Consider the following 57,671-nt stretch of genomic DNA (forward strand, 5'->3'; position numbering starts at 1 on the left):
TGGTGCGCACCCTTGCACACCCGCCCTCCGGCCTGACGGCGTGCTCAGGGGTGCCGTACGCCGCCCCGGCGCAGGGTCGTGGCACGGCTCCCGGTGCGCGTCCGGGCGGCGTCCCTGTCCCCGGCCGGCCCGGCTCCCCGGACCCCCCGCCCCCCGCCGCCCCTTTCCCCTCAGCCGGCGCGCCCCGCGCAGAGGCGCGGATTCCGGTAGACGCCTCCGCGCCCTGGTACGCCGGTAGTCCGGCGTGCAACTATCTATCTCAGATGAATTGGTGACGGTAAATTGACGTTCCCCGCATACCCGGGTGGAAGCACTCCGCTTCCTTCGCTTCCGTCTCCGTTCCGCGTCCGGCGCGCCCGTCCCCTCCCCGCGCCGCATTCCCCAGCAGCGGGCTTGTCATCCGTGCCCTCCTCCGGCTGACCAACACTGTGCTCGGTGCACCTGTGCACCGGATCGCGTCGCCTGCATCGTGGAATGGGTCATTAATTGGAGCGCCGACGAAATGAGAGCCTGATGGTGGGCAATGTGACCGTGGCGGACGCGGGGCTGCTCGCGGACGTCGACGACGTACGCGCCGGCTCCTTCGCATCGCCGGACGTGCTGCTGGACGAGTTCAGCTCGGCCCTCTTCGCCTCACTGGCAAGAAGTGACCAGCGCCACAAAGCGTCGACCTATCTCCGGGGTCTGCTGGGGGCCAAGGGGCGCAAATCGATCAGGAACGTCGCAGCCCATGTCGGCGGGGCCACCACCGAACAGAGCCTGCATCACTTCATCTCCGACTCCACCTGGGAGTGGACCCCGCTGCGCCGGGCGCTCGCCCGGCACATGACCAGGGTGGCACCGCCGCAGGCGTGGGTGGTGCAGCCCATGGTCATACCGAAGGCCGGTGAGTACTCGGTGGGCGTGGACCGCCAGTTCTTTCCCTCGATGGGGCAGGTAATCAATGCACAGCAGGCGGTGGGGGTGTGGGCGGTCGCGGAAGAATACTGCTACCCGGTGAATTGGCAGTTACATCTTCCGGCCTCATGGCTGGCCGACAAGAACCGTCGTCATCGCGCCCTCGTTCCGGAGGGAACTCTGCCGGAAACCCTAGGGGAATCCATGGTACGGGCCTTTCGCGAGGTGATCCATGAGTGGGGACTCCCGGCCCGTCCGGTGGTGATGGAATCCCTGGACGGCGACCCGGGCTCCGTGCGCGGTGCTTTCCGTGCCGCGCGGATACCCGCACTGGTGAAGATCGGAAGCACCTTCAAACTCATCGACCAGGCATATGACCGAGGAATTCTTCCGGCCCGGCATCTCATGAATCAACTGCATCACCCGCGCCGCCCGGTGCACCTGCCGGGCCGTACCCCGGGCGGTCCCGGAACCCCCGGGGTCGCCGCCGCGGCGAAGGTGCGGCTGCCCGGACGGCTCGCCCGGCACCAGGATCTGCTGCTGCTCGGCACCGGACCGCGCGGCGGCCCCTGGCCGGGGGAGCTGTGGCTGACCAACCTGCTCCACGCGGCGCCCTACGAACTGGCCTGGCTGACCGGACTGCGCGGGCGGGTCGACCACGCGGTCACCTCCGTCGCCGACCGGGTGGGTGTGCGGGACTACACCGGCCGGTCCTACAACGGCTGGCACCGGCACATCACCATGGCCTCGGCGGCGTACGCGGTGGCGATGCTGAGCGGCTGAGCGGACCCCGTGCGCCCCTGATGTCACATCGGCCGCGACCCGGCGCTCAGTCCGGGCGCGAGCCCCCCGACGCCGGGGCGACGGACGGCAGCGTACGGGAGAAGTGCAGGGCCGTGATGGACAGACCGCCCGCGTGGTAGAAGCGGTGGGCGCCGTGGTTGGTGACCCCCGAGTCCAGTTCGACCCGGGCGCAGCCCGCCGCGCCGCCGCGCCGCTCCAACTCCGCCATCAGCCGGCCGCCGACGCCCCGGCCGCGTGCCGTGGGCGCGGTCACCAGGTCGTCCACGAACAGCACCCGGCCCCGGCTGGTGGCCAGCACCCGATGGGTGGCGACGCCCAGACAGCCGCCGTCCGGGCCGTGCGCGGCGGTGATCACCAGCCCCTGACCGTGGGCCTCGGTCACGAACTCCCGGAACGCCGCCGCCTCCAGCCCCGGACGCAGCACCCGCACCAGGGGAGCGACGTCGGAGTCCATCCGGGGGTCGGCGGGCCCGATGTCCGAGAAGGTCATGTCCATGACCACCCAGCCTAAACCCGCCGCGGGCCTCCGCGCATCAGCCCCGCACAGCGCGCACCACCCCGCACACCGCCCCCGCGCAACCCCGCACACCGCCCACGCGCAACACCGCGCACCGCCCCCGCACGCCGCCCCCGCACACCGTCGCCCCGCCACCCGAGTGGACCTGACACATCACCCCGCCGGTGGCAGACGCGCCCCGTGCCCGCTTGCCAGAATCCAGGGCCATGTTCGCTGCCTACATCGAAGAGTTCGGTTCCCCCGACACGATCCGCTGGGGCGAACTGCCCGCACCCCGGCCCGGCCCCACCGACGTCCTGGTCGACGTCGAGGTCGCCGCCGTGAACCATGTCGACACGTTCGTCCGGTCCGGCGCCTGGCGCACCCCGGTCCCGCTGCCGTTCGTCATCGGCCGCGACCTCGCCGGGACCGTCGCCGAAGCCTCGCCCGGCGCCGTCGGCTTCCACCCCGGCGACCGGGTGTGGTGCAACAGCATGGGCCACGCGGGCCGTTCGGGAGCCGCCGCCGAACAGGTCGTCGTCCCGGCCGACCGGCTCTACCACCTCCCGCCCGGTGTCGACCCGGCCGCCGCCGTCGCGGTGGCGCACCCGGCGGCCACCGCCCATCTCGCGCTGTTCACCCACGGCCGGCTGCGCGCCGGGGAGAGCGTCGTCGTCCTCGGCGGCGGCGGGAACGTCGGCAGCGCCCTGACCCTGATGGCCGCGCGCGCCGGAGCCCGCGTGGTGGTCACCGCGAGCGCCCGGGACACCGACCGCTGCCGGGCCCTCGGCGCCGACCAGGTCATCGACTACCGGGCCCCCGACGTCACCGCCCGGCTGCGCGACGCCTGTCCGGGCGGCGCCGACCTGTTCCTCGACACCACCGGCACCAACGACCTGGAGACCGCCCTCGGCCTGCTCGCCCGGCGCGGCCGGATCGTGGTCCTCGCCGGGATGGGCACCCGGCCCGTCCTGCCTGCCGGGGCGCTCTACCTCGACGACCACACGGTGACCGGCTTCGCCATCTCCCAGGCCACCGTCACCGAACTCGCCGACGCCGCCGCCGGACTCAACCGGCTGCTCGCCGACGGCTCCCTGCGCCCGCCCGCGATCGTCGCCCTGCCCCTCGAACGGGCCGCCGAGGCGCACCGGCTGCTCGAATCGGGCGCGGTACGCGGGAAAATCGTGCTGCACACCACCATGGAAAACAAAACACCCTGAGGGACCTGACGGACCCTGGGGTCATTCCTTGACCGGCCCCCCGGCGCACAGCAGGATTTTCCCCATGAGTGAATCAATCGTCGACAACACCCCGCTTTTCGAACTCGACGCCGGAATCGACGTCGACGCCACACCGGAGCAGGTCTACGCGGTGGTGAGCGATCTGCCGCGCAGCGCCGAATGGAGCCCGGAATGCCTGGGCGGTGAATGGATCACCGGTGAACCCGCCACCGTCGGCGCCGTGTTCCGCGGCGAGAACCTGCGCAGCGAGTCCGTCGTGGCCTGGGCCCCGCTCATCCGCGGCACCTGGTTCACCGAGGCCAGGGTGGTCGCGGCCGAGCCGGGCGCCACCTTCCGCTGGATGATGCTCTCGCACGCCCAGGAGGACCAGGAGTCGGTCTGGGGCTTCGACGTCGCGGCCACCGAAAGCGGCAGCCGATTGATCCACCACTTCCGCATGGGCAAGGCGACCGCCGGTATCCGCAAGATTGTCGCGGACCTCGACGAGGCCGAGCGGGTGAAATTCATCAACGAATGGACCGCCAAGCTGGAATCCGACCTCGATGTGACGCTCAAGCGCATCAAGGACGTCATCGAAAAGCACTGAGTCCGGTCTCGGTCAGCGGCGTGAAAAAGGTGGGCACATGCTTCTCCAGCGCATAGGGAACAAAGGAATACGGCTCGGCACGCTCTTCGAGCGGGCGGCGGCGAAGAATCCGGCGAGTCTGGTGGTCCTCGACCACGATCTCGACATCGCCCCGGACTTCGCCCGCCGCTCCACCCTGTCCGAGGTGGCGTCCCTGGTGGACGACTTCGCCTCCCGGCTGTGGGCGGCACGGGTCCGCCCCGGCGAGCGGGTCGTCGTCCACAAGAGCGACGGCTTCGACATCACCCTGCTGGCCTGCTCGGTGGTGCGGATCGGCGCCGTACCCGTGCTGCTGTCGTCCAAGCTGGACGGCGCCACCGTCGCCGAACTGCTGCGCCGGGTCGACCGGCCGCATCTGATCACCGATCAGGCCAAGCTGGACGACGAGCTGCCCGAGGAGGTGTTCGCCCTCACCGAGCAGGTCCTGCTGGCCTCCGGCGACCATCCCCGGGCCACCCCGCTGGAGCGCTTCGCCGGGGTCAAGCGGGTCGAGGCGGTCACCATGGCCCCCGACCACCCGACCCTCATCACCCACACCTCCGGCACCACCGGAACCCCCAAGCTCGCCGTGCACACCGGCCACACCTTCCAGGCCCGCTACCGGCCCCAGGCCACCGTCGCCCGCGCGATATCGCGCAGCGAACCCGTCGCCGTGCATGTCTCCTTCGTGCACTCCCGGATGTTCACCGCGATGCCCATCGCGATCCTCCAGGGCCATCCCCTGATCATCCTCAAGGACGACGAGCCGGAGTCCGTCGCCGAACTCTTCTCCCAGGTGCCGCCCGGTCTGATCGAGGCGCACCCCAACACCTTCCTGCGCTGGGAGGTGCTGGCCGGCGACCCGCGCGGACCGCTCGCCCACGTCAAGTGCTTCAGCTCCACCTTCGACGCCATCCACCCGCGCACCGTGCACAAGATGCTGGGCGCCTCCCGCCGCAGGTCGCCGGTGTTCTGCCAGATGTACGGGCAGAGCGAGGTCGGCCCGATCGCCGGGCGCACCTACTCCGTCAAGCGTGGCGCCGACGCCGACGGCCGCTGTGTCGGCTCGCCCTTCTACGGGATGACCGACGTCCGGGTGGTCAGCCGGGACGGCAAGCCGCCCACCAAGTCGTCACCCGGCTACATCGAGGTGCGCAGCGACGGACGGATCGTCACCTACCTCGACGAGCACCCGCGCTGGCAGCAGCAGGTCAACGACGGCTGGTGGCGGATGGGCGACATCGGCTACCGCACCAAGTGGGGCTGTCTGCATCTGCTGGACCGCGAGGTCGACGAGATTCCCGGCGTCGAGTCCACCCTGGAGATCGAGGACCGGCTGTTCGCCCGGGTCGAGGACCTGGTCGAGGTCATCATCATCCCGGGCACCGACGGCCGCCCCGTGCCCGTGGTGTGCACCCGTGACGACAAGCCGCTCGACCGGGTCCGCTGGCAGTCGGCCGTCACCGGACTGCCGCCCATGGCCGAGCCCGTGCAGTGGCGCCTCGAAGACCTCCCGCAGACCGCCACCACCAAGATCAAGCGTCTGGAACTGGCCCGCCGTCTCGCCGAGGGCCCCGGCACCGCCGCCGCGGACACCCCCGCGCCCGGCCCCGGCGAGGACTCCCCGGCATGACCACCGGCCACCGTCGGGCGGTGGCGCCATGAGCCGCCGCCCGTCCCGCTGGATCGAGGGCTGGGACCCCGAGGACACCCAGGCATGGGACAACGGGGGCGCCCGGATCGCCCGCCGCAACCTCGCCCTGTCCGTGCTCTCCGAACACATCGGCTTCTCCATCTGGTCGCTGTGGTCCGTCCTGGTCCTCTTCCTCACCCCCGAGAACGGCTTCACCTTCACCGCCGGGGAGAAGTTCCTGCTCATCGCCGTGCCGACGCTGGTCGGCGCGGCACTCCGGCTGCCCTACAGCCATGCCGTGACCCGCTTCGGCGGCCGGAACTGGACCGTCTTCGCCTCCCTGGTCCTGCTCGTCCCCACCACCCTCGCGCTCTACGCCGTCCACCACCCCGGCGCCCCCCTGTGGCTGTTCCTGCTGGCCGGGGCCACCGCCGGGGCCGGCGGCGGGAACTTCGCCTCCTCGATGACCAACATCACCACCTTCTTCCCGCAGCGGAAACAGGGCTGGGCCCTCGGCCTCAACGCGGGCGGCGGCAACCTCGGCGTCGCCGTGGTCCAACTGGTCGGCCTGGTCGTCATCGCCACCGCGGGCGACACCCACCCCAGCCATGTCATCGCCGTCTACCTCCCGCTCATCGCCCTCGCCGGAGTCCTGGCGGCCTGGAAGATGGACAACGTCGACGCGGTACGCGGCGCGCCCGGCGCCCAGCGCGAGGCCCTCACCAGCCCCGACACCTGGTGGATCGCCCTGCTCTACATCGGCACCTTCGGCTCCTTCATCGGCTACGGCTTCGCCTTCGGTCTGGTCCTCCAGCACCAGTTCGGCGCCACTCCGCTCGAAGCCGCCACCTTCACCTTCCTCGGCCCGCTCCTCGGCTCGCTGGCCCGCCCCGCCGGGGGCCGACTCGCCGACCGGTACGGCGGCGCCCGGGTCACCCTGTGGACGTTCCTCGCCATGGCGGCCGGCACCGCGGCGCTGCTCGCCGCGTCGGCGGGCGGCGGCTCCTTCGCGGGGTTCGTCGCCGCGTTCACCGTCCTGTTCGTGCTCAGCGGCGTCGGCAACGGATCGACGTACAAGATGATCCCCACCGTCTTCGCGCTGCGGGCCGAGCGGGAGGTGACGGACGGTCAGGACGCCGTGCGGGCGCTGGCGCGGGCGCGGCGGCTGTCCGGCGCGGTCATCGCCATCGCCGGGGCCGTCGGCGCCCTCGGCGGGGTCGCCATCAACCTCGCCTTCCGCGCCGCGGGCGGCTCCCTCGCCCCCGCCCTGTGGTCCTTCCTCGGCTACTACGCCCTGTGCATGGTCCTCACCTGGGCCGTCTACCTCAGACGCCGGCCCCGCCCGGCGGACGTGACGGCCCCCGCACCCCGGCAGGCCACCCGTGTCTGACCGCACCTCCACCCACTGCCCCTACTGCGCCCTCCAGTGCGCCACCCTCCTCGCCCCCGGCCCCGCGGGCACCCTCACCGTGGAACCCGACCCCGACTTCCCCGTCAATCAGGGCGGGCTGTGCCAGAAGGGCTGGACCGCCCCCGCCCTGCTCACCACCCCCGACCGGCTGCGCACGCCGCTGCTGCGAGGACCCGGCGGACGGCAGTGGGTCACCGACTGGGACACCGCCCTGGACACCGTCGCCGAGCGGCTGCGCGCGATCCGCGAGCGGTACGGCCCGGACGCCGTCGCGGTGTTCGGCGGCGGCGGACTCACCAACGAGAAGGCGTATCTGCTCGGCAAGTTCGCCCGGCTCGCCCTCGGCACCAGCCAGATCGACTACAACGGCCGCTTCTGCATGTCCTCGGCCGCCGCCGCGGCCACCGCCGCCTTCGGCACCGACCGGGGACTGCCCTTCCCGGTCACCGACCTCGCGGCCTCCGACGCGGTGCTGCTGGCCGGTGCCAACCCCGCCGAGACCATGCCGCCCCTGATGCGCCACCTCACCCGCGCCGCCCTCGTGGTCGTCGACCCGCGCCGCACCCGCACCGCCGCCCAGGCCGCGCTGCACCTCCAGCCCGTGCCCGGCACCGATCTCGCCCTGTTCCTCGGCCTGTTCCACCTCGCCGTCGCCGACGGCCACCTCGACCGGACCTACGTCGACACCCGCACCCGGGGCTTCGAGGACGCCTGGGGCCGGGCCGTCACCTGGTGGCCCGAGCGCGTCGAACGCGTCACCGGCGTCCCCGTCGCCGACCAGTACCGGGCCGTACGCCTGCTGGGCGGCGCCGAGCGGGCCCATCTGCTCACCGGCCGGGGCGTCGAACAGCACACCAAGGGCACCGACACCGCCGCCGCCGTCATCAACCTGGCCCTCGCCCTCGGGCTGCCCGGCCGCCCCGGCAGCGGCTACGGCGCGCTCACCGGGCAGGGCAACGGCCAGGGCGGACGCGAACACGGCCAGAAAGCCGACCAGTTGCCCGGCTACCGGCGGATCACCGACCCCGCCGCCCGCGCCCACACCGCCGCCGTCTGGGGCGTCGACCCCGACACCCTGCCCGGCCCCGGCCGCAGCGCCTACGCGCTCCTCGACGCCCTCGGCACCGAGAACGGCCCGCGCGCCCTGCTGGTCCTCGGCTCCAACCCGGTGGTCTCCGCGCCCCGCTCCGCCCGGGTCACCGCCCGGCTCGCCGCCCTGGACCTGCTGGTCGTCGCCGACTTCGTGCCGTCCGAGACCGCCGCGCTCGCCCACGTCGTGCTGCCCGTCACCCAGTGGGCCGAGGAGGAGGGCACCACCACCAGTCTGGAGGGCCGCGTCCTGCGCCGCCGCCGCGCCCTCACCCCGCCGCCCGGCGTCCGCACCGACCTGGAACTCCTGCACGGCCTCGCGGTCCGCCTCGGCCAACCCGCCGACCGCTGGCCGACCGACCCGCGCGCGGTCTTCGAGGAACTGCGCGCCGCGTCCCGCGACGGCACCGCGGACTACGCCGGTGTCAGCTACGAACGCCTCGACCGGGGGGAGGCACTGCACTGGCCGTGCCCGGCGGACGCCGACCTGTCATCGGCCCCTGACAGGTCGCCCGAGTCACCCGAGCCCCCCGAGCCACACGGTTCCTCAGGACCACCGCACCTCCACCCCGGCACCCCCCGCCTCTTCCTCGACCGCTTCGACCACCCCGACGGCCGCGCCCGCTTCGCCGAGGTCGAGCACCGCGACCCCGCCGACGTGCCCAGCCCCGCCTACCCCCTGTACGCCACCACCGGACGCGTCCTGGCCCAGTACCAGTCCGGGGCGCAGACCCGCCGCGTACCGGAGCTGAACCAGGCGGCGCCGGAGGCGTTCGTGCAGATCCACCCGGACACCGCCGCCCGCGCGGGCGTCACCGAGGGCGCGCTCGCCGCCGTCCGCTCGGCGCGCGGCACCACCGTCGCCCGGGTCCGCCTGGACGGCACCCTGCGCCCCGACACCGTCTTCCTGCCCTTCCACTACGGCGGCCGGGGCCGGGCCAACCTCCTCACCGGGGACGCCCTCGACCCGCGCAGCGGAATGCCCGAGTTCAAGGTGAGCGCGGTCCGCGTGGAGCCGCTGACCGGGCCCCGGGCGGAGCAGACATGACCCCCACCGCCGCCGCGTCCGCCGTCGTCGTGGTCGGTGCCGGACCCGCCGGGCACCGGCTCGTGGAGCGGCTGCGCCACCACGGCCACCACGGTCCGGTCACCCTCCTCGGCGCCGAACCCGTCCCCCCGTACAACCGGGCCCTGCTCACCTCCGTCCTCGACGGCACCCTCACCCCCGACGCCCTCGCCCTGCCCCGGCTCCCCGGCGACACCCGGCTGCTCACCGGCGTCACCGTCCGCCGCCTCGACCGCCTCCGGCGTCTGGTGCACACCGACGACGGCGCCGCCCACCCCTACGACGTCCTCGTCCTGGCCACCGGCGCCCGGCCCCGCCACCCCGGCGCGCCCCGCACGCTCACCGGGACCCCCGCGCCCACGTCCCGCCCCGGACCGGCGGCCGTCGTCGGAGGCGGCGTCCACGGTGTGGAGACGGCCCTCGCCCTGTGCCGCGCCGGACGCCCGGTCACCCTCGTCCACCCCGGCCCGTACCCCCTCGGACGGTTCCTCGACGCCACCGCCGGGGCGCTGCTCGCCGGGCGGCTGGCCGCCGACGGCATCACCCTGGTCCCCGGCCGCAGGGCCGTGGTCCAGCGCGGGGGAGCGCCCGCCGGCCTCGTCCTGGACGACGGCGGGACCGTCCCCGCGTCCACCGTCCTGCACTGCACCGGCGCCGCCCCCCGCACCCGGCTCGCCCGCGCGGCCGGACTCGCCGTCCGCCGTGGTGTCCTGGTCGACGACACGCTGCGCACCGACGACCCCCGCGTGCACGCCCTCGGCGACTGCGCCGAGCACGACGGGCGCGTCCTCGCCGGGCTCCTGGCCGCCTTCGACCAGGCCGACGTGGTCGCCCGGATCGTCACCGGCGGCCCCGCCCGCTACCGGCCCGCCCCCGTCCAACTGCGCCTGAAGGCGCCCGGCCTCGACCTGGCCGTGCTCGGACCGCCCGGCGCGACCGGCGACGAGACCGTCGTCTGCGCCGACCCGGCACGCGCCCGGTACGCCCGGCTCGTCCTGCGCGCGGGCCGGGTGGCCGGGGCGCAACTCCTCGGTCTGCCGCACGCGGTGGCCGCCCTCACCCGGCTCCACGACCACGCCCTGCCGGTCCCGGAGGGCCGCCTCGACCTGCTGCTCGGCCGTCCCGCCGACACCGGCGCCGCCCCGGTGGACCTCCCCGGCACGGCCGTCGTCTGTGTCTGCAACGGCGTCACCAAGGACGCCCTGCTGGCCGCCTGCCGGGGCGGTGCCCGCGATCTGCCCGCGCTGGCCGCCGCCACCCGCGCCACCACCGGCTGCGGCGGCTGCGCCTCCGACGTCCGCCGGATCTGCGGCGCCCCGCCGACCCCGGCGGCGGCATGAGCGCCCGCACCCTGGTCCTCGCCGGGTACGGCATGGCCGGCCACCGCCTGCTGACCACGCTGCTCGCGCTGGACCACGCCCGCGCCTGGCGGATCGTCGTCCTGGCGGAGGAACCCCGCCCCGCCTACGACCGGGTCGCCCTGACCTCCTGCCTCACCGGCCGCCGCGCGGACGACCTCGCCCTGCCCGCTCCCGGCCAGCCCGACCGGGTCGAGCTGCGGCTGTCCACCAGGGTCACCGCCGTCCAGCGCGCGGCCCGCACGGTGACCACCGCCGACGGCGAGCGCATCGCCTACGACGCGCTGGTCCTGGCCACCGGGTCGCGCCCCTTCGTCCCCCCGGTGCCCGGCCACGACCTGCCCGGCTGCTTCACCTACCGCACCCCCGAGGACCTCGACGCGCTCCGCGCCGCCGCCGTCCCCGGGCGGCCCGGTGTCGTGGTGGGCGGCGGACTCCTCGGTCTGGAGGCGGCCGGGGGGCTGCTGGCCCTCGGGATGCGCCCGCATGTGGTGGAACTGGCGCCCCGTCTGATGCCGCTCCAGACCGACGACGGCGCCGGGGCCGTGGTCGGCGAACGGGTGAGCGCTCTCAGCGTGCGGGCGCACTGCGGGCGCGGGGTGCGCGCGGTGACCGGACCGGGCGGACGCCGGGCCCGGACGGTCGTCCTGGACGACGGCACGGAACTCCCCGCCGAACTGGTCGTCTTCGCCGCCGGGGTGCGTCCGCGCGACGAACTCGCCGCTCCCGCCGCCCTGGCCGTCGGTCCGCGCGGCGGTTTCCTGGTCGACGGGCACTGCCGCACCGCCGACCCGGCCGTCTGGGCGATCGGCGAGTGCGCCGCCGTCCGGGGCCGCTGCCACGCGCTGGCCGATCCCGGCCGGCGGATGGCGGAGGCGGTGGCGGCCCGGCTGGTGGGAGGGGACGCCGATGCCTTTCCCGCCGCCCCGGACCTGTCCACCCGGCTGAAACTGCTCGGTGTGGAATTGGCCAGTTTCGGAGACCTCCATGCCACGACCGACGGGGCGGTGACACTGGCGCGAACCGACCACCCCCGCCGCACGCACACCCGGCTGGTGCTGGCCGCCGACGCCCGCACCCTGCTCGGCGGTGTACTGGCCGGAGACGTCCGGGCCTTCCCGGTTCTACGCAATCTGATGGGACGTCAACTACCCTTGTCGCCCGAGCGGTTGCTGGCCGGGGCGGGAGGGAGCTGACGCAAAACCTTTTCTCCGGAACGCCCTGTTGTCGGTCCCCCGCCTGTCCAAAAATCATGTAAAGTTCAAGCAAGATCGTATGTGTATGTGCCGTGGTGAAGAACCATGAGGGCGCCTGGCGGGTGGGACCTTCGCTCCCGCACGCAGGTGGGTGACCCGCTGGTCACCACGCACACCTGGGACAAGCAAGAGCGGGCCGGGACCACGGGGGGACGGAGCTCTTCATGGCGGCGATGACGGACGACTCGAACGCGGACGCACTGGCCGTGCTCGCACTGCTGGCGGACGCGGCACCGGAGGAAGCGGTGGAAGGACTGGTCACCGCCGCGCAGTCGGCGGGCGTGGGCACCGAGCGGTTACGCGGTCTGCGGGGCGCCGAACGCCTGGCCGCCCGGGTGCACGCCCGGTTCCGCCAGGCCGAACGGCGCGAACTCGGCCTGAAGACACTGGCCGAATCCGCCCGTGACCTGATGCTCGCCGCCGACCTCGGCGCCCTGCTGGACGTGCTCACCGCGCGCACCCGGCAACTGCTCATGGTCGACCTGGCCTTCGTCGCCCTCTTCGACGAGGGCGGCTCGTCCGCCGCCGTCCGCAGCGTCGACGGCAACATATCCAGCGCCCTGGTCGGCCTGCGGCTGCCCGCCGCCACCCGGCTCGCCTCCAGCGCCCTGCCCGACTGCGCCCCGGTCTGGACCCTCGACAGCCTCGCCGACCCCGCCTTCAACCCCGACGAGACCACCGACGCGTTCCTGCGCCAGGAGGCCGTCACCACCATGCTCGCGGTGCCGCTCAGCCGGAAACACCGCATCGTCGGCGTGCTCTACGCCGCCCACCGCACCACCCGCCACCTCACCGTCGACGAGGTCTCCCTCGCCAACTCCCTCGGCGAACTGGCCATGGCGATGTACGAGCGGCTGCGCGAGCACGAGCGGATCGTCGCCGACTTCGCCGTCACCGAGCAGTTCACCGCCCGCGCCGAACGCGCCATGCGGGAACTGACCGAACTGACCACCATGCAGGACCGGGTGATGGGACGGCTGCTCAGCGGCATGGACCTCACCGCCTTCAGCACCGAGATCGCCCGTGAACTCACCGGCGCGCTGCGCATCTACACCCATGACGGCCGGGTCGTCGCCCGCGCGGGCGAGATGCCCGACACCTACGACGACGGCACCGCCATCACCGAGGCGTGGACCTCCCGCGAGGCCCGGCAACTGGACGACGGGAGCTGGGCCGTGCCCATCGCCGCGGGCGACGAACCCCTCGGCACCCTCGTCCTGTACCCCGACCGGCCCCTCGACGGCTTCCGGCGCCGAAGACTCTCGCTCATGGCCCAGGCCGCCGGGGTGATGCTGATGGTGTTCGACGCCAAGGCCACCGTGCTCACCGCCCAGCGCAACGAACTGCTCACCGATCTCATCTCCAGCGACGGCCGGGCCGTCGGCCGCCTCGGCAACCGCGCCCACAATCTGGGCATCAACCTCAGCCTGCCGCATGTCGTCGTGGTCGCCCGCGAGGCCGACCGGGACATCCAGGGCTTCTGGGCCGCCCAGTACTCCCGCCGGGTCGGCGGACTCTCCGCCACCTTCGAGGACACCACCGTCCTCATCCTCCCCGGCGAGGACGCCAGCATGGCCGCCAAGACCGTCCATGAGGACCTCGTCCCGCTGGCGGGCGGCGAGGTCACCGTCGCCGCCGCCGGACCCACGCGCGGCCTGGACACCGTCCGGGACATCTATCTGGAGGCCCGCCGCTGCCTGGACGCCATGGCCGTCCTGGGCGCCAACGGAAGCGCGGGTTCCGCCCGCGACATGGGCTTCCTCGGCCTGCTGCTCTCCGACGAACGCGACACGGAGGGCTTCGTCCGCTCCGTCCTCGGCCCCGTCATCGACTACGACTCCGAACGCCGTACGGGCCTGATCCCGACCCTGGAGGCCTACTACGCCATGGGCGGCTCCCCGACCTACGCGGCCCGTATGCTCCACGTCCACCGCAACACCGTCGAACGCCGCCTGGAACGCATCACGGAGATGCTCGGCCCCACCTGGCAGCAGGCGGACCGGGCGCTGGAGATCCAGCTCGCCCTGCGCATCCGCCGGATGCGCGAGGCACTGCGGCCGTAGGGCGGGTCCCGGGCTCGCGGGGCGTCCGGCGCGGTGGCGGGGCATGGTGGATCCATGATCCTGCTGGCCGTGCTCTTCGCCGTCCTCGGCGCCCTGAGCAACGCCGTGGGCACCGCCTTCCAGCGCAAGGCCGCCGCCACCGTGTCCCGGGGCGGCGGCCTCGGTCTGCTGCGGACCCTCGCCCGCCGCCCCGCCTGGGGCATCGGCATCCTCGGCGTCACCTGCGCGGCCCTCTTCCAGGCGCTGGCCCTGGTCAACGGCCCCATGGCCCTGGTGCAGCCGCTGTTCATCCTGGAACTGCCCTTCGCGCTGCTGGTCGCCGTCCCCCTCCTGCACCGCCGCCTCAGCCCGCCGGGCTGGTGGGCGGTGGGCGCCATGGTCGCGGGCCTGACCCTGCTGCTGGCCTCCGCCGCCCCGGCGGGCAGCCGGCAGCAGGCGCCCATGACCCGATGGATCCCGGTCCTGCTGCTGGCGCTCGGCGCCATCACCGCCGCCGTGCTGCTCGTCCGCTCCGCCACCTCCCCGCTGTTCCGCGCCGCCGCCCTCGCCGGCGCCGCCGCCATCGGCAACGCGGTGACCGCCGCCCTGATGAAGTCCGCCACCGGCCGCTTCGCCGACGCGGGCCTGACCGCCTTCCTCACCACCTGGCAGACCTACGGCTTCGCCCTCACCGGAGTCGCCGCCCTGCTCCTGCTGGAGAACGCCCTCCAGGCGGGCCCCCTCGCCGCCTCCCAGCCCGCCCTGACCGTCGGGGACGCGGCCGTCAGCCTGCTGCTGGGCGTCGCCCTGTTCGACGAGACCGTGCGCACCGGCTGGTGGCTGCTGCCGGAGGCACTCGGCATCGGCCTGATCCTGTGGGGCGTCCTGCGGCTGACCCGGGTCGTACCGCAACTGGCGGAGATCGCCCACTGACGGCGACCCCGCCGCCTCCGCCGGCTCCACCAAGTCCCGGCCCGCCTACGCCCGCCCCGGCGGTGGCCGCCCTGTCTACGCCGGGCCCGCCTGCGTCCGCCCTGCCTACCCCCGCCCCTCCGGTGGCCGCAGCCTCGCCTGCCGGGCCAGTGCCTCCAGCGCGGGCAGTGCCTCCCGCAGCAGCCCGCGCGGTCCCTCGTCCAGCAGCGCGATCTCCCGCGCCAGCGCGCCCGTGATCTCGGTCCGCGCCGCCCGCAGCACCGATCTGCCGGCACCGGTGAGCGAGAGCAGACTCGCCCGCTGGTCCTTCGGGTCCGGTGCGCGCCCCACCCATCCGGCGGCCACCAGCAGATCCACCATCCGTGAGGCCGTGGACAGGGTGATCCCGGTCCGCGCGGCCAGCTCCCCGATCCGTACGGGGCTCACCTCGTCGAGCACGCTCAGCGCGGCCAGCCGACTGGGTGTGAGACCGGGGTCGGTGCGCTGACCGCCCCGCAGCAGCGGGCCGAGGTGCTGGATCGCCATCCGCAGCCGCCCGGCCAGTTCGGCGTCACTCGCGCACTCCGCGCCGGTCGCGGGGGAGGGGAGGGGCCGCTCACTGCGGGCGGTCGACCCACCGGTACCGGGGGCCGGCACCCAGTCCGTCCCCGGGCCGGGCGGGACCGTGGCGGAGACCTCGCTCGTCCCCTCGCTCGTCCCCATGAAGACCACTGCCAGCGAAAGCCGGGAAAGGTGATATATGAGCTGACATATCCCGTATTACTTATCTTTCCGCAACCAATCTAATCCCGGGTCCGGACCGGAGCCACCCCCTCTGATTGGCTCTGCCGCGTGCTGGGTCACACCGCCCGCCCGGGGCGGTGTGACCCAGCACACCGGAACCGTGCCGGGCCTGCGGAGAGTACGAGGTGTGAGGGAAACAGAACCCGATGACGGACCCGAAGACACGCTGCGCGCGAGCGTGCGGGCGGGCGACCGGGAGGCGTTCGCCGCCCTGTACGACCGCAGCGCCCGCGCGGTCTACCACCACGCCCTGCGACTGACCGGCAGCCGCGCGGAGGCGGAGGACGTGATGTCCGAGACGTTCCTGGCGGCGTGGCGCAGCCGCGCGACCGTCGAGGAGGGCGGCGGCTCGCTCACGCCCTGGCTGCTCGGCATCGCGACCCACAAGGCGCACAACGCCAACCGAGGACTGCGGCGGCGGCTCGCCTTCCTGGCCCGCGACCCCGGGCCCCCGCCGGTCGCGGACTTCGCGGACGAGACGGCCGGCCGGATCGACGACGCCCGCCGACTCGCCCGGGTCCACACGGCCCTGCGGCGGCTGCGCCGCGCCGACCGCGAGGTGATCGCGCTGTGCGTGGGCGCCGGACTGGACTACCAGCAGGCCGCCGAGGCGCTCGGCGTCCCGGTCGGCACCGTCCGCTCCCGGCTGTCCCGCGCCCGCGCCCGGCTCGCCCGGTACAGCTCCGCATCCGCGCACATCCAGGACGGTACGGAACCGTGGCCCCGCCGCGGAACGAAAGAGAGTGAGGCCGCGTTCGCGGCCCTGCCGCTGCGGGAGGAGACCCCATGAACACCGACCACCAGCGCCCCGGTCCGGCCCGGAACGAGGCGGAGGACCTGCTCGCGGCCTCGGCCGACTGGGATCTCCTCCCTCCGACGCGGCACCGCCTGCTCAAGGAATCCCTGATGCGTCAGCTCGACCACGACCCCCACACCCCCGAGTCCGCCCCGGCCCCGGTTCCGGCCCGCCGCCGCCTCCCGCGCCCGGCCCTCGCGCTGCCCGCCGCCGCCCTGGCCCTGGCCGGTGTCCTCGCCGTCACCCTGACCGGCGGCGAGAACGGTCCCGCCCCGGCCGTCGGCGCACAGCCCCGGACAGGCACCGCCCATGTCACCCTCGACCGGATCGCCGCCGCCGCCGCGCGGACCGACGCCGTACCGGTCCGGGAGGACCAGTTCGTCTATGTCGAGCGGCTGGCGCGGGAGAACAAGGGTGACTTCGGCGGCCCGGTAAAACTCGGCGCCGCGCACCGGGCGGAGAGCTGGACGGCCCAGCGGCCGGAACCGGTCACCGTCACCGGCTGGCTGCGCGCCAGCGGCCAGGACGCGGTCATGCCGGGGCAGTTGATCCCGGTCACCTCCGGTGACGCGGAAGGACCCGGACTGCGCCGACCCACCTACGCCTGGCTCGCCGCGCTGCCCGGCGACCCGGACGCGCTGCTCGACCGGCTCCGCGCCCAGATCACCGTGGCCGAGGGCGACTCGGAGGACCAGGCGGTGTTCGGCGCGATCGGCGATCTCCTCAGCGGATCGCTCCTGCCGCCCGGCACCGCCGCCGCGCTGTACCGGGCGCTCGCCGAGATCCCCGGCATCACCTGGGTGCCGGACGCCGTCGACGCGGCGGGCCGCCACGGCATCGGCATCACCCATGAGGCGGAGGGCTCCGCGACACGGTCGGTGCTGATCTTCGACGAGGAGAGCTTGGTGTATCTCGGGTCGCAGCAGTACTTCGTGGACGTGGCGGGTGCGTCGGGTGCGTCGGGTGCGTCGGAGGGGGCCGGTGGGCCCGGTGGATCTGGTGGGTCCGGTGGGTCCGGTGCCTCCGGCTCCTCCGGTGACGAACTGTTCGGCACGGACGCCGTCATGGCCCGCGGCGTGGTCGACCGGCAGGGCGAGACGCCCACGGGACCGACCGCCCCCTGAGCCGAGTCCGTTGGACGGGGCGCCCCTTTGGGGCACGCCTGCCGGACGGACCGCGTTGGCGATGGGCCGCCCCTCGAGGCTCCCTGCCGGACGGACCGCCCCTTGAGGCACGTCCGCCGGGCGGACCGCCCCCCGACCCACCTCGTCCGCGGCGCGTCCCCGGTCCGGCTCCCCGGGCCGGGGACGGTCACTCCACCAGCACGCCGAACACCAGGAACCCGCCCACCGCCGTCAGGAACAGCCCGCCGAGGAGCAAGGCCACCAGCTTCGCCAGCAGTGCCAGCAGGGTGACTTGGGAGGCGGCCCGCTCGGGACGGCGTGGATCGTAGGCCACCTCGATGGTGGACGTGCTCAGCCTGCTCCGGTACTCGTGCTCGTGGCCCTCGACGTCCTTGTAGACATAGCTGGTCGTCTTCCCGCTGACCCGGCCCGCCGCGTAGGCCGGGACGACGATCCCCCGGCCCCGCAGTATCGTCCGGCGCCACACGTCATGCCCGGCGGTACCGAGCATCGCCACGCCCATGACCAGCGGCAACACCCCGATGACCACGCCCAGGACCCGGGAACCGTGCACCGTGCCCACCCAACCCGCGTAGGCGAGATAGGCGAGCGGCACGACCCACAGCAGCGCCCCCACCAGCCGCCCTCCCGTCTCCTCGGGCAGGGTGTCGGAGTGGGTGAGCGCGCTGCCGCGCGGATCGCGCCGCTCGGGCAGCGCGGCGGCCAGTGCCGTCACGAACGCCCGGGTGGCCGCCGGGTTTCCGCCCTCGATCCGGTGGGTGACCCCGTCGGTGAGGGTGATGACCACGGCCTGCGGGCCGTCGGTACCGACCTCGCCGATGGCGGGGAAGGGGATGTCGAGCACCTGTCTGTGCTGGGTGAGCTGGACGCCCTCGGCGTCGAGTACCGCGGTGACACCTCGTCCGGGCAGGATCTGGGCGGGAACGCCGGAAGTGACCATGACCCTTGGACCCCCCGGATCCACCAAAGGTTGCACAGTGAACGGCCTTGTCTTCAGGGGCCGAACTCCGCCCGCCCGGCATCGCGCCGCCCAGGCCATAACCCGTGGCAGGAGCAGGTGCGCCACCGTCTATGCTGCGGCGGACGAGCGAGCGGGAACCGGGGAGGCGCGGCGTGTTCGGCAAGCTGTTCGGCAGGGACGGGGAGAGACCCGCGGCGGATACCTACGCCCTGCCCGTCCCCGGCACCCGGCGCAGTGGTGTCCACCCGCTGCGGGCCCTCGGCGACACCCGGGTCATGGCCCTGGTGCGGGCCGCCGAGGACGGCGACTGGGAGGGCATCAAGGAGACCTCCGCCCCCTTCGACCTGGGCCGCGACCACCGCGTCCTCGGCCAGTTGGCCGAGATCGAGGGCATCGAGGAGTGGATCGGACGCCCGGTGCGGCGCGACAAGGAGCACCGCGCCACGGCCCTGCTGATCTCCGGGCTGCGCCATGTCACCTGGGGCTGGGAGGCCCGTACCGACGCCCGAGCCGTGGATGTCACCCAGGAGCAGTGGAAGATCTTCCACGAGCGGCTGCACATCGCTGAGGAACACCTCCTGGAGGCCGCCGAGTTGCGCCCGGAGTGGATCACACCCTGGCGTCAGCTGCTCGTCTCGGGCCGTGGCATGTCGGTGGGCGCCGCGGTGCAGGAGACCCGGCTCGCCGCCGCGCTGCGCCGCGCCCCGCTGGACCCGCAGATCCACGCGGAGCGGGTGACCCAGTTGCAGCCCCGGTGGGGCGGTGAGCCCGGTGCGGCGCTCGCCTACGCCCGCGAGGTGTACGCGACGGCGCCCGAGGGGCATCCGCTCGGCTGTGTGATCGCCTTCGCCCATATCGAGGAGTGGGTCGAGTCGGACCGGCAGGACTGTCTGGAGACCCGCGCGATCCGCCAGGAGCTGTGCGAGGCCGCCCGGCACAGCATCCTCCACCCCGCCTATGTCCGGACCCCCGGCTGGCAGTACGACTTCAACGCCTTCGCCATGGCCCTGTCGCTGGCCGCCGAGAGCAAGGTGTGCGCCCGCCTCTTCCACGAACTCGGCGGCGCCTTCACCTCCTGGCCCTGGGCCTACCTGGCCGAGCCGGAAGAGGCGTACGGCCGCGCCCGCCGCCGCGCCTGAGCGCTCCGCTCCCCTCGCAGCACCCTCCCGTATCCCGAACACCGCACCCCGGACTGCCCGATGACACTGCCCGACACCCCGCCCCCGCCCGGCGCCGACCGCACGTTCCAGGTGGACCTGCGCGGCCTGGTCGACCTGCTCTCCCACCACCTCTACTCCAGCCCCCGGGTCTATCTGCGCGAACTCCTCCAGAACGCGGTGGACGCCCTGACCGCCCGGCACACCCTCGAACCCACCGCCCCCGCGGGCGCCTTCGGTATCCGGCTCACCGCCGACGGCACCGCCGTACGTGTCGAGGACGACGGAGTGGGCCTCACCGAGGACGACGTCCACACCTTCCTCGCCACCATCGGCCGCAGCAGCAAACGCGCCGACCGGATCGCCGAACAACGCGCCGACTACATCGGCCAGTTCGGCATCGGCCTGCTGTCCTGCTTCCTCGTCGCCGACGAGATCCACGTCCTCAGCCGCTCCGCCCGCACCCCCGACGCGCCCGCCGTGGAGTGGCGGGGCCGCGGCGACGGCAGCTACACGGTCCGCGCCCTGCCCGCCGCCACCCGCCCCCGGCCCGGCACCACCGTCACCCTCACCCCGCGCGCCGACGCCGGGGAGTGGACCCGGCCCGCCCAGGTGCACGCCCTGGCCCGGCACTTCGGCGCCCTGCTGCGCCACCCGGTCACTTTCGTTGACGGCGGCGGCCCGGCCGTCGCCGTCAACCCCGAACCCGCCCCCTGGGTCACCCCCCACCCCACCCCGGGCGCCCGCTCCCGCGCCCTGGCCGCCTATGGCGAGCAGGTCTTCGGGTTCAAGCCCCTGGACACCATCGAACTCGACCTCCCCGCGGTGGGCCTCAAGGGCATCGCCTGTGTGCTGCCCGAGCCGGTACCGGCCGGACGCCGCAGCGGGCACCGCGTCCACGTCAAGGGCATGTTGCTGTCCGAGCACGCCGAGGAGATCCTGCCCGAGTGGGCGTTCTTCGTCCGCTGTGTGATCGACGCCGAGAGCCTGCGCCCCACCGCGTCCCGCGAGTCCCTCTACGAGGACGACACCCTCGCCGCCGTCCGTGACGCCCTCGCCGGCTGTCTGCGCGACTGGATCTCCCGTACCGCCGCCAGCGACCCGGAACTCCTCGGCCGCTTCCTCCAGGCCCACCACTTGGCCGTCAAGTCACTGGCCGTGCACGACGACGAGATCCTGCGGATGCTGCTGCCCTGGCTGCCGTTCGAGACCACCGACGGACACACCACCCTCGACGAGTTCGCCCGCGCCCACCGCACCGTGCTGGTCACCACCGGAGTCGAGGAGTTCCGGCAGGTCGCCGCCATCGCCTCGGCCGCCGGACTCGGCGTCGTCAACGGCGGCTACACCTACGACCGGCAGCTCGTCCACCGGCTGCCCGAGATCCGCCCCGAGATCAGCGTCGCCGACCTCGACCCGGCCACCCTCACCGCCCATCTCGACCCCGTCGACCGGGACACCGAACTCGCCGCCGCGGCCTATCTCGCCCAGGCCCGCGACACCCTCGCCGTCTTCGACTGCGATGTCACGCTGCGCACCTTCCAGCCCGCCTCCGCGCCCGCCCTGCTCCTCGACAACCGCGAGGCCCGCCACGAACGCACCCGCTCCCAGCTCGCCCGGGAGCAGCAGGGCGGACTGTGGGGCGACATCCTCGGCGCGCTGCGCCACGAGGCACCCCGCGCCCAGCTCATCCTCAACCAGCTCAACCCCCTGGTCCGCGCCGCCGTCGCCATCGACACCCCCGAACTGGCCCGCACCAGCGCCGAAGCGCTCTACGGACAGGCCGCGATGCTGTCCCGGCGCCCGCTCCGGCCCGCCGAGTCGAGTCTCATCAACCGCTCCTTCCTCGACCTTCTCGCCCACGCCCTCCGCAAGGACGGCTGAGGACAGCCAAGGACTGCCGACCATGCCGACCCCGCCCCAGACCACCGACGAGCTGTACCAGGCGCTCCAGGACAACGACCGGCGTCCCTACGGCCGCAGCCGCACCGTCACCGCCGAGGAACTCGCCGAGGCCGCCGAGCAGTTCGCCGAGCCCGCCGTCCTCGTCGACGCGCTCCTCGAACTCCAGGAGGCGTACACCTACGGCTCCGAACCCCGTAAGTCACCCGTCGTGTTCGCCCGGCTGCTCACCCTCTACGACGAGCAGCCCGACGTCTTCGACGACCGCACCCGCCACCTCCTGTTCTGGCGCTTCAAATGGGTCGCCCACGCCCTGCGCCAACTCCCCGAGATACCGCTGACCACCCTGCGCCAGTGGCTCACGGAGATGCGCGAGCGCTACCAGAGGGCCGGACTCGGCCTCCAGCCCTACTACGGCCAGGCGTACCAGCTCGCCCAGCACGTGGGCGGCGACACCACCGCCGCCTACGAGCTGTGGGCCGCCCGCACCCGGGACCGGCTCAGCGACTGCGAGGCGTGCGAGACCTGCGGACGGGCCCAGTACCGACTGGCACAGGGCGACGACAAGGGCGCGCTGCGGATGTGGGAACCCGTCCTCGCCGGACAGGAGTCCTGCCAGGAGGAGCCCGCCCGCTCCATCTCCCACGCCCTGCTGCCCCTGCTGCGCACCGGACGGTCCGACCGGGCCCGGGAACTGCACCTGGCCGGCTACCGGGGCTGCCGCCGCAGCTCCGCCATGTCCGCCGAGATCGGCCGCCATCTGGAGTTCTGCGCCCTGACCGGCAACGAGGCACGCGGCCTCGAACTGCTCGCCGAGAACCGCACCCTGTTCGACGAGACCGACTCGCCGCTTGACCAGCTCGACTTCCTCACCGGCACGGAGGTCCTCCTCCAGCGCGTCGAGGCGCTCGGCCACGGTGAGCTGCCCGCCGCCGGACCCGCGGGCCGCACCTGGACCGCCGCCGCCCTCCGCGCCGAGCTGCACACCCGCGCCGACGACCTCGCCGCCCGCTTCGACGCCCGCAACGGCACCACCACCCACACCGACCGCCGCAGGACCCGGCTGGACCGGGCCCCGCTGCTGGACGGCCTCGAACTGACCCTGCGCCCCCGCACCCTGGACGACATCACCCCGGCCGCAGCCCCCACCGCCGCGCCCCGGGCCGACGCGCCCACCGAGCCGCTGCCCGACCTCATCCTGCGGGCGCGGAAACTGGAGGCGGAGGGCCACCCCGACGCACTGGCCTGCTGGCGGCGGCTGCGCGCCCTGGCCACCGCCCGTGGCTACACCCACCCCGCCGACCCGGCCGTCGGCCCGCTGGTCCGGCTCCGCGCCGACCTGCTGAGCGACGAGGCGGCCCGCGCCGTAGACCGCCACGCCTACCCCGACGCCGCCGAGCTGCACGAGGAGGCCGCGGCCCTGTACGAGGACGCCGGGGCACCGGGACACGCCGTACTCGCCCGCGCCTGCGCCCTGTTCGCCGCCGCGGCCGACGACGAGGGCGACGGGGAAGCCGGGGAAGCCACGGACAGGGCGGCCCGGCTGACCGACGCCCACATGTCCCTGGTCCGGCTGCACGAGGCGGCGACCGGTCTCGCCCCCTACCAGGAGGCCCGGCTGCTGCGGCTGCGGGCCACCCTGCTCGGTCTGCGGCTCCAGACGACCGGCGACCAGGACCACGCCGAGCCCCTCACCGCCGAGGTGGAGCGGCTGCACACCTTCGCCACCCGGCACGGCGTCGTCAGCCAGATCTCCGCCGCCGAACTGCAACGCGCCACCGTCCACGCCCTCACCGGCGAACTGCCCGCCGCCATCGCCGCCCTCGACGCCCAGCTCGACCGGCTCCGGGCACACGGCCCCGCCTGGCATCTGCCCCGCGCCCTCGGACTGCGCGGCCGGCTGCATCTCGGCGACGGCGATGCCGCCGCCGCCCACACCGACCTCACCGAAGCCCTGCGGCTGGCCGCCGACTGGCCCGCCGGGACCGTCGACACCGCCCGGCTGCACGGCGACACGGCCCAGGCCGCCCTGCACCTGGGCCGCCCCGAGGAAGCCCTGCGCCACCTCACCCGCTCCGCCGAACTCGATCTGCGCCAGGGCAGCCGCACCGAGGCGTACTGCACCTACAGCAACGCCGCCCAGCTCAGCCTGGACCTCGGACGGGTCGAGGACTGCATCGCCCTGCTCGACTCCCTGCTGAGCGAACTGGACGCCGTTGCCGGGGAGTTGGACGACCGGCTCCTCGCCCAGCTCCGGCTGACCCGGGCCCGCGCGCTGCACTCGGGGGAGGACCGCAAGGCGGCCACCGCGGAGTTCGTCGCCCTCGCCGCCGAGTCCGCCGCCTGGGACGACGACCCCGGCAGCCACGCCATGATCGCCGCCGAGACCGCCGTGGTCCTCGCCGAGAACGGCGACTTCGCCCGCGCCCGCGACGCCGCCCGGCAGGCCCTGGCCGCGCACGCCAGGTCGCCCCGCTACGAGCAGCTCAGCAACAGCCTGCGCGAACTGGCCCGCCTCCAGGCCGAACAGCAGGGCGCCGAGGGCCTGACCGCCGCCCTCGCCCACCTCGCCGACGCCGCCCGGGTGGCCGACGAGGCACAGGCCGCCGGGTACACCGCCCGGGGCCGCGCCCTCGCCCCGGCCCTCGCCTACGAACACGGCCGGGTCAACGCCTACGCGGGCGCCTACGAGGACTCCCTCGCCGCGCTGGAGCAGGCCCTCGCCCTGCTGGGCGACCGGGGGCCCGAGGACGACCCGGAGGAGTGGTCCGAGTCCGTCCGCCTGGCCGCCGTAGTGGAGGGCCTCTACCTCGAGCGCACGGCCGCCGCCCTGACCCGGCTGGACTCCGCGATCAGCAGACTGACCGACCTGGACCGCACGGCCGAGCAGGAACCCCTCAGGGCCCTGGCGGCGCGACTGCGCGACGAGGAGTGACACCCGCCGACGCGGAACGGCCGGAGGCGGCACGCGGGTGCGTACGCCTCCGGCCGGAGGGGGGTCAGTCCAGCGGGAGCACCCGGTAGGTCAGCGAGTAGGCGTAGTCGGTGCCCTTCTGCACCTTGGCGATGTTGGTGGTGTTGACCCGGGTGTCGTTCAGCTCGAACACACCGAGCTTGTCGTCGGGGTCGATGTAGTCGGTGTCCTGCTCCCACAGTTCGACGTTGAGGACCGTGCCGCCCTCGAAGATGAACCGCTCGGGGTCGATGTGGTGGTAGTCGACGGTGCCGCGCTCCACACACACCGAGGTGGGCACCACCACACCGCCGTCCAGCTTGAGGTACAGCTCGTCCTCGCCGCTCTCGGAGATGTTGGTGCAGCGCAGGGTCAGCAGCTGGATCTTGTACAGCTCGCCCGGCACCATCTGACTGCCCGCCCCCGCGGCCGAGGCGGCGGGAACGGTCAGGGCGAGCGCGGTACCGAGGACGGCGCCTGCGGTGGCGAGTCTGCGGAAGGTGGTCGAAGACATGGGGTCCTCCCCGTTTGAAGGAAGCTGACGGAACCTGACGGAACCTGATGGAACGTGCTGGTCACCGGAGCGGAGGCGGGAGACCGCGGACCGGACCGGGTGCCCCGGAGGGCAGCGCTACCTTCACCCGCGGGGACGGACACCGGACAGAGCAGCCGACTGCTCCAACGGGGCGCGGGGACTACCTCATCGCCCCCTCATCGCCCCCCTCATCGCCCCCTCACCGTCCGGCTGTCCCGTCGCGGTCCGGAAGCCGCCAGCGAGCCTCTTTCGTCGTCCGGGCAGCCGTGCGCGCGGTCACCTCGTCGCCGTGAGCAGGCCGTCCGTGGTCCCCACTCCCGCCCCTGAAGCCGCCCCCGTCTGAGCCCCCGGGCGCGCCGCCGTGCCCCCCGCCGGAGGCGTCTGGCAGGCTTGCGGGCCGTGCGCGGCGGCAGGGGGGACGGCCGGGGACCGGGAGCCGCCGCGCGGAGGGGCGGAGGGGTGGGGCGATGGCGGGCGCGCGCGGCGGGCGGATGCCGTTCACGGGGCGGGACACGGCGCTGGGCGAACTGGCCGGGGCGCTACGGCGGCCGGGCTGCCGGGCCGTGCTGATCACCGGCCCACCGGGCGTCGGCAAGAGCCGGCTGGCCGAGGAGTTCCTCGCCCGCTCCCGGCACGCGGACAGCCGCCCCGGCGTCCGGGTACGGGCCACCGGGACCGGACACGCGCCACCCCTGTCGGCGCTGTCCCCGCTCCTCCCGCCGGACGCCATGGCACCGTCCGGACATCCCGCGTCGGGCGCCGATCCGGCGGCGGCGCTGCTCGCGGCCCGGCGCCGGGCCGCCGACCGCCGGGCGGCCTCGGGAGTCCCGGCCCTCCTGGTGGTGGACGACATCCACCTCCTCGACGACACCTCGTGCGCGCTGCTGGCCCTGCTGCTCGCGGACGGCTCGGTCTTCCTCACGGCCACCCTGCCCGACGGCGCCGCCTGGCCCGGGTTCCTGCGGGCGCTGTGGCGGGAGGACGCCCTGCTGCCGCTGTCCCTGCCGCCGTTCACCGCCGACGAGACGGCCACGCTGCTGTCCGCCGCCCTCGCCGGACCCGTCACCGCCCCGGCCGCGCGGGCGCTGTGGGACGCGGCGCGGGGCAACGCCCTGATGCTGCGCGAACTGCTCCGCGCGGCACGGGCCGACGGCTCCCTGCGCGAGGTGCTCGGCGTGTGGTGCCTGGCCCGTCCGCTGCCCGCCCGGCTCCCCGGCGGCTGGCCAGACTCCCGGCTCGACCAGCTCACCGAGGTCCAGCGGTCGCTGCTGGAACTCCTCGCGGTCTGCGGACCGATCGGGCTGCGCGACGGCCTCGACCTGGTCGGTCCCGCGGTCCTCGCCGAACTGGAGGGCCGGGGCCTGGTGGTCTCCCGGGTGGAGGGCCGCCGCGAACGGCTCGCCCTGGCGCCCGCCTCGCTCGCCGGGGCGGTCCGCTCGGTGCTGCCCCGATTACGGGCCCGCGCCCTGCTCCTCGACCAGGTCGCGCGGGTCCGCGCGTACGGGGCGCGGCGCACCGAGGACACGGCGGCCCTCGCCCGCTGGGAGGTCGAGGCGACCGGGACGGCCGATCCGGAGCTGCTCGTCCGGGCCGCCCAGCAGGCCCTGCACGCCGGTGACGTGGACACCATGTGCGCCCTGGCGCGGGCCGCCCTCGCCCATGGGTCCCGGCCGCGTGCCGCGCTGATGCTCGGTGAGGCGCTGGGCCAGCGCGGCGACTTCACCGAGGGCATCGCCGTACTGGAGGACGGATTCGCGGCGGCGGGCCCGGACGAGGTGAGCCCGGTCGCCGTGACCCTCGCCGTGCACCACTTCTACGGGCCGGGCGACGGCGAGCGCGCCCTCGCCGTGCTCGCGCAGGCCGCCGAACGCGGCGGCCCGTCGGCGGTGCTGGCCGCCCGTGAGGCGACCCTGCTGATGGCGGACGGCCGGGTCGACCGGGCCCGGGAGGTGCTGGCGCCCTGGCCGGTGCGCGCGCCCGCCGCGCCGGCCGCGTCGTCCGACGTGGTCCTGCGTCAGGCCGTGCTGCGGCTCCAGCTCGCGTCGGGGGCGGCGCAGGACGCGGTGGCCACCGGCCGGGCCGTGCGCGAGGCGCACCGGACGGTGACCGACCGGACGGAGGTGTTCTACCCGGCCCGCAGCGACTACCTCCTGGCCCAGGCGCTGCTGGAGGCCGGGCACTTCGAGGAGGCGGCCCAGCGCGCCCGCGAGGGCCTCGACGAGCTGCTCACCAGCCCGGTCCCCGCGATGGTGGTCTGGTTCGAGTGGGTGCGCGGCGGGGCCGCCCTGGAGCGCGGCCACCTGGCGGACGCCGCCCGGCACTTCCGCGAGGCCCGCGCCCAGGCACACCTGTACGGACACCGGTACGCGGAGCAGCGTGCCCTCGCCGGACTGGTGCTGGCCCAGGCGTACACCGGCCATGTCGGACCGGAGGCGGCGGACCTGGCGGCCGTGGCGACCGGCGGACCCGGCCCGGCCCGGCAGGCCGACACGCTGCGGGCGTACGCCTGGACCCGGTGGCTGGGGGGCCGCCGCGACGAGGCGGCCGGGCTGCTGCGGGAGACCGCCGAACGGGTCCGCGCGCGGGGTGAGACGTCGGTGGCGCTGGTCCTCACCCACGACCTGGTCCGCTGGGGCGACCCGGTAGCGGCTCGGGAGCTGCCGGGGGCGGCGGCAGCCGCGCAGGGGCCGGGCGCGGCGGCCCGCGCGGCGCACGCGCGGGCGCTCGCCCGGCGGGACCCGGTCGCGCTGACCGCCGCCGCGGAACGCTGGGAGGCACTGGGCGCGCCGCTGTACGCGGCCGAGGCGCTGGCGCAGGCGGCGGTCGCGGGCCGCCGTCCGGCGGGCGCGGCGGCCGAGTCGGCGGCCCGCCGGGCGGCCACCCGCGCCCGGCTGCTGGCGGACCGCTGCGGTGCCGTCACCCCGGCGCTGCGCGCCCTGGCCGATCCGGCCCTCCCCGGCCCGGCCGCGCTGACCGCCCGGGAGCAGGAGATCGCGGACGGCGCGGCACGCGGCCGGAGCAGCCGTCAGATCGCGGCGGAGTGCGGCCTGTCGGTCCGCACGGTCGACAACACCCTCGGCCGGGCCTACCGGAAACTCGGCGTCCGCAACCGCGCCGAACTGACAGCGGTACTGCTGTCCCCGACCCAGGCCCGGGGAGCCCCGCCCGTGGGCCACCGGGACCCGTGAACCGGCCGGTTGTCGGCGGTCGGCTGCGGTGGCGCGGGGCCGGAGGGGTCGTCAGGTCGGGGGCGGGGGCGCGGTGCGCCTGGTGCCGTGACCTGGACCGCCGGTCGTGGGCCGGGGCGCGGTGCGCTTGGTGCCGTGACCGGGCCCGCCGTTCGGCGACCCGCGCCCGCTGACCGAACCGGCGTTGTCACGCCTCCGGCCGCGCGCACCTCCGGGGGCGGGAGGGCGCGGCCGGAGGGGCCGTCAGATCGTGGCCGGGGCACATGACGCGGCCTGCTGGTCGGTCACCTGCGCCCGGTCGGGACGGCCCCACCCTGGTGTGGCGCGCCCGCTGACCGATCCCTTGCCTCCGCCCCCGGCCGCACTCACCGCCAGGAAGCGGGAGATGGCGGCCGGTGCAGCCGTCAGACCACGCCCGACCGCGATCAAAAGGTGCCGTGACCCGCCCCGCTCACAACCCGAACAGCTTCGCCCCGTTGTCATGGCAGACCGCGCGCAGCCAGCCGTCCCCGAGGTCCAGTTCCGCCAGGGCGTCCAGCTGGTGGACGTACGGGTACGGGATGTTGGGGAAGTCGGTGCCGAGGAGGATCCGGTCGCCCAGCGCGGCGAGGCGGAGCAGGGCGCGTTCGGGGAACGGCGCGAGCCGCTCGGCGAAGGCGGTGAACGCCATGGTGGTGTCGAGCCGTACCTCGCCGTAGGTCTCGGCGAGGCCGAGGAAGTCCTCGTACTCCGGCATGCCCATGTGGGCGAGGACCAGTCGCAGGCGGGGGTGGCGGGCGAGTACCCGGGCGATGGGGCCGGGTCCGGTGTGGGGGCCGGGCATGGGGCCCGAGCCGCAGTGGATCACCACGGGGACACCGGCCTCGGCGAGCAGCCCCCAGGCGGCGTCGAGCGCCTCGTCCGCCGGGTCGTACGCCCCCACCTGCACATGGGCCTTGAAGACCCGGGCCCCCGCCTCGACCGCCTCCCGGACGTAGCCGGTGACGCCGGGCTCGGGGAACAGGGTGGCGGTGTGCAGACAGTCCGGGGTGCGCCGGGCGAAGTCGGCGGACCAGCCGTTCAGCCAGACGGCCATGCCCGGTTTGTGTGGATAGAGCATCGAGGTGAAGGCGCGGACCCCGAAGTCCCGCAGCACCGCGAGGCGTTCCGTCTCCCGCGCGCGGTAGGTGATGGGCCAGACCGGTTCGCCGCCGGGCGCCGCGAGGGCGTCGAAGTAGTGCCAGACCTTGCGCAGTACGCGCTCCGGCATGAAGTGCGTGTGGACGTCGACCAGGCCCGGCAGCTCCAGCCGCCCCCAGAACGCCCGTACCTCGTCCGTCTGCGCCGCCCACTCATGTGTCGCTGTCATGCGCCCTCTCGTACCGTCGGCCGTGCCGGGGCACCGCTCACCCCTCGGCGGGCGCCGGACGCGCCCTCGCCCAGTCTTCCTCGAACCGCCGGTCGCTCACGCGCCGAGTCCGGTGCGTCACTTGGCCACCGCCGCGCCCAGTTCGTCCCGGACCCGGTCGAGCAGGCCGACGGGGTCCGGCCGGGCCTGGAGGGCGCGCAGCAGAAGCAGCCACAGGTCGTGCAGGCGCTGCTCGATGCGGGCGCGGTCGTCCAGCGCGTCGGAGACGGTGTGCAGTCCGAAGAAGGCGCTCACCACGCTGTGTCCGGCGCCGACCGGGTCGACGCCGGGCGCGAGTTCGCCCTCGGCGGCGGCCTCCTTGAGGAGTTCGGTGACCACCCCGATCCAGTTGAGGAAGGGCGTGGGCAGCGGGGCGGCGATGGCCTTGCGCTCCATCCACAGCCGGGACCCGGCCCGTACGACGATGTCGTCGCGGAAGGCGCGGGCGACGGTGAAACTCAGGGCGACGAGTTTCTCCAACGCGGGACGGCCCGTGGTCCGATGGCGTTCGATCATGCGCGGCCAGGACGCGAAATGCTCCTCGACGACGGCGACCGCCAACTGCTCCTTGTTGGTGTAATGAAAGTAGATGGCGCCACTGGTCCGGCCCGAAACGGCGCTGATGTCACTGATACTCGTTCCGGCGTATCCGCGTTCGTCGAACAATTTCGCCGCGGCCTCCAGCAGAGTCTGCCGTGTCGATTTCCCCTGCATGTGTCACAACCTTTGCGGAGGTTTCACTTTGCTCTTCCGGCAGGCAATCTATCGCCTGCGTCCGGGTGGCGGCCGGGTCGGTGTGCGGGCGGTCTCGAACTGAGGTCTGCTGGGAGAATGAACCATCGAATGCGGGGCATCCCGACCCCTGGAAAGCCGCCGCCACGGCAGCCGCAGCCGGTCGACCGGCGGTGGCGGCAGCCGCTGAGCTGGTCGCGCACGGTTCCCCGGGAAATGGTCCACCGGACCTCGGTCGCGGAAGTTCTGCTCACCGATGTCCGGCGGATGGACGAGACGCGATTCGAGGCGGCGGCGTGCTGGCCCCGTTCGCATCCGACTTTTCCGTTGGACGGTCCGGCCGTTCACCATCCGCTGCTGATCGCGGAAACGCTACGGCAACTCGGGATCTATATTCCGCTGCGCTACTTCGGTGTGGCACCGGACGCCCGGCTGCTCATCACCGATCTCTCTTTCACCGTCGATCCCATGGCCCAGCCACGTACCGAGCGGGGCGCCACCCAGATCGATTGCCGGGTACGCGCCGACGGACTGCGCACCGAACGCGACGGCACGGCCGCGGGGCTGCGGCTCGGAGTGGAATTCCGGGCGGACGGCGTGGTGTTCGCCCGCGCGGGCGGCGGCGCCCGCTTCCTGTCCGCGCGCCGGTACGCGGCGCTGCGCGGACCGCTGGCCCACGCGGGGCAGCCCGCGCCCGCGGCCGGACTGCTGCGGCCCGACCCGGCGCTGCTCGGCGTGGCCCACCCCAGAGATGTCGTCATCGGACTCCTCGAGGCGCCCGAGGACTCCGCCCCGAGTACCGCAGGCCCCGTCAAGTCCGCGCCGTCCGGCCCCGTCCCGTCGTCCGCCCGGCAGGTGGTGACCCACGCGGCCGACCCCTGGCACCCGTTCTTCTTCGACCACGCCACCGACCATGTGCCCGGCATGGTCCTGCTGGAGGCCGCCCGGCAGGCCGCCGCGCTCGCCAGCGGCGGGGAGTTGGTCCGGCTGACCGGCGCGCGGCTGACGGCGCTGCGGTTCACGGAGTTCGCGCCACCCGCGCGGGTCGTCGCGGTGCCCCACCATCGCACCTGTGTCTTCCGCTTCGAACAGGGCGGCGAGCAGCGGGCCGTCGGCGCGCTGCGCTTCGGCTCGCCCGACCGAGTGTAACTACCGGTGATTTCTTGACTGCACAGCGTGGCGATTCCTAGCGTAACGATCGTTATGTTCCTCGGTGGGGGGCGCTCGCCCGCACCCCACCGGTCTCTACGGACTGGCGTCCTGTCCGGCGCCTTGTGCCGCACGGCCGCGCACGCGGGTGAACCGGCGGTGCCGCTCGCCCCCGTGGCGACGGCCCCACCGGGTCGTCGGCCCGCGCTGCCCACGGCCCACATCCGAACGGAAAGCACACAGATGACGCTTCATCGCATCCTTTCCTGGACCCCGGCCGCAGTCGTCTTCGACTGCGACGGCACGCTCATGGACACCGAACGCCACTGGGTCGAGGCACGTGAGCGGGTCCTCGACGAAGTCGGGCTCACCCCTCCGGCGGGCTTCGCCGAACGCGCCAAGGGGCTGCACTACACCGAGTGCGGACGGCTCATGGCCGAGGTGACCAGGCGCCCCGACCTGGGCCGGGACCTCGCCGACGGACTGCTCCGGCACTTCCGCGCCCTGGTCTGCGAACAGCCGCTGACCATGCCGGGAGCCCGCGAGATGGTGCAGGCCGCGGCGACCTTCGCGCCCCTCGCCGTCGCCAGCAACTGCCCCCGCGAGGTGGTCGAGTCATGCCTCGACAACGCGGGTCTGCTGGGCTACTTCCGCGCGGTGGTGGTCCCGGACGGCGAGGTACGGCCCAAGCCGCACCCGGACACCTATCTGACGGCCGCCCAGCTCTGCCGCGCCGCCCCCGGTGACGCGCTCGCCGTCGAGGACACCCAGTGCGGCATCCTCGCGGCGGCCAGGGCCGGTCTGCGGGTCCTCGGTGTCGGCCCGTGGCCCGGCGCGGAGAACACCGCGCTGACCGACCTGTGGGTCGACACCCTCAAGGACCCCCGGCTCGTCGCCTGGGCCGCCGAGCGGGTCCAGTCGCAGATCGGCTGGCCCAAGCCCGTACCGTCCCCGACCGCCGCGCCCGCCGCGGAGGGGATGCGCAGCACCGTGCTCTGAAGCGCGGAGCGCGGTCAGTCGCCTCGTACCGCTCCCGCCGGTACGGCCCTGGCGTGCAGGATCTCGCCGATCGATGCTTCGCGCCAGCGGCCGAGCAGGGCGTGGAAGGCGGGCGCGCTGTGCGGATAGCCGTGGCCGTCGGGGCGGCCACGGCCCTCACGGTTGTAGTAGCCGGGGGTGCACTCGGCGTGGAACCACTCATGGCCGGGTGACTCCCCGGCCAGCGTGGCGATCCAGTCGTCCTCCGCCTCGCGGGACGGTTCGACGAACGCGCCCCCGGCCTCCGCCGCCGCGATCAGCGCCGCGGCGTGCACCGCCTGCTCGTCCAGGACATGGGTGAAGTTGACACTGCTGGCGTTGTGCACATGCCCCATCTGGACGAGGTTGGGGAAGCCGTTGCTGGTGAACCCGTGCAGCGTGCGCGGCCCGTTCCGCCACACCTCCAGCAGCCGCACACCACCACGCCCGCGCACCGGGAGCCGGCCCGACAGCACACCGGAGGCGCCGACCGAGAACCCGGTCGCGAAGATCAGACAGTCGAGCCGATGGAGGGTCCCGGCGACGACGACCCCCTGTTCGGTGACCCGCTCGATGCCCTGGCTCGGCGCGGTGTCCACCAGGGTGACGTTGTCCCGGTTGAACGCCGCGTAGTAGTCGTCCGAGAACGTGGGCCGCTTGCAGGCGTACCGGTACCAAGGCAGCAGCAGCCCGGCGGTCTCCGGATCGGTGACGGCCGCCTCGACCCGGGCCCGCAGCGCGTTCATCCGGGCCGCGTCGGCGGTCTCGTAGGCCCGCTCGAACGTCTCCCGGTCACCGTCGGGGAGATGGTCGCGCCGATAGCTGGGCAGCAGCTTCTCCAGCAGCGCGGCGGCGTCCGTCCAGCCGTCCGCCACCAGATCGACACCCCCGGTGTCCTCACCCGACACCACCCGCAGGAAGTTGTCCCGCCGCTCACGTGCCCAGCCGGTCCGGTGCGCCCCGACGTCCGCCGGTTCCGTGCGGCGGTTGCCGCGCACGTCCACGGCGGACGGGGTGCGCTGGAAGACCAGCAGCCGCCCGGCGTACTCGGCCAGCGGCGGTATCGCCTGCACGGCCGTGGCACCGGTCCCGACGATCCCCACCGTCTTCCCGGCCAGCCCCGTCAGACCGCCGTCCGGACCGCCCCCGGTGTAGGCGTAGTCCCAGCGCGAGGTGTGGAACACCCGGCCCCCGAACTCCTCGACACCGGGGAGCGCGGGCAGCTTGGGGTCCGACAGCGTGCCGGTCGCGGTGACGACGTACGTGGCCCGGAACGCGTCCCCGCGGTCGGTGACCACGGCCCATGTCTGCGTCCCCTCGTCCCACGCCAGGGAGGTCACCCGGGTGGCGAACAACGCGTCCGTGTACAGGCCGAACCGGTCGGCGATCCGCATCGCGTGGCGCCGGATCTCGTCACCCGGGGCGTACTTCCAGCGCGGCACGTACCCGGTCTCGTCCAGCATCGGCAGATAGACGTGCGCCTCCACGTCGCAGTGGACGCCGGGGTAGCGGTTCCAGTACCAGGTGCCGCCGAAGTCGCCGCCCTCGTCCACGATCCTGATCCGCTCCAGTCCGCGCTGCCGCAGCCGCGCCCCCGCGAGGACACCGCCGAACCCGCCGCCGACGACCGCCACGTCCACCGCGTCCCGCAGCGGCTCCCGGCCGGGCACCTCCGGCGTCCAGGGGTCGGTGGCACGGGCCGCGAACGCGTCCTCGGCACGCCGGTATTGCCGGGTCCCGTCGGACCGGACCCTGCGCTCACGCTCCCCCCGATAGCGCTCCCTGAGCGCGGCGATCTCGTCGGCGGAGGGGGTCAGGGGCACTCGGGGGGCTCGGGGGACTCCGGAGGAGGACATGGCGGACCTCGATCGCGTGGGGGCGGGTGAACGGGGGTACGGGGTGGCGCCGGACATGGGGAGGGGGCGGGCGAACCGGTGGCTGTGCGCGGGCCGTTCACCGGAAGGGTACCCGCAACCGGACAGAGTTGTCCGGTTGCTGCGCGCGGTACGGGGAGGGGACGCGGGACGACGACGCCGTCCGGCTGCGACCGGTCAGGCCACCGCGAACGGCCGTACCGGTCCCACCTCGACACCCAGCAGCCGCCACGCGGCCAGCGCCCGGCGCTCCCGCACCTCCCGCGTCGCCCCGGTGACCGCGCCCGACACCATCGCGACCGCGAGCACCAGGTCCTGCGCCCTGCCCAGCCGGTGACCGGGCGGCAGATGCCCTTCCAGTGCCCGCCCGATCCTGCCGCCCAGCCCCTCCACGTACGCGCGGGCCGCGCCCCGCCCGTCCGCCCATTCCACCCGCAGTACGCCGGTGAAGGCCGCGGACCGGGTGATGTGCCAGGTCACCACGCCGAGGATCTGCTCGAACTCCGCGCCCTCGGCCGCGGCGGCGGCCTCGATGTCCCGGACGTTCTCCTCCAGCACCGCGGTCATCAGCGCCTCCCGGTCGGGGAAGTGCCGGTACAGGACGCCCTGACCGACGCCCGCCCGCCGGGCGATCCCGGACAGGGCGACGTCCAGGCCCTGTTCGGCGTAGCTCTCGCGCGCGGCGGCGATCAGGGCGGCACGGTTGCCCGCGGCGGCCCGGGGCCCCTGGTTCGCGCGGCGCGGCGCGTCCGGCCCGGGGGAGTGGGTCATCGCGCCAGGGTAACGGCGCCTCGCGGCGCCGGACGGTCCCTTGGACGGCCACGCGGCCGTCGTCGCCGTGCTCGATGCCTGCATCGACTCCGTCTGCCGCTCGGTGTGCGACGGACCGACCCCGGCCGCCCGGCTCCCCGCCGCGGTGCTGGATCTCGGCCTCATGCGATCATCGGCATCCACCGACCCGGAGGCCGCACCATGTCCGTGAACCCCGCACACCTCGTCGAGCGGCTCTTCGCGCAGGTGGCGGCCGAGCACTTCGACTTCACGATCACCCTCAGCGACCGGGAGGACGAGGGGCGCTGGCTGCAACTGCGCGGCAACACCGTGAATGTCGCCTATCCGCACACCGACCCGCCCGAGACGGTCTTCGCCGCCACCGGGGTGTTCGGCACGGTGTCGTGGGACGTGGTGGGCTGGGAGCCGGGCCGCTACGCCACCGTCGACTGGGGCACCGACGACGGACCCGGCCGCATCGGCGAACAGGACATCCTCATCGGGGTCCTCACCCGGATGCTGGAGACCCACCTCGGGCTGCCCGTGGACTCCGGGCGCTGGGTGGTCGAGGAACAGTGACTCCGGGGCGGGGGAGCGGCGGTCACCCGACGGGCCCGCCGCCGTCCCCGGCCTTGCGGACCACCGTGTCGTCCGGCCTCACACTCCGCCCGTCCGCCGCCCGCACGTCCAGGGCGCGCAACGGCCGCCCCTCCCTGCGGTCGACCAGCTCCGAACGCGCCTCCTCCGGGTCGAAGAAGTGCGCCTCGCCCCACTGCCGCAGCGCCACCACGACCGGGAAGAGCGCCTCGCCCTTCGGGGTCAGCGCGTACTCGCGGTAGGCGCTGCCGTCCGAGGCCGGGACGGACGCGAGCACCCCACCGGCGACGAGGGTGCGCAGCCGCGCGGAGAGGATGTTCTTCGCCACGCCGAGGCTGCGCTGGAACTCCCCGAAGCGCCGGCTTCCGTCGAAGGCGTCCCGCACGATCAGCAGGGACCACCAGTCGCCGATCGCGTCCACCGACCGGGCGACCGGGCACTCACTGTCGTCGAAGCGGGTCCGCGTGACCATGGGCTGTTTCCCTCTTCTGTCGCTCCCCAGGCCGGTCGGTCTGGTTGCAACATGCTACCAGTGCCGTTAGGGTCCCTCCCAGGACCTAGTGGTAGCAAGATGCAACCGATAGCGATAGCGATAGCGATAGCGATAGCGATAGCGATCGCGATACCGATACCGATACGGGGGGACCGTGGAGCGCACACCCATGCCCGAGCGCCGTCAGGACGGGACACACACGACAGAGGCCACACCTGGTACCGGCGCGGAACACCCACCGCACGGCCCGTCCCGTGGTGTCCTCGTCCTGTTCGCCGTCGCCTGCGCGGCGGCCGTGGCCAATGTCTACTTCGCCCAGCCGCTCCTGGTCACCATGGGCCACGACCTCGCCATGAGCCCCGCGCTCGTCGGCGCCGTCGTGACCCTCACCCAGATCGGCTACGGGCTCGGTCTGTTCTTCCTCGTCCCGCTCGGCGACATCACCGACCGGCGGCGGCTGGTGGTGGCCCAACTGCTGCTCCTGGTGGGCGCGTTGACCCTGGTCGCGACCGCGCCGACGGCCGCCGTCCTGCTCGTCGGGATGGCCGCGACGGGACTGTTCGCCGTCGTCACCCAGACCCTCGTGGCCTTCGCCGCGTCGCTCGCCCCGCCCGCCGGACGCGGCCGGGTCGTCGGACTGGTCACCGGCGGGGTCGTCATCGGCATCCTGCTGGCCCGCACGGTGTCCGGCCTGCTGGCCGACCTCGCCGGATGGCGCTCCGTCTACCTCGCCTCGGCGCTGCTCACCGCCGTGCTGGCGCTCGTCCTGCACCGCGTCCTGCCCCGCCGGACCGCCGCCCCGCCCGCATCCCTGCGCTACGGACAGCTCCTGCGCTCCACCGTCACCCTCTTCGCCCGGGAACCCGTGCTCCGGCTCCGCGCCCTGTACGCCCTGCTGATCTTCGCTGCCTTCAGCACCCTGTGGAGCGGCGTCGCCCTGCCGCTGAGCGACCCCCCGTACTCGCTGAGTCATAGCGCGATCGGGGCGTTCGGGCTGATCGGTGTCGTGGGGGCGCTGGCCGCGAGCGTGGCGGGCCGCCTCGACGACCGTGGACACGCCCACCGCACCACCGGAGGTGCCCTGGCCCTGCTCGCCGTCTCCTGGCTGCCGCTGGCCTTCACCGGGAGCTCCCTGTGGGCGCTGGCCGCCGGGGTGATCCTGCTCGACCTCGCCGTCCAGGCCGTCCATGTCACCAACCAGACCGTGATCTACGCCGTACGACCCGACGCGGGCAGCCGGGTCATCGGCGGCTACATGGTCTGCTACTCGGTCGGCAGCGCGATCGGCGCCCTCGGGGCGACCGCGCTCTACGCGGCGGCGGGCTGGGGCGCCGTCTGCGCGCTGGGCGCCGCGTTCAGCCTCCTCGGGCTGGCGCTGTGGGCGTGGACGGGACGGAGGTGAGCGGTGGAGGGGGGGCTCAGCTGTGGCCTCCCGTGCGGCCCAGCGTCTCGACCGGACCGGCGCCCGGCCGGGTCCACTGCGGTACCGGACGGCTGGTCTCGCCCCAGGTGCGGTGGCCGTCCGCGTCCGTGCGCCAGTACCAGCATGGCGGCTCCCCCTCCGGCCAGCCCTCCGGTGTGTCCTGCCATGCCTCGCCGCGCCCGTAGGGGGTCATGTCGAGCATGCTCAGCGCCACGTTCAGCGGCTCGTTGCCGCGCCCGGTCGTGGAGTACGTGAGGAACGTACGGTCGCCGTCCCGCAGGAAGCTGGTCAGGTACCCCATGGGGCCGCCGACCGGCTCCGCCAGGTCCCGTACCGAGTACCAGGGGTCGGTGTACCCCATGAACTCCGTGAACGCGGCCACCTCCGGCCAGCGGCCCGTGGTCAGCACGGCGAAGGAGACGCCCCGGGCGTGCAGATACACCGCGCCGCCCAGATGCCAGACCGCGGTGGTGCAGCCCTCGCACTGGCCCTGGGGCGGCGCCCCGTCGTACCACATGTGTTTGTAGACGAGCAGTTCGTCGCGGCCCTGGAACAGGTAGAGGAAGGGGACCGGGCCGTCGGGTCCGACGACCTCGACCGTGCCGTCGAACTCCACCATCGGCAGCCGCCGCCGGGCCGCGGCGATGGCGTCGCCCTCGCGGGTGTGCGCCTTCTCCCGGACCAGCAGTTCGTCGCGGGCGCGTTGCCAGGTGGCCAGGTCCACGAGGGGCGGGCGGCCGGTCGGCCCGGCCTCCGGGGCGTCCGGTGTCGTCGTCATGGTGTCCTCCCTGAGAGATCTCGCTCGGCGGACTCGCTCACCCGCTCAGCAGAAGAGACTCCCTGCGCCGCCGCAACTCATCGCCCGCCGGGGAGGAGCGGGGGAGGATGGTGGTGGTGCGGTGCCGCCCGGCCGGGGCGGCGCATCCGTACAGCCCGCTCGGGGTGCCACCCGGCCCCGCGGCGGGCAGATTGTCAGGACGGACGGACCGAGGGGCGGGCGGCTGGGAGGTGAGCGGCGGTATGAGCCAGGCGGTGCGGGGCGGCGGGCTCGCGGCGGCCCGCTGGCTGGCGCGGCTCGCCGTGCTGGCGGCGGCCGGAGTCCTCGCGGTGCTGGTGGTGGCGCTGGGCAGCGGGGGACTCCTGGTCGTGGTGTACGGGCTGCTGGGCCTGGTGGTCTGCGCGGTCGGCGGATGGTGGTTCCTGGCCTACCGGGGCGTGGTGCGGATCGCGGGCGCGGCCGTGGCCGTCGCGGCGCCCGTGGCCGTCCTGATCCTCTTCACCGTCGACGGGCTGTGGCTGATGGCGCTGCTGCTGGCCCTGTGCTGGGCGGCGACCCTGGCCTGCGCCAAGGCCGCCCTGCGCCGCTCCCGGCCCTGGCGCCCCCGACGGCCCCGGCGGGTGCCCGCCGTGTCCCGGCCCCGGCATCCGGTGATCATCATGAACCCGAAGTCGGGCGGCGGGAAGGTCGGCCGGTTCGGACTGGTCGAGCGGGCCGAGGCACTCGGCGCCCGGGTCGTCCTGCTCGACCCGTCCGCCCCGGCCGATGTGACCGCGCTGGCCCGCACCGCCGTCGCCCAGGGAGCGGACCTGCTCGGCGTGGCGGGCGGCGACGGCACCCAGGCCCTCGTCGCGGCCGTCGCCGCCGACCACGACCTCCCGTTCCTGGTCGTCTCCGCGGGCACCCGCAACCACTTCGCGCTCGACCTCGGGCTCGACCGCGCCGACCCGGCCCGCTGCCTGGACGCCCTGACCGACGGCGAGGAACTCCGCGTGGACCTCGGGACGGTCGCGGGCCGCGCGTTCGTCAACACCGTCTCGTTCGGGGTGTACGCCGATGTCGTCCAGCGTCCCGAGTACCGCGACGCCAAGGCGGGTACGGCGCTCGGACTGCTGCCGGATCTGCTGATCGGGGAGGGCGTCCGGCGGCTGGACGGCCACGCGGACGGCACCGTCCTGGCCGCCCAGCAGGCGCTGCTGATCAGCAACAACCCCTACGGCCCGGCCGACGCCCTCGGTGCCGGCGGCCACCGCCCACGCCTGGACTCGGGCACCCTGGGGGTCGTCGGCATCCGGGTGGAGAGCGCCGCGCAGGCCGCCGCGCTGGCCGTCCGCGGCGCGCAGTCCTCCGGGCTGAGCGTGCTCACCGCCCGGCGGGTCGAGGTGACCTCGGAACTGCCGGAGATCCCCGTCGCGGTCGACGGCGAGGCCCTGCGGATGCCCACACCGGTCGTCGTCACCCTGCGCCCCAGGGCCCTGCGGGTGCTGCTGCCCCGCGACCGCTCACCCGTCACCGCCCCCGCCCCACGGGTGGACTGGCGACGGCTGCTGCGGCTGGCTTGGGGACGGACGCCTTGACCCGGCTCGGGGGCTGAGCTGTGCACGGTCCCTGTCCAGTGGGCGGATCGGCTGCCGCTGCCGCTGCCGCTGCCGCTGCTGCCGCTGGCTGCTGCGGCGGCGGCTGGCTCTGGGGCTCATGCCCTTGATCCGGTTCCTGGGGGGACCCGTCACCGTTCCCGCTTCGCGGGTCGTCTGGCGGCTGCTTGCGGCTGGGCTTCGGGGGTATGCCCTGACCGGCCCCGGGGCTGACCCGTAGCCGTTCCCGCCTCGGGAGGCGTCTGGTGGGCTGCTGCGGCTGGCCGTCGGGCGTACCCTTGACCGGCCCCGGGGGCTGGCCCGCCAAGGGTTCGCTGCGTTCCGTCGCCGAGCGTATGCCCTGATCCGGCCCCCCGGAGGGGCTGACCCGTCGCCGTCCCCGCCCCGCGAGCCGTCCGGCGTACGTCCGCCCCCGCCCGCCGGCCCCGTCACGTGCCGGACAGGAAGTCCAGTAGCGCCGCGTTGACCTGGTCCGCGTGGGTCCACAGCAGTCCGTGCGGGGCGCCGCCGATCTCCAGGTATCTGGCCCGGGGCAGCATCCGGCGCAGGGACCGTCCCGTGGCGTCGATGGGGAGGAACTGGTCCTGGGTGCCCTGCACGATCAGCACGGGCACACCGGTCGCGGCGAGGTCGGCGACGTCCGCGCGGAAGTCGGTGATCCAGGTCGGGATCACCGCCACACAGGCCCGCGCCGACGCCGTCGACGCCAGGTCGGCGAAGGCGTCGGCCAGCGCCGCGTCCCCGCTTCCGTCCGGGGCGAGCAGGACCGCGCGCAGCTCGGCCAGGTATCCGGCCCGGTCGCCGCGCGCCCGTGCGATCAGCGCGTCGAAGCGGGACAGTTCGACACCGTGCGGTGTGGCCTCGGTACGCAGCAGGAACGGCGGCAGCGGCGCCAGGAACGCCGCGCCGGTCACCCGCGCGGCGCCGTGCGCGCCGAGGTAGCGGGCGATCTCGCCGGTCCCCATGGCATGGCCGACCAGGACGGCACCGGTCACGTCCAGCGCCGTCAGGACCCGCTCCAGGTCGGCCGCGAAGGTGTCGTAGTCGTAGCCGTCCGCCACCGGTGAGGAGCGGCCGAAGCCCCGGCGGTCGTAGGTGATGACCCGGTGGCCGGCGGCCAGCAGCGCGGGCACCTGGCGGTACCAGCCCCGGGCGTCCAGCGGATAGCCGTGGATCAGCACCGCGGGGCGCCCGGTGCCGTGGTCCTCGTAGTAGAGGTCGACCGCGGCACCGTGCTCGTGGCCGATCGTGATGTAGGGCATGGCGATCCCCCGGGAGAGCGCGACTGGGAGGGCGAAGGGTGGGTGAAGGACGGGTGAAGGGTGGGCGAAGGGTGGGATGGTGCGGGACCGGTCGGGGTGCCAGCATGGCGCCGACCGCGCCCGCGTACCTCGGTCATCCGACTGCCATCGCGGTACCCGCCGGGCCGTGTCGTGACCGGGCCACCGGTCCCCCGGCCAGGGTTTCCCGCACCCTGGCCAGGGTCCGGCACGGGCGCGAACCGGGGCACGGGTCGCGCACGCTGGGCGCACAGCGGTCGCGCCCGGCCCGTGCGGCGGTCACCGCGGGGCGGCCATCGGACGGACGCCCCGGCCGGGACCCGCCCTCCGGGGCGCGGCGCGGCGGGGCGCACACGAGGACAGGAAACGATGACCGGCAGCGGCCCGTGGAGCCAGGACACGCAGATCGTCGGACGCATCGAGGACGTCCGGCGGGTGAGCGGACACCTCACCGACACCGCCCGGCGCGGGCTGCACATCGTGGGTGAGGCGGGCGTCGGCAAGACCACCCTGCTCGACGCGGTCGCCGGGGAACTGGACCGGGCGGGGACCCGGGTGCTGCGCGCGGACGGTGTCGAGTTCGAGGCGGACGTGCCGTTCGCGGGGCTGCACCAGATGCTGGTGCCCGTGCTCGACGAGACCGAGCGGCTGCCCGCCGCGCACCGCGACGCCCTGCTGGTCGCGCTCGGCTTCGCCGACGGCGCGGCGCCCGGACAGCTGCTGCTGGTCAACGCCGTACTGGCGCTGCTGCGCCGGGTGGCGGACCAGGCCCCGCTGGTGCTGATCGTGGACGACCTGCCCTGGCTCGACCGGGCCAGCGCCGTGGTCCTCGGCTTCGTGTCCCGGCGGCTCGCGGGCACCGGCGTGTCCTTCCTCGCCGCCTCCCGCACCGGCCAGGAGAGCGTCTTCGACCACGGGGGACTCGACGAACGCGAACTGGACCCGCTGGACGACGACTCGGCGCACCTCCTGCTCGCCGCCCGCCACCCCCGGATGGCCCCCCGGGTCCGCTCCCGGGTGGTCGCCGAGGCCCGCGGCAACCCCCTCGCCCTGCTGGAACTGCCCGCCGAACTCACCGGCCGCCAGCGCGCCGCCGAGGAGGAACTGCCCACCGTGCTGCCGCTGGGCGAACGCCTGCGCGCCCTGTTCGTCGGCCGGGTCACCGCCCTGCCCGAACCGGGCCGCCGGCTGCTGCTGCCCGCCGCCCTCGACGGCACCGGCGACCTCGCCGTGCTGCGCTCGGCCGCCGGTCCGGACGGCGCCGTACTGACCGCCCTGGCCACCGCCGAACGCGAACGGCTGGTCCGGGTCGACACCGTCACCCGGCGCCTCACCTTCCGCCATCCCCTGATCCGCGCCGCGGTCGTCGCCGCGTCCACCCTCGCCGAGCGCCGGACCGCCCATCTCGCGCTCGCCGACGCCCTCGCCGACCGGCCCGAACGCCGGGCCTGGCATCTGGCCGAGGCCGCCATCGAACCGGACGAACAGGTGGCCCGGCTGCTCCAGGACGCCGGACACACGGCGCTGCGCCGCGGCGACGCCTCCGGCGCCGTACGCTCCCTCGTCCGGGCCGCCGAACTCAGCCCCGCGCCCGCCGACCGGGCCCGCCGCCTCGCCGAGGCCGCCTACCTGGGCGCCGAGTCGACCGGTGACGTGGCCCGCGCCTCCGACCTGCTGCGCCGCGCGCAGAGCGCCGACCCGGGCAGCGGCGGCGCCCTCTACGCCGCCGCCGCTGCCGTGTACATCCTCGTCAACTCCGAGGCCGACCTCGCCATCGCGCACCGGCTGCTCGCCGGGGCCGTCGAGGCGGCCGGACCCGACTACGACGCCACCGACCCCGCCCTCGTGGACGCGCTGCACACCCTGCAACTGGTCTGCTGGTGGACCGGGCGCCCCGAGTCCTGGCAGGGCTTCCTCGACGTCGTCGGCGCCCTGCGCCCCGCCCCGCCGCCGGTGCTGGCGCTCGCCACCCGCACCTTCCCCGACCCGGCCCGCACCGCCGACCCGGCCCTGGCCGGGCTGGACGAGGTCCGCGAAGTGCTCCGGCACACCGCCGACCCCACCGTCCTGGTCCGCGGCGCCACCGCCACCATCTATCTCGACCGGGTCGGCGAACTCAAGGACCGCCTCTGGGATCTGGTCCGCTCCGGCCGCGACGGCGACGGGCCGGTCCGCCGCCACCTCGGCGCCCTGATGCATCTGTGCCTGGAGGACTTCCTCACCGGCGAATGGGACGAGGCCCGGCACCTCGCCGACGAGGGCGTGACCCTGTGCGAGGCCGGATACCCGTTCTTCGCCTGGTACTTCCAGTACACCCAGATCCTGCTGCACGGAGCGCGCGGCGAGTCCAAGGCCGGTGCCGCCCTCGCCGACCGCGTGCTGGGCTGGGCCACCCGGCGTGGCGTCGGCGCCGCCGTCTCCTTCGCCCACCAGGCCCGCACCCTGGTGGCCCTCGGTGAGGGCGACCACGAGACCGCCTACCGGCACGCGACCGCCCTCACCCCCGCCGGACACCTCGCCCCCTACACGGCCCACGCCCTGTGGGGCACCTACGACCTGGTCGAGGCGGCCGTGCGCACCGGGCGCCACGCCGAGGCCGCCGCCCACGCCGACGCCCTGCGCGCACTCGGCGTGGCCCGGCTCTCCCCCCGGCAGGAACTGCTCGTGGCGGGCGCGTCCGGGCTCGCCGCCCGCGACGACGACACCGCGGTGACCGCGTTCCGGGAGGCGCTGGCCGTGCCCGACGCCGACCGCTGGGTCTTCGAGGCGGCCCGCGTCCGGCTGGCCCTCGGCGAACGGCTGCGCCGGACCGGCACCAAGGGCGAGGCCCGCGAACCCCTCACCGCCGCCGCCACGGCCTTCGAACGGCTCGGCGCCACGCCCTGGGCGGAGCGCGCCCGCAAGGAACTGCGGGCCACCGGACTCGCCACCGGACCCGAGGCCGCCCGCTCCCTGCTCACCCCGCAGGAGCTGGAGATAGCCCACCTGGCCGCCTCCGGTCTCACCAACAAGCAGATCGGCGAGCGGCTCTTCCTCTCCCACCGCACCGTCGGCGCCCACCTCTACCAGGTCTATCCCAAGCTCGGCATCACCACCCGGGCGGCCCTGCGGGACGCGCTGACCGCGCTGGACGACGGCGTCTGAACGCGGCGGGCGCGCCCGGGAGCCCCTGACCCCGGGCGCGCCCGCGTCCCTCGGATCAGCCCTCCGCCAGGTACTCCGGCGCCTTCACCACCCCTTCCTTCACCTGGTCCAGCACGAAGTCCATGTACAGCGCGGACGCGCCACCGCGGCGGATCAGGACCGGCGTCACCGCGGTCCGCTCGGGCTGGGTGTAGTCGGGCGCCCACTCGGACACCACGGCCTGCCAGTTGATCGGGCGGGCCCCGGCCATGCTCAGCCGCACCTTGGCGTCCTCGTGCGCCTCCCGGGTGACACCGGCGGAGCAGTCCGGCACGAAGAACACCTCGTAGCCGTCCTTCAGCGCGCCCAGCACCGCCTGCGCCAGACACACATCGGTGGACAGTCCCGCCATCACCAGCTTGCGCCGGCCGGTGGCCGCGACCGCGTCCCGCACCTCGGCGTTGGCCCACGCGGCCGTGCTCGTCCGGTCGATCGGCGTGACATCCGGGAACGCGGCGGTGATCTCGTTGAACAGCGGGTCGACCAGCGGTCCGCCGGTCGCGCCGACGGTGGTCAGCACGGTCGGCACCTCCAGCGCCTTCGCCGCCTCGGCGAGCCCGGCCACGCTGTTGATGAGATCGGCGTGCGAGGGCGGGGCGGTCATCAGCGCCACGCCCGGCTGGTGGTCGATCAGCAGGAGCACGGAGTTGCCGGTGCTCAGTTCGGTCGGCTCGCTCGGGTCGTAGGACATGGTGGTCTCCCCTTCGTATGCCACTGCGGCTCGCTCTGACTCGTCATTTCGACAGGGCCACCCGGGCTGCCCGTCCGCACCGGCGGTGCGGGGCGGGCCGTCGTGCGGTGGCCACGGGAATGAGTCTGTTCGGCGGGCCGGGAGACCGCATCGGTCAGGCAACTGGCCCTCGGGGGAGGCTTTTTGCCCAGTCATTTGACTGCGTTCCGGACGCGGCCGGGGCGGTCCCTCGGCCCTCCTCGGGCACCGGTGCCGTGGCGTCCCGGCCGACATAGGATGAACCGATGACCGGCCGAGACGCCGCCGCCCCGTGGCGGGCGGCGGAGACACCCCCCACCTCCCCGGCCTCCGCGCCGACCGGCACCTCCTCGGTCGAAGCGACGCCGGACCCCCCTACGGCCCCTGCGACGCCGGACCCGCCTACGGCTCCCGCGACGCCGGGCACGCCTGCGGCTCGTGTGGCGCCGGGTACGCCTCCGGCGGGGGAGACCCCCGCGCCCCCTACGGCGTCCGACCCACCCGCGTCCCCTGCGGCGGCCGATACCCCTCCGGCCCTGTTCTCGGCCCCGGCGGAGGTGGCCGGTGCACCCCCGCCCCCGGCGGCAGCCGTACGTCTGCGTCGGGCCGTCCGGCCCCGGCCCCCGCTGCTCGACCGTGAGGCGGAACGTGGGCGTCTGCGTGAGCTGGTGGAGGCGGTGCGGGCGGGTGAGAGCCGGGTGCTGGTGGTGCGCGGGGAGCCGGGCATCGGCAAGACCGCGCTGCTGGACGAACTCGCCCAACGGGCCGCCCCCCGCGTCCGGGTCCTGCGGATCGCGGGCGTCCAGTCCGAGATCGAGCTGGCCTTCGCCGGACTGCACCAGCTCTGCGCACCGCTCCTGGACCGGCTGCCCGCGCTGCCGGTGCCGCAGCGCCAGGCGTTGCAGGTCGCCTTCGGTCTGAGCGAGGGCCCGCCACCGGACCGTTTCCTGATCGGCCTCGCGGTCCTCGGCCTGCTGTCGGAGCCACCCGAGGGCACGGCCGGGTCGGCGGCCTCCGGCGGCACGGGACGCGGCGCTTCCCACGACGACAGCCGCACGGTCCCCCCGGAGGGCGGCGCCGTACCGCTGCTCTGCCTGGTCGACGACCACCACTGGCTGGATCACGCCTCCGCGCAGGCGCTCGGGTTCGTGGCGCGGCGGCTCGCGGCGGACGCCGTCGGCATGGTGTTCGCCACCCGCACCCCCGCGCCGGAACTGGCCGGGCTGCCCGAACAGCCGCTCGCCGGGCTGCCCGAGCGCAGCGCCCGCGTGCTGCTGGACTCGGTGCTGACCGGACCCCTGGACACCCGGGTACGGGACCAGATCGTCGCCGAGACCGGCGGGAACCCCCTCGCCCTGCTCGAACTGGCCCGCAGCCTGACCCGGGAGCAGCTCGCGGGCGGCTTCGGGCTGGCGGACGCGGTGCCGCTGCCGTACCGGGTGGAGGACGGCTTCGTACGGCGGATCGGGGCGCTGCCGCAGGACACCCGGCGGCTGTTGCTGCTGGCCGCGGCGGACCCGACCGGTGACACCGCGCTGGTGTGCCGGGCGGCCGGGCGGCTGGGCATCGCCCTCCAGGCGGCCGGACCGGCGGAGGAGGCGGGGCTGGCGCGGTTCTCGGCCCGGGTGTGGTTCCGGCATCCGCTGCTGCGGTCGGCGGTCTACCGGTCCGCGGACCCGGCCGAACGGCGGGCGGCCCACGCCGCGCTGGGGGCGGCCACCGAACCCCGGACCGACCCGGACCGGCGCGCCTGGCACCTGGCCCAGGCCGCCACCGGCCGGGACGAGCCGGTCGCCGCCGACCTGGAACGCTCCGCCGGACGCGCCCGCGCCCGCGGCGGACCGGCCGCCGCGGCGGCGATGCTGGAGAAGGCCATCCTGCTGACCGGCGACCCGGTCCGCCGCGGCGACCGTACGCTGGCCGCCGCCGAGGCCCACCTCCAGGCCGGTTCGTACGGCAAGTCCCTGGAACTGCTCTCCTTCGCCGGGGCCGAACCGCTGGACGCGCTCCAGCAGGCCCGGCTCGACATGCTGCGCGGACAGGTCGCCTTCGCCTCCGAACTGGGCTGCCAGGCACCCCCGTTGCTGCTGCGGGCCGCCCGCCGCCTCGAAGTGCTCGATCCGGCGCTCGCCCGGGAGACCTACCTCATGGCCTGGATGGCGGCCATGTTCGCCGGGGGACCGGCCACGGGCGGTGGACTCCCGGAGGTGTCCCTCGCCGCCCGCGCGCTACCGCCGTCCACCGAGCCGGACCGCGCCGAACTCGTGCTGGACGCGCTGTCGTCGATGGTCACGGCGGGCCCGCCCGCGGCGGCACCGGCACTGCGCCGCGCCCTCGCCGCCATGACCGTCCCCGAGGCGTCCCCGGACCTCCGGGACGTCGCCCGCTGGGGCTGGCTGGCGCACGCGGCGGCCGTCGCCCTCTGGGACGTCGACGCCTGGCGCGCCCTGCTGGAACGCGAGACCGCGGCGCTGCGCGCGGCCGGCGCCTTCGATCTGCTGCCCGTCGCCCTGGCGACCCTGACCACCGTCGTCGCCTGGTCCGGCGACCTGGACGGCGCCGCCGAGCTGATCGCCGAGTCCGCCGCCGTCTGCGAGATGACCGGCGCCCGCGCCGACTCCTACGGCCCCGGCCTGCTGGCCGCCCTGCGCGGCGACCGGGCCTCGGCGCTCGCGCTGGCCGAGGAGCTGAGCGGCGGCCCGGCCGTCCCGGACCACCAGGGCCGCGTCGGCTACACCCACTGGACGGCCGCCCTGCTGCACAACGGCCTCGGCGACTACGACGCCGCCCTGAGCGCCGCCACCCGCGCGCTCACCGCGCCGTACGAGCAGTTCACCACCCTGTGGGCGCTGCCCGAGCTGATCGAGGCCGCCGTCCGCGCCGGAACGCCCGAACGGGCCGGTGCCGCCATGGCCCGGCTCACCGAGTCGACCCGGGCGGGCGGCACCGACGCCGGACTGGGCATCGCGGCCCGCTGCCGGGCCCTGCTCGCCGAGGGCGAGGAGGCGCGCCGCCACTACGACGAGGCGGTGGAACGCCTCGCCCGCACCCCGCTGCGGCCCGAACTGGGCCGCGCCCAGCTCGTCTACGGCGAGTGGCTGCGCCGCGCGGGCCGCCGCACCGACGCCCGCACCCAGCTCCGCAGCGCGTACGACACGCTGTCCGCGATCGGTATGAACGCCTTCGCCGAGCGGGCCCGCCGGGAACTCGCGGCGACCGGGGAGACGGTCCGCCGCCGCACCGTGGAGACGGGCGGCGACCTCACCGCGCGCGAAGCCCTGATCGCCCGGCTCGCCCGCGACGGCCGCACCAACCAGGAGATCGGCACGCTGCTCTTCATCAGCGCGCGCACGGTGGAGTGGCATCTGCGGAAGGTGTTCGGGAAGCTCGGCGTCACCTCACGCCGGGAACTGGGAGCGGCGCTGGCCGGGCGCGCGGACGGGATCTCATCGTCGTAACGCGGTTCTACGAGTGCCGTCGTAGTGCGTCGGCCGAGGGGTATCAGCTTGCCTCGGCTGAAGTGTATGAGCGCTGTTATATTAGCGCTGTGATGAATTCGGACGACCCCACGACCCGACCCGACCCCTGGCACGCCCTGCACACGCTGCTCGCCGCCCTGGACGCGGAGATCGAGCAGGTCTATGTCGACCGGGGCATCACCGGTGTGCGGCCCCGGTTCGCGTATCCGCTGATCCGGCTGGCGCACACCGGTCCGCTGACCATCCGCGAGCTGGCCGAGTCCCTGGACCGCTCGCACTCCGCCGTCAGCCAGACCGTCGCCGCCCTGCGCAAGGAGGATCTCGTCACCTCCGAACCCGGCGCGGACGCCCGCACCCGGCGCATCGACCTCAGCGAGCGCGGTCGCGCCCTGGTCCCCTTCCTCGAGGCCGAGTGGCGGGCCACCCACGCCTCCCTGACCGAACTCGACGCCGAGGTCCCTCATCCCCTGACCGAGGTGGTCGAGGAGTTGCGGCGGGCGCTGGACCGGCGTCCGATGCGGCGGCGGGTCCTCGACCATCTCGTCGAGCCCCCGACATGAGGGCGCGCGGCGTCCGGTTCCTCGACACCCGTCCCCTGCGCGCCAGCCGTCCCTTCCGGGACCTGTGGATCGGCACCGCCGCCGCCCAGATCGGCGGCCAGGCGGCCACCGTGGCGGTCCTCGCCCAGGTCTGGGAACTGACCGGCAGTGCGATCGGCACCGGCGCCATCGGCCTCGCCACCGGACTGCCCATGCTGGTCTTCGGGCTGCTCGGCGGCACTCTCGCGGACACCGTCGACCGGCGGTCACTGGTCCGGGCCACCACCGCGGCCCAGTTCACGGCCGCCGTCGCCCTGTGCGCACAGGCCCTCCTCGGCAACCGCAGCGTGCTCCTGCTGCTCACCCTGGTCGCCGCCGGGTCCGCCGCCGCGGCCCTCGGCGCCCCGGCCCGCCGTACCTTCCCCGTCCGGCTGCTCCCCGCCGACCAGGTCGCCTCCGGGCTCGCCCTCACCAGCCTCAGCTTCCAGATATCCATGCTGGCCGGACCCGCCGCGGCCGGTCTGATCATCGCCGTCTGGGGCCTCCCGGCCGCCTACGCCGTCCAGGCCGCCGCCCTGGCGCTCTCGATGCTCGCGGTGATCCGCCTCCCCGCCATGAGACCGGAGGTCACGCCCGCCGAGAAGGACGGCGGCCGGCGTCCTCGGGCCCGGCGCGGCGGGTGGAGCGTCGTCCTGCGCCGCCCCACCTTGTGGGGCTCCCTCGCCACCGATCTCTCGGCGACCCTGCTGGCCATGCCCGTCGCCCTGTTCCCGCTGGTCAACGAGGCCCGCTTCGACGGGAACCCGCAGACGCTCGGGCTGTTCCTGTCCGCCGTCGCCGTCGGAGGCGTCGGCGCGGGTCTCGTCTCCGGGACGGTGACCCGTGTGCGCCGGGCCGGTCTGGTCCAGCTGACCGCCGCCGCTGTCTGGGGTCTGGCCCTGGCCGGGTTCGGTCTCGCCGGACCGCTGTGGCTGACCCTCGGCTGTCTCGCGGTGGCCGGTGCCGCCGACACCGTCTCGGTGATCACCCGCAGTGCCCTGGTCCAGCTGGAGACCCCGGACGCCTTCCGGGGCCGGGTCTCCTCGGTGGAACACGTCATCGGGGTCGCGGGCCCCGAACTGGGCAACTTCCGCGGCGGTCTGGTCGCCTCCGTCACCTCCGCGCCGTTCGCCCTGGCCACGGGCGGTCTCTCCGCGGCGCTGGCCGTCGCCGTGGTGGCCGCCGCCAATGGTCCCCTGCGCGCTTACCGCACCCCGGACCCGCCCGAGGCATCGGGGACATCGCAGAAGGCGGCCAAGACCGCGTCCCACTGACACCGACCGGGGACGCGTGTCAGGTGTACAGCAGCTCCGCCTGCCACGCGGACTCCGGCCGGTGGTGCAGATCGAGGTAGGCGGCGGCCAGGGCCGTGGCGGCGAACCGGGGTTCACCGCCGTCGATACGGCCCGCGACGGTGACGGTGGTGACCTGGACGCCGTTGTCCGGCAGCGCCAGCCGCTGCTTGTGCAGGGCCTGTACATAGGCCCGCAGCGCCGCCTTGCCCACCGACAACGAGGTCCGCTCGGGCGACGGGTCGAGGGCGTAGGCGCCGCCGGTGAAGAGCAGGCTCCCTCGGCCGCCCGCCAGCAGCGGCAGCACCGTCCGGGCGGCGACCATGGCACCGGTGACGTTCACGGCGAGAGCCTCGGCGAACTCCTCCGGCTCCAGACCGGTCGGGGTGTCCGGGACCAGCAGGGCCGCGTTGTACACCAGCAGTTCCGGCGCCCCCAGTTCGTCCGTGGCCCGCACGAGCGCGGCCCGCAGTCCCTCGTGGTCGGTGACGTCCACGGGGTAGGCGCCCGCGGTACGCCCCGCGGCCACCAGAGCGTCCCTGTACTCCTTCAGCCGCCCGGCGCTGCGGCCGAACAGTGCCACCGGGTGCCCGTCGGCGGCGCACGCCCGAGCGAGCGCCAGCCCGAGGCCGGGCCCTACTCCGACGACGAGCGCGGTTCCTTCGCCCATGACTGTCCCTCTCCTCGCGGTCCTTCATGTCTCGCCGGCCCGTCTGGCTTGAGACCTGTTGGGTCGGCACGGCGCCGCGAACACTCTCCGACCAGCCATCTGATCCCCGTTGACGGGTGATCCGATCCGAAGAACCGATTCCAGCAGCGGTGCGCGCGCGAGGGCAGGAACGACCCGGACACCGGGACCGGACATCCCCTACACGGGTGGTTCGTCTCCCGCTTCGCGCCACTCCGCCTCCGTGACGGACAGGTTCGCGCGGGCGATGACGGTGTCGGGATGCTCGTCCCCCAGCAGCCGTTCGGTGTCCGCCACGGTCCGCTCCAGGATGGCGACGGCCTCCCTCATACGCCCGGCCTGCCGGTAGGAGATCGCGAGGTTGGCGCGGGCGGCGACGGTGTCGGGGTGTTCGTCGCCCAGCAGCCGTTCGGTGTCCGCCGCCACCCGCTCCTCGATCGTGATCGCTTCCTCCGTGCGCCCCGCTTGCCAGTAGGAGGCCGCGAGGTTGCCACGGGCGTAGACGGTGTCGGGGTGCTCGTCTCCCAGCAGCCGTTCGGTGTCCGCCACCACCCGCTCCAGGATGGTGATGGCCTCCTCCGCGCGCCCCGCTTGCGAGTAGGACGTCGCGAGGTTGGCGCGGGCGAGGAGGGTGTCCGGGTGTTCGTCCCCCAGGAGCCGTGCCCGGTCGGCCGCCACGCCTTCCTCGATGCCGATGGCTTCGTCCATGCGTCCCGCCTGCGCGTAGGAGGCCGCGAGGTTGGCGCGGGCCAGGACGGTGTCCGGGTGCCCGCCACCGAACAGCCGCTCCCGCTCCACCACCACCCGTTCCTCGATGGTGATGGCTTCGTCCGTGCGCCCCGCCTGCCGGTAGGAGATCGCGAGGTTGGCGCGGGCGTAGACGGTGTCGGGGTGCTCGTCGCCCAGCAGCCGTGCGCTGTCGGCCGCGACCCGTTCCTCGATGGTGATGGCTTCGTCCGTCCGCCCCGCCTCCCGGTAGGAGACCGCGAGATTGGCGCGGGCGATGACGGTGTCGGCATGGTCGCCGCCCAGCAGCCGTTCGGCGCGTTCCGTCATGTGCTGCCAGTAGGCGGTGGCGGTGCCGGGCAGGCCCGCGTCGAGGAGGCTGAGCCCGGAGCGGTAGAGGACGGTGTGTCCTCCGGGATGCCAGAGGTGGTCCCCGGTGTGGTGGGCGAGGGCATCGGTGTTGGCGCGCAGCACGGCGGCCAGGTCGGCGTGGAGCTGGTCGACCTCGGGCCAGATCTCCAGGAGGGCGTCTCCCGCGGTCTCGGTGAGTACGGGGAGTTCCGGGGCGGGGGTGTTCTCGCGGGTGGCGCGGGCGGTGAGGGCGTGGATGCGTATCGCGCGGGGTTCGGCGCGGGTGTCGCAGGTGAGCAGTCCGTAGCGGTGCAGCAGGCGCAGCACGGAGTGGGTTTGGTCCGCGGTGGTCCGGGGTGTGTGGGGGGTGGTGAGGTGGTCGAGGAGGGCTTGGGTGGTCCACAGGGCGTGGGGGTGTCCGGCGGGGTCGAGGAGCGCTGTCAGGCGCAGGACGGGTTCGGCGATCCCCGTGGTGTCGGCGGCGCGGGCGGCGTCGAGGGAGAGGAGGAGGGCGGTGGTGATCTGCCGTCCGTAGCCCTCGGTGTCGGCCCATCGCGGCAGCGCCTCGGCCAGCCGGGTCCGCCGGTCGGTGAAGCGGCGGAGGTAGGCGGCGCAGGTGAGTTCCTCGTTGACCAGGTACGCGGCTGCCAGGCCCAAGGCCAGGGGCAGGTGGCCGAGCGCGTCGGCGAGGGCCGGGGCCTGGTCGTCGAGGAGGTGGCCCATGTTCTCGCCATGCAGGCGTTCGCGCAGGTAGGTGGCGGATTCGTCGGGTTCGTAGACGTCGATGTCGACACGGGCGCGGCCTCCCCCTGTCGGCCCCTTCATCCGGGTGGTGGCCAGGACCCAGCCGGTCCCGGTGCGGCTGACGGGCCACCAGTCACTGAGGGCGGCCGGGTCGGTGAGGTCGTCCAGCACCACCAGCCAGCGCCGCCGTGTGGTCGCGAGCCAGTCGAGCAGGAGGCGGGCGTCGGCGGGTGGGTCCTCGCCGCTGACCCCAGGCAACTGAAGGCGGGCCGCCGTCTGCGCGTACCGGGTGATCACCGTCTGTGGCTCGGTGGCGGGCGCCCATACGACCAGGTCCACGCCCTCCCTGAAGGCGTCGGTGGCGCAGGCCGCGGCCAGTTGGGTCTTGCCGACCCCGCCACCACCCGACAGGACCTGGGACAGCACCACCGATCCGTTGCGTGCCCTGGCCGTGGCGATCCGGTCCCGCAGCGGGCGGCGCGGCTGGAACGCCGAGGCCAGCGCGGGGACCGGACCGACCTCCACCGGCCATGCCACTTCGGCTGTGCCGGGCTGCGTCCGGCCGCTGTCGGCGGTGACCTCCTCCGGCAGGGTCGTGGTCCCGGGATGCCCGTGCCGGATCACGAGGTCGGCGAAGCCGGGCAGGCTCAGCGCCTCGTGGACCGGGACGGCGTGCAGCCGCCGAAAGCCCATGGCCTGGTCGTCCTCGGCCACCACGCCCACCATTCGACCGTGGCAGAAGACCGCGGCCCCCGACGCGCCCTCCCAGGGACGTTCCCTGCCACGGCCGGGACCCGGCCAGACGGGACAGTCCAGCACCCACCCCGACGACGAGGTCGAGACGCCCGCCAACTCGCCCCGCAGATACTCACACTGCGCCTGGCTTCCCGCGTCGGCCGCGAAGGCGGGGAAGCCCGCCCCCTCGAACGGCACCGGCACCACCCCGCCCGGCCGACCCCACCGCACCGGCACCACACCGGTCTCCACCGGCTCGTCCAGCCACAGCAGCGCCACGTCCAGCGCGTCGGCGGACGGGACGCCCCCGCGCGGGTCCGGCCAGCACACCTGCGCACCCCGGCCGACCGGACCGGCCCCGTACCGCGGATGCCCGACCCGCGCTTCGACCCGCCCCGCCCACCGCCCCTCCCGGCACACGACATGAAGCGCGGTCAGAACGAGCTGCGGACCGATCAGATAGCCCGAACCACATCCGCCCGGATCACCGGTACGGACCAGGACGAGACGCTCCGGCTCCACCTCACGCCCCCCACGACCGGGACGCCCCACGGTCCGACGCATCGGCGCCCGCGCTCCGCGCCTCGGGGCCGCCCGGGTCGGGAAGTCCCTCGCCGGCGCGGCTGATCCCGGCGCGCGGACTGCCCAGCGCCGTGTGCGAGCCCGGCTGCGATCCCTGCAACGCCCCACTCCGCGCCGTGTGCGACTCCGGCCGCGATCCCCGCAACGCCCCACCCCGCGCACCGTCCAGTGCCGTGTGCGGCTCCGGCCGCGATCCCCGCAACGCCCCACCCCGCGCACCGTCCAGTGCCGTGTGCGGCTCCGGCCGCGATCCCCGCAACGCCCCACCCCGCGCCCCACCCAGTGCCGTGTGCGGCTCCGGCCGCGATCCCTGCCACGTCCCACCCCGCGCCGCCTGCGGCTCCGGCCGCCATCCCCCCAACGCCCCACCCCGCCACATCGCCTCGGCCACTGCTTCCCCCTCGCACTGCGGCGCCCGTCCCCACCGATCCGAAGGCAGTCTGTCCGAACCGGCCCGCCCGCGCAGAGTTTCACCCCACCAGGTCGGCACGGGGCGCCGAGTGCCGATGCTGTCGGCAGCCGCGCCGTCGAAGGCGCTCACCCCAGCACGGCGCGCCCCGATCGCACCCCACCGCCGTCCATCGGCGTACCCCGGACCCCCGAGACCCCGCCCGTCACTCCTCCGACGCCCCCGGCGCGTCGCCGAGACCGACCCTCATGCCGTGCATACCGCGCTGGACGTCGATGAGGCTCTCCTCGGCCCGACCCAGCGCGCGGCGGGTCCGTTCCGGGTCGCCGTCCTCGGCGTGGCCGTGGGCCCTGAGGAGGTACACCGCGGTCATGAGCGCGGCGAAGGCCGCCGCCCTGCCCGGAGGCGGCTGCGCGCCGCCCTCCGACTGCGTGACCCGCAGGGCGGTGCGCCGCAGGCGGTTGGTCAGGACGTCGGACGTCACATCGGCGTCGGCGCCGACCTGCTCGGCCCAGCCCAGCATGGCGTCGAGGAGGTCCGCGCTCTCCTGCTCCCGGGGCAGCCGGGTCGCCGCGGTGATCTCCAGCTCCACCTCGGCGAGCAGACTGCCCAGCAGCCGCAGACGGTCCTCGTCACACGGCGGGACCTCTTGATCGGCCACCGGCCCGGCTCTCAGAGCGGCCAGCGCCGCCTGGACATGGTCCACGTCGGCTGGACGCCCGCTGCTGGCACCCATAGGGCCCAGTGTCCCTCTCCGCGGAGGCGATCGCCAACGGGATCTTCACGATCGGGAACCGGGTCTGAGCAGCGAAGCGGCTCATGCGAGAGTGGGCGCATGACCGGACCGGAGAGCACGCTCGTAGAAGTTGACGACGTCGAGGAACTCGCCCTGGACGGGCTGCGCTGGCTCACCGCGGCGGCGCGGGAGACCGCCGGGGGAGGGCTCGCCTGGCCCGCCGTGCCGTCCGACGACGAGCCCGACTTCGCGCTCTACGGCGGCACGGCCGGGATCGTCCCCACGCTCCTGGAGGCATGGCGTCACTTCGGCGACGACTCCTACGCCGACGCCGCCCTGCGCGCGGCCCGCGCCCTCGCGGACACGGTCGACGCCCCCGGCGACGACTCCCTCTACTTCGGCCGGACCGGAAAGGCCGTCGTCCTGAAGGCCGTTCACGACCAGCTCGGCGACCCCGCCGCCGGGGCCGCCGCGCGGCGCGCGCTGGAGGCCATCCGCGCCCACTTCGACGGGGAACGCTGGGGCGAGCTGTACGAGCTGATGGGCGGCAACGCGGGCATCGGCCTCGGCGCGCTGCTGGTCGGCGACGCCGAACTGGCGGTGCTCGCCGTGGAGCCGTATCTGCGGACGGCGGAGCGGACCCCGGCCGGGGTCCAGTGGCCGCACCGCCCCGGTGTCGAGTCCCGGCTGCACCATCTGTCCCACGGCACGCTCGGTATCGCCCTGGCACTGGCCAGGATCGGGGCCGCCACCGGCCGCGCGGACCTGGTCGAGCTGGCCCTGAGCGGTGTCGCGGACGTGGTCGCCCGGGACGAGGCGGACCCGGAGGGCTTCCTCGTACCGCACTCCACCCCGCAGTTCCGGCCCGATGTGGTCGAACCCGTCAGCTACGGCTGGTGCCACGGTCCCGCCGGGGACGCGCAGGTCTTCCGGCTGCTGCGCGAGATCACCGCCGACCGCCGCTGGTCCGCCCTCGCCGACCGCTGCTGGCACACGGTCGTCCACTCCGGTCTGCCGCGGCGGCTGCGCCCCGGCTTCTGGGACAACTCCGGCCGCTGCTGCGGCACCGCGGGCGTCCTGGCCCTGGCCGGGGACCGTATCGCCGAGCAGGGCGAGCCCCATGACTTCGCCCGGCTCCTCGTCGCCGACCTCACCGCCCGTGCGATCCGCGACGGCGACGGCGCCCGCTGGTCCCACTTCGAGTACCGGTCCACTCCGGGCGACCTCGAACCCACCACCGGCTGGGCGGGCGGCAACGCGGGCATCGTCCGCGAACTCCTGCGCTTCGTACGGCTGAGCCGTGGCGGCGACCCCCGTTACGCGTTCCCCTGGCCGGACCAGCCCCAGGTGCCCGCCCCGGCCTGAAGCACGGGTCAGGGCCGACGGGCCAGCAGACAGGCGTGCGGTCGCTTGACCCGTCCGTCGGGCTGCTGTTCCAGGCGGGCGACGACGGTGAGCCCGGCCTGTTCCAGCAGGCCGACCATCTGGTCCAGCGGCAGCAGATGCGACTCGTAGGAGACCGGACGGCCGTAGCTCCGGGTCGGCTGGAGCCGTTCGTCGCCGACGTAGTCGCCCCAGAGCAGATGGCCGCCCGGCGCCAGCGTGCGGTGGAACTCGGCCAGGACCGTCGGCAGCCACCGCGCAGGTGTGTGGTGGGTGGAGTACCAGGCCAGGATGCCGCCCAGGGTGGCGTCCCCCGTCTCCAGCGCGGTCATCGAGCCCTCGGTGAAGCGCAGTTCGGGATGGGCCCGCCGGGCCAGTCCGATCATGGCCGGGGACACATCGACGCCGAAGGCGGTCACACCGAGACCGGCCAGGTACGCCGTCACACGGCCGGGGCCGCACCCCAGGTCCGCGACCGGCCCCAGCCCGGCCGTCCGCACCAGCTCGGCGAACGCCGCCAGCATCGCGCGGGACAGCGGGTCCAACGCGGCGGGCGGCGGGACGTGTTCGACGTAGTCGGCGGCGATGGTGTCGTACGACTCGCGGACGGCGGTCAGGAAGGAGGGTTCAGACAAGGGCTCAGGCAAGGGCTCAGGCAAGGGCTCAGACATGCGGGCGACCCTAGAGCAGGGGTCTGACACAGCCGGTCAGGGTCGGTCCGCCGCCTCGG

Annotated in this window: 43 protein-coding genes (1 of these 43 only partly in view); 26 read left to right on the top strand and 17 right to left on the bottom strand. The window is 74.5% G+C overall.

Going from position 1 to position 57,671, the window contains the following annotated elements; genetic code table 11:
* Positions 1–513: 513 nt before the first annotated feature.
* Positions 514–1,680 (top strand): transposase, encoded by a 1,167-nt coding sequence (locus tag AB0D49_RS20315; protein WP_362759023.1) that lies wholly within the window; start codon positions 514–516, stop codon positions 1,678–1,680.
* Between the two features lie 46 nt (positions 1,681–1,726).
* Here the strand turns inward: AB0D49_RS20315 and AB0D49_RS20320 are convergent, their stop codons facing one another.
* The gene (locus tag AB0D49_RS20320; protein ID WP_362759025.1) at positions 1,727–2,197 is read right to left on the bottom strand and encodes a GNAT family N-acetyltransferase; all 471 of its coding nucleotides are present in this window, start codon (positions 2,195–2,197) and stop codon (positions 1,727–1,729) included.
* 227 nt (positions 2,198–2,424) lie between these two features.
* Between AB0D49_RS20320 and AB0D49_RS20325 the strand changes: the two genes are divergently transcribed.
* From AB0D49_RS20325 to AB0D49_RS20365, 9 genes are all read left to right on the top strand, one after another.
* The gene (locus AB0D49_RS20325; protein WP_362759026.1) at positions 2,425–3,417 is read left to right on the top strand and encodes an NADPH:quinone reductase; all 993 of its coding nucleotides are present in this window, start codon (positions 2,425–2,427) and stop codon (positions 3,415–3,417) included.
* A 64-nt stretch (positions 3,418–3,481) separates the two neighbouring features.
* A complete protein-coding gene (locus AB0D49_RS20330; RefSeq protein WP_362759028.1) occupies positions 3,482–4,024 on the top strand; it encodes an SRPBCC family protein in 543 nt (180 codons plus the stop codon).
* A gap of 37 nt (positions 4,025–4,061) precedes the next feature.
* A complete protein-coding gene (locus AB0D49_RS20335; RefSeq protein ID WP_362759030.1) occupies positions 4,062–5,675 on the top strand; it encodes an AMP-binding protein in 1,614 nt (537 codons plus the stop codon).
* A gap of 28 nt (positions 5,676–5,703) precedes the next feature.
* Positions 5,704–7,065, top strand: a complete 1,362-nt coding sequence (locus tag AB0D49_RS20340; protein WP_362759032.1) for a nitrate/nitrite transporter — start codon at positions 5,704–5,706, stop codon at positions 7,063–7,065.
* A complete protein-coding gene (locus tag AB0D49_RS20345; RefSeq protein ID WP_362759034.1) occupies positions 7,058–9,223 on the top strand; it encodes a molybdopterin oxidoreductase family protein in 2,166 nt (721 codons plus the stop codon). Before AB0D49_RS20340 ends, AB0D49_RS20345 begins: the two co-directional genes overlap by 8 nt.
* Positions 9,220–10,581 carry an FAD-dependent oxidoreductase gene (locus AB0D49_RS20350; protein ID WP_362759036.1) on the top strand — a complete coding sequence of 454 codons (1,362 nt, stop codon included), beginning with the start codon at positions 9,220–9,222 and terminating at the stop codon, positions 10,579–10,581. The genes AB0D49_RS20345 and AB0D49_RS20350 overlap by 4 nt, the downstream gene beginning before the upstream one ends.
* Positions 10,578–11,795 carry an FAD-dependent oxidoreductase gene (locus AB0D49_RS20355; RefSeq protein ID WP_362759038.1) on the top strand — a complete coding sequence of 406 codons (1,218 nt, stop codon included), beginning with the start codon at positions 10,578–10,580 and terminating at the stop codon, positions 11,793–11,795. Before AB0D49_RS20350 ends, AB0D49_RS20355 begins: the two co-directional genes overlap by 4 nt.
* A 224-nt stretch (positions 11,796–12,019) precedes the next feature.
* Complete coding sequence (locus AB0D49_RS20360; RefSeq protein WP_362759040.1) at positions 12,020–13,918, top strand: helix-turn-helix domain-containing protein; 1,899 nt, start codon at positions 12,020–12,022, stop codon at positions 13,916–13,918.
* A gap of 54 nt (positions 13,919–13,972) precedes the next feature.
* Positions 13,973–14,830, top strand: a complete 858-nt coding sequence (locus AB0D49_RS20365; RefSeq protein WP_362759042.1) for a DMT family transporter — start codon at positions 13,973–13,975, stop codon at positions 14,828–14,830.
* Between the two features lie 105 nt (positions 14,831–14,935).
* On the opposite strand, the gene AB0D49_RS20370 is transcribed toward AB0D49_RS20365, so the two are convergent.
* Entirely contained in the window at positions 14,936–15,532 is a 597-nt protein-coding gene (locus AB0D49_RS20370; RefSeq protein WP_362759044.1) for a MarR family winged helix-turn-helix transcriptional regulator, read from the bottom strand.
* Positions 15,533–15,779: 247 nt separating this feature from the next.
* Here AB0D49_RS20370 and AB0D49_RS20375 point away from each other — a divergent pair, with 247 nt between their 5' ends.
* On the top strand, positions 15,780–16,403 hold the full coding sequence (locus tag AB0D49_RS20375) for an RNA polymerase sigma factor (RefSeq protein ID WP_362759510.1): 624 nt from the start codon (positions 15,780–15,782) through the stop codon (positions 16,401–16,403).
* Positions 16,400–17,533, top strand: a complete 1,134-nt coding sequence (locus AB0D49_RS20380) for a CU044_5270 family protein (protein WP_362759046.1) — start codon at positions 16,400–16,402, stop codon at positions 17,531–17,533. Before AB0D49_RS20375 ends, AB0D49_RS20380 begins: the two co-directional genes overlap by 4 nt.
* 187 nt (positions 17,534–17,720) lie before the next feature.
* Here the strand turns inward: AB0D49_RS20380 and AB0D49_RS20385 are convergent, their stop codons facing one another.
* A complete protein-coding gene (locus AB0D49_RS20385; RefSeq protein ID WP_362759048.1) occupies positions 17,721–18,494 on the bottom strand; it encodes a DUF3592 domain-containing protein in 774 nt (257 codons plus the stop codon).
* Between the two features lie 173 nt (positions 18,495–18,667).
* On the opposite strand from AB0D49_RS20385, the gene AB0D49_RS20390 reads away from it, so the two are divergent.
* Genes AB0D49_RS20390 through AB0D49_RS20400 form a run of 3 tightly spaced genes read left to right on the top strand, consistent with a single transcriptional unit; the run spans position 18,668 to position 24,509 of the window.
* Positions 18,668–19,654: a hypothetical protein gene (locus tag AB0D49_RS20390; protein ID WP_362759050.1), complete on the top strand. Its 987-nt coding sequence runs from the start codon at positions 18,668–18,670 to the stop codon at positions 19,652–19,654.
* Between the two features lie 60 nt (positions 19,655–19,714).
* Positions 19,715–21,556, top strand: a complete 1,842-nt coding sequence (locus AB0D49_RS20395) for an HSP90 family protein (protein ID WP_362759052.1) — start codon at positions 19,715–19,717, stop codon at positions 21,554–21,556.
* A gap of 22 nt (positions 21,557–21,578) precedes the next feature.
* On the top strand, positions 21,579–24,509 hold the full coding sequence (locus AB0D49_RS20400) for a hypothetical protein (protein ID WP_362759054.1): 2,931 nt from the start codon (positions 21,579–21,581) through the stop codon (positions 24,507–24,509).
* 64 nt (positions 24,510–24,573) lie between these two features.
* Here the strand turns inward: AB0D49_RS20400 and AB0D49_RS20405 are convergent, their stop codons facing one another.
* The gene (locus AB0D49_RS20405; protein WP_362759056.1) at positions 24,574–25,041 is read right to left on the bottom strand and encodes a hypothetical protein; all 468 of its coding nucleotides are present in this window, start codon (positions 25,039–25,041) and stop codon (positions 24,574–24,576) included.
* Positions 25,042–25,529: 488 nt separating this feature from the next.
* Here AB0D49_RS20405 and AB0D49_RS20410 point away from each other — a divergent pair, with 488 nt between their 5' ends.
* Positions 25,530–28,250 carry an AAA family ATPase gene (locus tag AB0D49_RS20410; RefSeq protein ID WP_362759058.1) on the top strand — a complete coding sequence of 907 codons (2,721 nt, stop codon included), beginning with the start codon at positions 25,530–25,532 and terminating at the stop codon, positions 28,248–28,250.
* A gap of 451 nt (positions 28,251–28,701) precedes the next feature.
* Here the strand turns inward: AB0D49_RS20410 and AB0D49_RS20415 are convergent, their stop codons facing one another.
* Positions 28,702–29,598, bottom strand: a complete 897-nt coding sequence (locus AB0D49_RS20415; RefSeq protein WP_362759060.1) for an amidohydrolase family protein — start codon at positions 29,596–29,598, stop codon at positions 28,702–28,704.
* 117 nt (positions 29,599–29,715) lie between these two features.
* Complete coding sequence (locus AB0D49_RS20420; RefSeq protein ID WP_362759062.1) at positions 29,716–30,351, bottom strand: ScbR family autoregulator-binding transcription factor; 636 nt, start codon at positions 30,349–30,351, stop codon at positions 29,716–29,718.
* Positions 30,352–30,555: 204 nt separating this feature from the next.
* On the opposite strand from AB0D49_RS20420, the gene AB0D49_RS20425 reads away from it, so the two are divergent.
* Positions 30,556–31,518, top strand: a complete 963-nt coding sequence (locus AB0D49_RS20425; protein ID WP_362759512.1) for a ScbA/BarX family gamma-butyrolactone biosynthesis protein — start codon at positions 30,556–30,558, stop codon at positions 31,516–31,518.
* 243 nt (positions 31,519–31,761) lie between these two features.
* A complete protein-coding gene (locus tag AB0D49_RS20430) occupies positions 31,762–32,517 on the top strand; it encodes an HAD family phosphatase (protein WP_362759064.1) in 756 nt (251 codons plus the stop codon).
* Positions 32,518–32,531: 14 nt separating this feature from the next.
* Here the strand turns inward: AB0D49_RS20430 and AB0D49_RS20435 are convergent, their stop codons facing one another.
* Together AB0D49_RS20435 and AB0D49_RS20440 are read right to left on the bottom strand one after the other, a co-directional pair.
* A complete protein-coding gene (locus AB0D49_RS20435) occupies positions 32,532–34,358 on the bottom strand; it encodes an NAD(P)/FAD-dependent oxidoreductase (protein ID WP_362759066.1) in 1,827 nt (608 codons plus the stop codon).
* A gap of 228 nt (positions 34,359–34,586) precedes the next feature.
* Positions 34,587–35,180: a helix-turn-helix domain-containing protein gene (locus AB0D49_RS20440; protein WP_362759068.1), complete on the bottom strand. Its 594-nt coding sequence runs from the start codon at positions 35,178–35,180 to the stop codon at positions 34,587–34,589.
* Between the two features lie 201 nt (positions 35,181–35,381).
* On the opposite strand from AB0D49_RS20440, the gene AB0D49_RS20445 reads away from it, so the two are divergent.
* Positions 35,382–35,759, top strand: coding sequence for a hypothetical protein (locus AB0D49_RS20445; RefSeq protein ID WP_362759070.1), 378 nt, complete (start codon positions 35,382–35,384; stop codon positions 35,757–35,759).
* 22 nt (positions 35,760–35,781) lie between these two features.
* Here the strand turns inward: AB0D49_RS20445 and AB0D49_RS20450 are convergent, their stop codons facing one another.
* Positions 35,782–36,249 carry a helix-turn-helix domain-containing protein gene (locus AB0D49_RS20450; RefSeq protein WP_362759072.1) on the bottom strand — a complete coding sequence of 156 codons (468 nt, stop codon included), beginning with the start codon at positions 36,247–36,249 and terminating at the stop codon, positions 35,782–35,784.
* A 190-nt stretch (positions 36,250–36,439) separates the two neighbouring features.
* Between AB0D49_RS20450 and AB0D49_RS20455 the strand changes: the two genes are divergently transcribed.
* Positions 36,440–37,672 (top strand): MFS transporter, encoded by a 1,233-nt coding sequence (locus AB0D49_RS20455; RefSeq protein WP_362759074.1) that lies wholly within the window; start codon positions 36,440–36,442, stop codon positions 37,670–37,672.
* A 16-nt stretch (positions 37,673–37,688) separates the two neighbouring features.
* On the opposite strand, the gene AB0D49_RS20460 is transcribed toward AB0D49_RS20455, so the two are convergent.
* Positions 37,689–38,471 (bottom strand): DUF899 family protein, encoded by a 783-nt coding sequence (locus AB0D49_RS20460; RefSeq protein WP_362759076.1) that lies wholly within the window; start codon positions 38,469–38,471, stop codon positions 37,689–37,691.
* Between the two features lie 242 nt (positions 38,472–38,713).
* Here AB0D49_RS20460 and AB0D49_RS20465 point away from each other — a divergent pair, with 242 nt between their 5' ends.
* Positions 38,714–40,048 carry a diacylglycerol kinase family protein gene (locus tag AB0D49_RS20465; protein WP_362759078.1) on the top strand — a complete coding sequence of 445 codons (1,335 nt, stop codon included), beginning with the start codon at positions 38,714–38,716 and terminating at the stop codon, positions 40,046–40,048.
* 446 nt (positions 40,049–40,494) lie between these two features.
* On the opposite strand, the gene AB0D49_RS20470 is transcribed toward AB0D49_RS20465, so the two are convergent.
* Entirely contained in the window at positions 40,495–41,328 is an 834-nt protein-coding gene (locus AB0D49_RS20470) for an alpha/beta hydrolase (RefSeq protein WP_362759080.1), read from the bottom strand.
* A 387-nt stretch (positions 41,329–41,715) separates the two neighbouring features.
* Here AB0D49_RS20470 and AB0D49_RS20475 point away from each other — a divergent pair, with 387 nt between their 5' ends.
* On the top strand, positions 41,716–44,490 hold the full coding sequence (locus AB0D49_RS20475; RefSeq protein ID WP_362759082.1) for an AAA family ATPase: 2,775 nt from the start codon (positions 41,716–41,718) through the stop codon (positions 44,488–44,490).
* A 55-nt stretch (positions 44,491–44,545) separates the two neighbouring features.
* Here AB0D49_RS20475 and AB0D49_RS20480 read toward each other — a convergent pair whose 3' ends face one another.
* Entirely contained in the window at positions 44,546–45,220 is a 675-nt protein-coding gene (locus tag AB0D49_RS20480; RefSeq protein ID WP_362759084.1) for an isochorismatase family protein, read from the bottom strand.
* Between the two features lie 575 nt (positions 45,221–45,795).
* Here AB0D49_RS20480 and AB0D49_RS20485 point away from each other — a divergent pair.
* The 3 genes from AB0D49_RS20485 to AB0D49_RS20495 all read left to right on the top strand — a co-directional run bounded on the left by AB0D49_RS20485 (position 45,796) and on the right by AB0D49_RS20495 (position 50,569).
* A complete protein-coding gene (locus AB0D49_RS20485; protein WP_362759086.1) occupies positions 45,796–48,696 on the top strand; it encodes an AAA family ATPase in 2,901 nt (966 codons plus the stop codon).
* Positions 48,697–48,788: 92 nt separating this feature from the next.
* Positions 48,789–49,277: a MarR family transcriptional regulator gene (locus AB0D49_RS20490; protein ID WP_362759515.1), complete on the top strand. Its 489-nt coding sequence runs from the start codon at positions 48,789–48,791 to the stop codon at positions 49,275–49,277.
* On the top strand, positions 49,274–50,569 hold the full coding sequence (locus tag AB0D49_RS20495; RefSeq protein ID WP_362759088.1) for an MFS transporter: 1,296 nt from the start codon (positions 49,274–49,276) through the stop codon (positions 50,567–50,569). Before AB0D49_RS20490 ends, AB0D49_RS20495 begins: the two co-directional genes overlap by 4 nt.
* 19 nt (positions 50,570–50,588) lie before the next feature.
* On the opposite strand, the gene AB0D49_RS20500 is transcribed toward AB0D49_RS20495, so the two are convergent.
* The 3 genes from AB0D49_RS20500 to AB0D49_RS20510 all read right to left on the bottom strand — a co-directional run bounded on the left by AB0D49_RS20500 (position 50,589) and on the right by AB0D49_RS20510 (position 55,558).
* Positions 50,589–51,257, bottom strand: coding sequence for an SDR family NAD(P)-dependent oxidoreductase (locus AB0D49_RS20500; protein WP_362759090.1), 669 nt, complete (start codon positions 51,255–51,257; stop codon positions 50,589–50,591).
* Between the two features lie 198 nt (positions 51,258–51,455).
* Positions 51,456–54,353: a tetratricopeptide repeat protein gene (locus tag AB0D49_RS20505; RefSeq protein WP_362759092.1), complete on the bottom strand. Its 2,898-nt coding sequence runs from the start codon at positions 54,351–54,353 to the stop codon at positions 51,456–51,458.
* A gap of 674 nt (positions 54,354–55,027) precedes the next feature.
* Entirely contained in the window at positions 55,028–55,558 is a 531-nt protein-coding gene (locus tag AB0D49_RS20510) for a hypothetical protein (RefSeq protein WP_362759094.1), read from the bottom strand.
* Between the two features lie 99 nt (positions 55,559–55,657).
* On the opposite strand from AB0D49_RS20510, the gene AB0D49_RS20515 reads away from it, so the two are divergent.
* Complete coding sequence (locus AB0D49_RS20515; protein ID WP_362759096.1) at positions 55,658–56,923, top strand: lanthionine synthetase LanC family protein; 1,266 nt, start codon at positions 55,658–55,660, stop codon at positions 56,921–56,923.
* Positions 56,924–56,931: 8 nt separating this feature from the next.
* Here the strand turns inward: AB0D49_RS20515 and AB0D49_RS20520 are convergent, their stop codons facing one another.
* Positions 56,932–57,576, bottom strand: a complete 645-nt coding sequence (locus tag AB0D49_RS20520; RefSeq protein ID WP_362759098.1) for a class I SAM-dependent methyltransferase — start codon at positions 57,574–57,576, stop codon at positions 56,932–56,934.
* A gap of 72 nt (positions 57,577–57,648) precedes the next feature.
* Positions 57,649–57,671, bottom strand: the 3' portion of a protein-coding gene (locus tag AB0D49_RS20525) for a CGNR zinc finger domain-containing protein (protein WP_362759517.1). 523 nt of this gene lie beyond the right edge of the window; only the last 23 of its 546 coding nucleotides appear in the window; its start codon lies beyond the right edge, outside the window — the gene reads right to left on this strand; its stop codon occupies positions 57,649–57,651.

The sequence above is a fragment of the Streptomyces sp. NPDC048290 genome, assembly GCF_040652095.1.
Taxonomy (GTDB): domain Bacteria; phylum Actinomycetota; class Actinomycetes; order Streptomycetales; family Streptomycetaceae; genus Streptomyces.

Coding starts and splice junctions, on each gene's coding strand:
- AB0D49_RS20315 (WP_362759023.1), top strand. CDS start 514: ATGGTGGGCAATGTGACCGTGGCGGACGCGGGGCTGCTCGCGGACGTC.
- AB0D49_RS20320 (WP_362759025.1), bottom strand. CDS start 2,197: ATGGACATGACCTTCTCGGACATCGGGCCCGCCGACCCCCGGATGGAC.
- AB0D49_RS20325 (WP_362759026.1), top strand. CDS start 2,425: ATGTTCGCTGCCTACATCGAAGAGTTCGGTTCCCCCGACACGATCCGC.
- AB0D49_RS20330 (WP_362759028.1), top strand. CDS start 3,482: ATGAGTGAATCAATCGTCGACAACACCCCGCTTTTCGAACTCGACGCC.
- AB0D49_RS20335 (WP_362759030.1), top strand. CDS start 4,062: ATGCTTCTCCAGCGCATAGGGAACAAAGGAATACGGCTCGGCACGCTC.
- AB0D49_RS20340 (WP_362759032.1), top strand. CDS start 5,704: ATGAGCCGCCGCCCGTCCCGCTGGATCGAGGGCTGGGACCCCGAGGAC.
- AB0D49_RS20350 (WP_362759036.1), top strand. CDS start 9,220: ATGACCCCCACCGCCGCCGCGTCCGCCGTCGTCGTGGTCGGTGCCGGA.
- AB0D49_RS20355 (WP_362759038.1), top strand. CDS start 10,578: ATGAGCGCCCGCACCCTGGTCCTCGCCGGGTACGGCATGGCCGGCCAC.
- AB0D49_RS20360 (WP_362759040.1), top strand. CDS start 12,020: ATGGCGGCGATGACGGACGACTCGAACGCGGACGCACTGGCCGTGCTC.
- AB0D49_RS20365 (WP_362759042.1), top strand. CDS start 13,973: ATGATCCTGCTGGCCGTGCTCTTCGCCGTCCTCGGCGCCCTGAGCAAC.
- AB0D49_RS20370 (WP_362759044.1), bottom strand. CDS start 15,532: ATGGGGACGAGCGAGGGGACGAGCGAGGTCTCCGCCACGGTCCCGCCC.
- AB0D49_RS20380 (WP_362759046.1), top strand. CDS start 16,400: ATGAACACCGACCACCAGCGCCCCGGTCCGGCCCGGAACGAGGCGGAG.
- AB0D49_RS20385 (WP_362759048.1), bottom strand. CDS start 18,494: ATGGTCACTTCCGGCGTTCCCGCCCAGATCCTGCCCGGACGAGGTGTC.
- AB0D49_RS20395 (WP_362759052.1), top strand. CDS start 19,715: ATGACACTGCCCGACACCCCGCCCCCGCCCGGCGCCGACCGCACGTTC.
- AB0D49_RS20400 (WP_362759054.1), top strand. CDS start 21,579: ATGCCGACCCCGCCCCAGACCACCGACGAGCTGTACCAGGCGCTCCAG.
- AB0D49_RS20405 (WP_362759056.1), bottom strand. CDS start 25,041: ATGTCTTCGACCACCTTCCGCAGACTCGCCACCGCAGGCGCCGTCCTC.
- AB0D49_RS20410 (WP_362759058.1), top strand. CDS start 25,530: ATGGCGGGCGCGCGCGGCGGGCGGATGCCGTTCACGGGGCGGGACACG.
- AB0D49_RS20415 (WP_362759060.1), bottom strand. CDS start 29,598: ATGACAGCGACACATGAGTGGGCGGCGCAGACGGACGAGGTACGGGCG.
- AB0D49_RS20420 (WP_362759062.1), bottom strand. CDS start 30,351: ATGCAGGGGAAATCGACACGGCAGACTCTGCTGGAGGCCGCGGCGAAA.
- AB0D49_RS20430 (WP_362759064.1), top strand. CDS start 31,762: ATGACGCTTCATCGCATCCTTTCCTGGACCCCGGCCGCAGTCGTCTTC.
- AB0D49_RS20440 (WP_362759068.1), bottom strand. CDS start 35,180: ATGACCCACTCCCCCGGGCCGGACGCGCCGCGCCGCGCGAACCAGGGG.
- AB0D49_RS20445 (WP_362759070.1), top strand. CDS start 35,382: ATGTCCGTGAACCCCGCACACCTCGTCGAGCGGCTCTTCGCGCAGGTG.
- AB0D49_RS20450 (WP_362759072.1), bottom strand. CDS start 36,249: ATGGTCACGCGGACCCGCTTCGACGACAGTGAGTGCCCGGTCGCCCGG.
- AB0D49_RS20455 (WP_362759074.1), top strand. CDS start 36,440: ATGCCCGAGCGCCGTCAGGACGGGACACACACGACAGAGGCCACACCT.
- AB0D49_RS20460 (WP_362759076.1), bottom strand. CDS start 38,471: ATGACGACGACACCGGACGCCCCGGAGGCCGGGCCGACCGGCCGCCCG.
- AB0D49_RS20465 (WP_362759078.1), top strand. CDS start 38,714: ATGAGCCAGGCGGTGCGGGGCGGCGGGCTCGCGGCGGCCCGCTGGCTG.
- AB0D49_RS20470 (WP_362759080.1), bottom strand. CDS start 41,328: ATGCCCTACATCACGATCGGCCACGAGCACGGTGCCGCGGTCGACCTC.
- AB0D49_RS20475 (WP_362759082.1), top strand. CDS start 41,716: ATGACCGGCAGCGGCCCGTGGAGCCAGGACACGCAGATCGTCGGACGC.
- AB0D49_RS20480 (WP_362759084.1), bottom strand. CDS start 45,220: ATGTCCTACGACCCGAGCGAGCCGACCGAACTGAGCACCGGCAACTCC.
- AB0D49_RS20490 (WP_362759515.1), top strand. CDS start 48,789: ATGAATTCGGACGACCCCACGACCCGACCCGACCCCTGGCACGCCCTG.
- AB0D49_RS20495 (WP_362759088.1), top strand. CDS start 49,274: ATGAGGGCGCGCGGCGTCCGGTTCCTCGACACCCGTCCCCTGCGCGCC.
- AB0D49_RS20500 (WP_362759090.1), bottom strand. CDS start 51,257: ATGGGCGAAGGAACCGCGCTCGTCGTCGGAGTAGGGCCCGGCCTCGGG.
- AB0D49_RS20510 (WP_362759094.1), bottom strand. CDS start 55,558: ATGGGTGCCAGCAGCGGGCGTCCAGCCGACGTGGACCATGTCCAGGCG.
- AB0D49_RS20515 (WP_362759096.1), top strand. CDS start 55,658: ATGACCGGACCGGAGAGCACGCTCGTAGAAGTTGACGACGTCGAGGAA.